General features: G+C 67.9%; 51 protein-coding genes and 1 pseudogene (1 of these 52 running past the window's edge). 35 read left to right on the plus strand and 17 right to left on the minus strand.

Annotation, left to right across the window (positions count from 1 at the left end):
* Positions 1-145: 145 nt before the first annotated feature.
* From ABMY26_RS10900 to ABMY26_RS10910, 3 genes are all read left to right on the plus strand, one after another.
* Positions 146-1,663: a ribonuclease J gene (locus tag ABMY26_RS10900; protein ID WP_245637057.1), complete on the plus strand. Its 1,518-nt coding sequence runs from the start codon at positions 146-148 to the stop codon at positions 1,661-1,663.
* A 144-nt stretch (positions 1,664-1,807) separates the two neighbouring features.
* Positions 1,808-2,827 (plus strand): purine nucleoside permease, encoded by a 1,020-nt coding sequence (locus ABMY26_RS10905; RefSeq protein WP_372396273.1) that lies wholly within the window; start codon positions 1,808-1,810, stop codon positions 2,825-2,827.
* 468 nt (positions 2,828-3,295) lie between these two features.
* Positions 3,296-5,041, plus strand: coding sequence for a methyl-accepting chemotaxis protein (locus ABMY26_RS10910; RefSeq protein ID WP_372396275.1), 1,746 nt, complete (start codon positions 3,296-3,298; stop codon positions 5,039-5,041).
* Positions 5,042-5,167: 126 nt separating this feature from the next.
* Here the strand turns inward: ABMY26_RS10910 and ABMY26_RS10915 are convergent, their stop codons facing one another.
* From ABMY26_RS10915 to ABMY26_RS10945, 7 genes are all read right to left on the minus strand, one after another.
* Positions 5,168-5,641 (minus strand): MarR family winged helix-turn-helix transcriptional regulator, encoded by a 474-nt coding sequence (locus ABMY26_RS10915; RefSeq protein WP_372396277.1) that lies wholly within the window; start codon positions 5,639-5,641, stop codon positions 5,168-5,170.
* A gap of 100 nt (positions 5,642-5,741) precedes the next feature.
* Complete coding sequence (locus tag ABMY26_RS10920; RefSeq protein WP_372396279.1) at positions 5,742-6,554, minus strand: class II aldolase/adducin family protein; 813 nt, start codon at positions 6,552-6,554, stop codon at positions 5,742-5,744.
* A gap of 23 nt (positions 6,555-6,577) precedes the next feature.
* On the minus strand, positions 6,578-7,609 hold the full coding sequence (locus ABMY26_RS10925; RefSeq protein ID WP_372396281.1) for a ketopantoate reductase family protein: 1,032 nt from the start codon (positions 7,607-7,609) through the stop codon (positions 6,578-6,580).
* The gene (locus tag ABMY26_RS10930; protein WP_372396283.1) at positions 7,606-8,355 is read right to left on the minus strand and encodes an ABC transporter ATP-binding protein; all 750 of its coding nucleotides are present in this window, start codon (positions 8,353-8,355) and stop codon (positions 7,606-7,608) included. Before ABMY26_RS10930 ends, ABMY26_RS10925 begins: the two co-directional genes overlap by 4 nt.
* Positions 8,352-10,181 carry an ATP-binding cassette domain-containing protein gene (locus tag ABMY26_RS10935; protein ID WP_372396285.1) on the minus strand — a complete coding sequence of 610 codons (1,830 nt, stop codon included), beginning with the start codon at positions 10,179-10,181 and terminating at the stop codon, positions 8,352-8,354. The genes ABMY26_RS10930 and ABMY26_RS10935 overlap by 4 nt, the downstream gene beginning before the upstream one ends.
* Positions 10,182-10,228: 47 nt before the next feature.
* On the minus strand, positions 10,229-11,266 hold the full coding sequence (locus tag ABMY26_RS10940) for a branched-chain amino acid ABC transporter permease (RefSeq protein ID WP_372396287.1): 1,038 nt from the start codon (positions 11,264-11,266) through the stop codon (positions 10,229-10,231).
* Positions 11,267-11,347: 81 nt separating this feature from the next.
* The gene (locus ABMY26_RS10945) at positions 11,348-12,502 is read right to left on the minus strand and encodes an ABC transporter substrate-binding protein (RefSeq protein WP_372396288.1); all 1,155 of its coding nucleotides are present in this window, start codon (positions 12,500-12,502) and stop codon (positions 11,348-11,350) included.
* An 805-nt stretch (positions 12,503-13,307) separates the two neighbouring features.
* On the opposite strand from ABMY26_RS10945, the gene ABMY26_RS10950 reads away from it, so the two are divergent.
* The 10 genes from ABMY26_RS10950 (at position 13,308) to ABMY26_RS10995 (ending at position 21,565) form a co-directional block, all read left to right on the plus strand.
* Positions 13,308-14,492: an amidase gene (locus ABMY26_RS10950; protein ID WP_372396289.1), complete on the plus strand. Its 1,185-nt coding sequence runs from the start codon at positions 13,308-13,310 to the stop codon at positions 14,490-14,492.
* Positions 14,493-14,591: 99 nt separating this feature from the next.
* A complete protein-coding gene (locus ABMY26_RS10955) occupies positions 14,592-15,758 on the plus strand; it encodes an acyl-CoA dehydrogenase family protein (protein WP_372396290.1) in 1,167 nt (388 codons plus the stop codon).
* A gap of 23 nt (positions 15,759-15,781) precedes the next feature.
* Positions 15,782-16,141 carry a hypothetical protein gene (locus tag ABMY26_RS10960; RefSeq protein ID WP_372396291.1) on the plus strand — a complete coding sequence of 120 codons (360 nt, stop codon included), beginning with the start codon at positions 15,782-15,784 and terminating at the stop codon, positions 16,139-16,141.
* On the plus strand, positions 16,138-16,698 hold the full coding sequence (locus ABMY26_RS10965) for a nuclear transport factor 2 family protein (protein WP_372396292.1): 561 nt from the start codon (positions 16,138-16,140) through the stop codon (positions 16,696-16,698). The genes ABMY26_RS10960 and ABMY26_RS10965 overlap by 4 nt, the downstream gene beginning before the upstream one ends.
* Before the next feature lie 41 nt (positions 16,699-16,739).
* Complete coding sequence (locus tag ABMY26_RS10970) at positions 16,740-18,029, plus strand: Rieske 2Fe-2S domain-containing protein (RefSeq protein ID WP_372396293.1); 1,290 nt, start codon at positions 16,740-16,742, stop codon at positions 18,027-18,029.
* Between the two features lie 193 nt (positions 18,030-18,222).
* The gene (locus ABMY26_RS10975) at positions 18,223-18,711 is read left to right on the plus strand and encodes an aromatic-ring-hydroxylating dioxygenase subunit beta (RefSeq protein WP_372396294.1); all 489 of its coding nucleotides are present in this window, start codon (positions 18,223-18,225) and stop codon (positions 18,709-18,711) included.
* 15 nt (positions 18,712-18,726) lie between these two features.
* Positions 18,727-19,467 (plus strand): SDR family NAD(P)-dependent oxidoreductase, encoded by a 741-nt coding sequence (locus ABMY26_RS10980; protein ID WP_372396295.1) that lies wholly within the window; start codon positions 18,727-18,729, stop codon positions 19,465-19,467.
* 17 nt (positions 19,468-19,484) lie between these two features.
* Positions 19,485-20,444, plus strand: coding sequence for a 2Fe-2S iron-sulfur cluster-binding protein (locus ABMY26_RS10985; RefSeq protein ID WP_372396296.1), 960 nt, complete (start codon positions 19,485-19,487; stop codon positions 20,442-20,444).
* A gap of 11 nt (positions 20,445-20,455) precedes the next feature.
* Positions 20,456-20,962: a flavin reductase gene (locus ABMY26_RS10990; RefSeq protein ID WP_372396297.1), complete on the plus strand. Its 507-nt coding sequence runs from the start codon at positions 20,456-20,458 to the stop codon at positions 20,960-20,962.
* A gap of 33 nt (positions 20,963-20,995) precedes the next feature.
* Positions 20,996-21,565, plus strand: coding sequence for a hemerythrin domain-containing protein (locus tag ABMY26_RS10995; RefSeq protein WP_372396298.1), 570 nt, complete (start codon positions 20,996-20,998; stop codon positions 21,563-21,565).
* Positions 21,566-21,914: 349 nt separating this feature from the next.
* Here the strand turns inward: ABMY26_RS10995 and ABMY26_RS11000 are convergent, their stop codons facing one another.
* A complete protein-coding gene (locus tag ABMY26_RS11000; protein ID WP_372396299.1) occupies positions 21,915-25,106 on the minus strand; it encodes an efflux RND transporter permease subunit in 3,192 nt (1,063 codons plus the stop codon).
* 16 nt (positions 25,107-25,122) lie between these two features.
* The gene (locus ABMY26_RS11005; RefSeq protein WP_372396300.1) at positions 25,123-26,322 is read right to left on the minus strand and encodes an efflux RND transporter periplasmic adaptor subunit; all 1,200 of its coding nucleotides are present in this window, start codon (positions 26,320-26,322) and stop codon (positions 25,123-25,125) included.
* Between the two features lie 160 nt (positions 26,323-26,482).
* Here ABMY26_RS11005 and ABMY26_RS11010 point away from each other — a divergent pair, with 160 nt between their 5' ends.
* From ABMY26_RS11010 to ABMY26_RS11020, 3 genes are all read left to right on the plus strand, one after another.
* Complete coding sequence (locus ABMY26_RS11010) at positions 26,483-27,208, plus strand: TetR/AcrR family transcriptional regulator (RefSeq protein WP_372396301.1); 726 nt, start codon at positions 26,483-26,485, stop codon at positions 27,206-27,208.
* Between the two features lie 44 nt (positions 27,209-27,252).
* Positions 27,253-28,086 (plus strand): universal stress protein, encoded by an 834-nt coding sequence (locus ABMY26_RS11015; RefSeq protein WP_372396302.1) that lies wholly within the window; start codon positions 27,253-27,255, stop codon positions 28,084-28,086.
* Positions 28,087-28,237: 151 nt separating this feature from the next.
* Positions 28,238-28,918: a TetR/AcrR family transcriptional regulator gene (locus tag ABMY26_RS11020; RefSeq protein ID WP_372396303.1), complete on the plus strand. Its 681-nt coding sequence runs from the start codon at positions 28,238-28,240 to the stop codon at positions 28,916-28,918.
* 41 nt (positions 28,919-28,959) lie between these two features.
* Here the strand turns inward: ABMY26_RS11020 and ABMY26_RS11025 are convergent, their stop codons facing one another.
* Positions 28,960-29,559, minus strand: a complete 600-nt coding sequence (locus tag ABMY26_RS11025) for a TetR/AcrR family transcriptional regulator (RefSeq protein WP_372396305.1) — start codon at positions 29,557-29,559, stop codon at positions 28,960-28,962.
* Between the two features lie 78 nt (positions 29,560-29,637).
* On the opposite strand from ABMY26_RS11025, the gene ABMY26_RS11030 reads away from it, so the two are divergent.
* Positions 29,638-30,552, plus strand: coding sequence for an SDR family oxidoreductase (locus tag ABMY26_RS11030; RefSeq protein ID WP_372396307.1), 915 nt, complete (start codon positions 29,638-29,640; stop codon positions 30,550-30,552).
* Here ABMY26_RS11030 and ABMY26_RS11035 read toward each other — a convergent pair.
* On the minus strand, positions 30,545-30,763 hold the full coding sequence (locus ABMY26_RS11035; protein ID WP_372396308.1) for a hypothetical protein: 219 nt from the start codon (positions 30,761-30,763) through the stop codon (positions 30,545-30,547). The genes ABMY26_RS11030 and ABMY26_RS11035 overlap by 8 nt on opposite strands.
* A gap of 466 nt (positions 30,764-31,229) precedes the next feature.
* On the opposite strand from ABMY26_RS11035, the gene ABMY26_RS11040 reads away from it, so the two are divergent.
* The 7 genes from ABMY26_RS11040 (at position 31,230) to ABMY26_RS11070 (ending at position 37,045) form a co-directional block, all read left to right on the plus strand.
* Complete coding sequence (locus ABMY26_RS11040; protein WP_372396310.1) at positions 31,230-31,904, plus strand: amino acid ABC transporter permease; 675 nt, start codon at positions 31,230-31,232, stop codon at positions 31,902-31,904.
* 13 nt (positions 31,905-31,917) lie between these two features.
* Positions 31,918-32,571 (plus strand): amino acid ABC transporter permease, encoded by a 654-nt coding sequence (locus ABMY26_RS11045; protein WP_372396312.1) that lies wholly within the window; start codon positions 31,918-31,920, stop codon positions 32,569-32,571.
* Between the two features lie 63 nt (positions 32,572-32,634).
* Positions 32,635-33,459 (plus strand): transporter substrate-binding domain-containing protein, encoded by an 825-nt coding sequence (locus ABMY26_RS11050; protein ID WP_372396314.1) that lies wholly within the window; start codon positions 32,635-32,637, stop codon positions 33,457-33,459.
* A gap of 39 nt (positions 33,460-33,498) precedes the next feature.
* Positions 33,499-34,263, plus strand: coding sequence for an amino acid ABC transporter ATP-binding protein (locus ABMY26_RS11055; protein WP_372396315.1), 765 nt, complete (start codon positions 33,499-33,501; stop codon positions 34,261-34,263).
* Positions 34,264-34,295: 32 nt separating this feature from the next.
* Positions 34,296-35,234 carry a 2-hydroxyacid dehydrogenase gene (locus tag ABMY26_RS11060; RefSeq protein WP_372396317.1) on the plus strand — a complete coding sequence of 313 codons (939 nt, stop codon included), beginning with the start codon at positions 34,296-34,298 and terminating at the stop codon, positions 35,232-35,234.
* Between the two features lie 12 nt (positions 35,235-35,246).
* A complete protein-coding gene (locus ABMY26_RS11065) occupies positions 35,247-36,311 on the plus strand; it encodes a LacI family DNA-binding transcriptional regulator (RefSeq protein WP_372396318.1) in 1,065 nt (354 codons plus the stop codon).
* On the plus strand, positions 36,308-37,045 hold the full coding sequence (locus ABMY26_RS11070; RefSeq protein WP_372396319.1) for a 2-keto-4-pentenoate hydratase: 738 nt from the start codon (positions 36,308-36,310) through the stop codon (positions 37,043-37,045). The genes ABMY26_RS11065 and ABMY26_RS11070 overlap by 4 nt, the downstream gene beginning before the upstream one ends.
* Before the next feature lie 59 nt (positions 37,046-37,104).
* On the opposite strand, the gene soxR is transcribed toward ABMY26_RS11070, so the two are convergent.
* A complete protein-coding gene (gene soxR, locus ABMY26_RS11075) occupies positions 37,105-37,560 on the minus strand; it encodes a redox-sensitive transcriptional activator SoxR (protein ID WP_372396321.1) in 456 nt (151 codons plus the stop codon).
* 144 nt (positions 37,561-37,704) lie between these two features.
* Here soxR and ABMY26_RS11080 point away from each other — a divergent pair, with 144 nt between their 5' ends.
* Positions 37,705-38,907 carry an HPP family protein gene (locus tag ABMY26_RS11080; RefSeq protein WP_372396323.1) on the plus strand — a complete coding sequence of 401 codons (1,203 nt, stop codon included), beginning with the start codon at positions 37,705-37,707 and terminating at the stop codon, positions 38,905-38,907.
* 452 nt (positions 38,908-39,359) lie between these two features.
* On the opposite strand, the gene ABMY26_RS11085 is transcribed toward ABMY26_RS11080, so the two are convergent.
* Entirely contained in the window at positions 39,360-40,289 is a 930-nt protein-coding gene (locus tag ABMY26_RS11085; protein ID WP_045585188.1) for a replication protein RepA, read from the minus strand.
* Between the two features lie 910 nt (positions 40,290-41,199).
* Between ABMY26_RS11085 and ABMY26_RS11090 the strand changes: the two are divergent.
* From ABMY26_RS11090 to ABMY26_RS11100, 3 genes and pseudogenes are all read left to right on the plus strand, one after another.
* Positions 41,200-41,385 (plus strand): annotated as a pseudogene (locus ABMY26_RS11090) (cation transporter); the annotation flags it as partial.
* 391 nt (positions 41,386-41,776) lie between these two features.
* Positions 41,777-42,790, plus strand: coding sequence for an AAA family ATPase (locus ABMY26_RS11095; protein ID WP_045585190.1), 1,014 nt, complete (start codon positions 41,777-41,779; stop codon positions 42,788-42,790).
* The gene (locus ABMY26_RS11100) at positions 42,780-43,715 is read left to right on the plus strand and encodes a ParB/RepB/Spo0J family partition protein (RefSeq protein ID WP_372396326.1); all 936 of its coding nucleotides are present in this window, start codon (positions 42,780-42,782) and stop codon (positions 43,713-43,715) included. The genes ABMY26_RS11095 and ABMY26_RS11100 overlap by 11 nt, the downstream gene beginning before the upstream one ends.
* On the opposite strand, the gene ABMY26_RS11105 is transcribed toward ABMY26_RS11100, so the two are convergent.
* Positions 43,712-45,133 carry an aldehyde dehydrogenase family protein gene (locus tag ABMY26_RS11105; RefSeq protein ID WP_372396328.1) on the minus strand — a complete coding sequence of 474 codons (1,422 nt, stop codon included), beginning with the start codon at positions 45,131-45,133 and terminating at the stop codon, positions 43,712-43,714. The two genes, ABMY26_RS11100 and ABMY26_RS11105, sit on opposite strands and share 4 nt — an antisense overlap.
* A gap of 106 nt (positions 45,134-45,239) precedes the next feature.
* Between ABMY26_RS11105 and ABMY26_RS11110 the strand changes: the two genes are divergently transcribed.
* The 5 genes from ABMY26_RS11110 to btsR all read left to right on the plus strand — a co-directional run bounded on the left by ABMY26_RS11110 (position 45,240) and on the right by btsR (position 51,361).
* Positions 45,240-46,145, plus strand: coding sequence for a LysR family transcriptional regulator (locus ABMY26_RS11110; RefSeq protein ID WP_372396329.1), 906 nt, complete (start codon positions 45,240-45,242; stop codon positions 46,143-46,145).
* Between the two features lie 32 nt (positions 46,146-46,177).
* Complete coding sequence (locus tag ABMY26_RS11115; RefSeq protein WP_372396330.1) at positions 46,178-47,707, plus strand: malonyl-CoA synthase; 1,530 nt, start codon at positions 46,178-46,180, stop codon at positions 47,705-47,707.
* A gap of 250 nt (positions 47,708-47,957) precedes the next feature.
* Positions 47,958-48,776 (plus strand): polysaccharide deacetylase family protein, encoded by an 819-nt coding sequence (locus tag ABMY26_RS11120; protein ID WP_372396331.1) that lies wholly within the window; start codon positions 47,958-47,960, stop codon positions 48,774-48,776.
* 136 nt (positions 48,777-48,912) lie between these two features.
* Positions 48,913-50,610: a LytS/YhcK type 5TM receptor domain-containing protein gene (locus tag ABMY26_RS11125; RefSeq protein ID WP_372396332.1), complete on the plus strand. Its 1,698-nt coding sequence runs from the start codon at positions 48,913-48,915 to the stop codon at positions 50,608-50,610.
* 28 nt (positions 50,611-50,638) lie between these two features.
* A complete protein-coding gene (gene btsR / locus ABMY26_RS11130; protein WP_045585195.1) occupies positions 50,639-51,361 on the plus strand; it encodes a two-component system response regulator BtsR in 723 nt (240 codons plus the stop codon).
* Positions 51,362-51,367: 6 nt separating this feature from the next.
* Here the strand turns inward: btsR and ABMY26_RS11135 are convergent, their stop codons facing one another.
* Positions 51,368-52,072, minus strand: a complete 705-nt coding sequence (locus ABMY26_RS11135) for an aspartate/glutamate racemase family protein (RefSeq protein ID WP_372396333.1) — start codon at positions 52,070-52,072, stop codon at positions 51,368-51,370.
* 269 nt (positions 52,073-52,341) lie between these two features.
* On the opposite strand from ABMY26_RS11135, the gene ABMY26_RS11140 reads away from it, so the two are divergent.
* A complete protein-coding gene (locus ABMY26_RS11140; RefSeq protein WP_372396334.1) occupies positions 52,342-53,292 on the plus strand; it encodes a YihY/virulence factor BrkB family protein in 951 nt (316 codons plus the stop codon).
* Here ABMY26_RS11140 and ABMY26_RS11145 read toward each other — a convergent pair.
* The gene (locus ABMY26_RS11145) at positions 53,240-53,443 is read right to left on the minus strand and encodes a CstA-like transporter-associated (seleno)protein (protein WP_045585196.1); all 204 of its coding nucleotides are present in this window, start codon (positions 53,441-53,443) and stop codon (positions 53,240-53,242) included. The two genes, ABMY26_RS11140 and ABMY26_RS11145, sit on opposite strands and share 53 nt — an antisense overlap.
* Positions 53,444-53,700: 257 nt before the next feature.
* Between ABMY26_RS11145 and ABMY26_RS11150 the strand changes: the two genes are divergently transcribed.
* A complete protein-coding gene (locus tag ABMY26_RS11150) occupies positions 53,701-55,506 on the plus strand; it encodes a carbon starvation protein A (protein WP_372396335.1) in 1,806 nt (601 codons plus the stop codon).
* A gap of 135 nt (positions 55,507-55,641) precedes the next feature.
* Here ABMY26_RS11150 and ABMY26_RS11155 read toward each other — a convergent pair whose 3' ends face one another.
* Positions 55,642-55,960: the final stretch of an L-lactate permease gene (locus ABMY26_RS11155; RefSeq protein WP_372396336.1), read on the minus strand. Its footprint extends 1,166 nt past the window's final position; only the last 319 of its 1,485 coding nucleotides appear in the window; the start codon falls outside the window, past its right edge; its stop codon occupies positions 55,642-55,644.

A 55,960-nucleotide genomic window follows, 5' to 3' on the forward strand; every position in this document is an offset into this window, starting at 1 on the left:
CCGCTCCCTGCCGTCCGACGGCCGCCCCGTGGCGCCTCCGGCATGGTCCTTTCAACTCCTTATCCGACGAGATCCGCATCGACGAGCGATGCACGCCCGCCCGGCAGCGTCGAATGCCGGCCTATGTGAGACGTACGACAGAGGCATGACGTTTGATTCAAAGCGGCGCCGGATGGCGCCGAACAACCGCGCACGCAACCCGCGTCCGCGCGATGACTTCGACGGCTCCCGCCCGACGGCCAACACGGTCCATGGCGGCGGCCCCATCGGCCCGGTTCCGGGCAAGGACGAGATCCTGTTCCTACCGCTGGGCGGCTGTTCGCGCATCGGCATGAACATGGCGCTCTACGGTCATGCCGGCAAATGGCTGATCGTCGATGCCGGCGTGGCCTTCATGGGCGACGAGGCGCCGGGCGTCGACAGCCTGATGGCCGATCCGACCTTCATCGAGGAGCGGATGCAGGACGTCGTCGGGCTGGTGGTGACCCACGCCCACGAGGACCATATCGGCGCCATCCACCATCTGTGGCCGCGCCTGCGCTGCCCGATCTATGCCAGTCCCTTCGCCTCGCACATCATCCGCGACCGGCTGAAGGAGAAGGGCGCCCACCGCGCCGCCAAGGTGCAGACCTTCGACATCGGCGACACGCTGCGGATCGGTCCGTTCCGGATCGAGACCATCGCCGTCACCCATTCGATCCCCGAACCGATGTCGCTGGCGATCCGCACGGCGGCCGGCACGGTGCTGCACACCGGCGACTGGAAGTTCGATCCCGATCCGCTGATCGGCCGGACCACCGATTTCGCCGCGCTGAAGCGTCTGGGCGACGAGGGGCTGCTCGCCATGATGTGCGACAGCACCAACGCCGACGTGCCCGGCGCGACCGGGTCGGAAGCCGATGCGCGGGCCGGCCTGATCGCCGCCTTCGCCGGCCGGCCGGGCGCCATCGCCGTCACCGGCTTCGCCTCCAATGTCGCCCGCATGACCGCGGTGGCCGAGGCCGCCGCCGCGGTCGGCCGGAAGGTCGTGCTGGTCGGCCGCTCCATGCTGCGCATGGAGAAGGCGGCGCAGGCCTGCGGCTATCTCGACCATGTGCCGGACTTCATGGACGTGCGCGAAGCCTCCTGGACCCCGCGCGAGAACCTCGTGTTCCTGTGCACCGGCAGCCAGGGCGAGGAGCGGGCGGCGCTGAGCCGCCTGGCCCGCAACGAGCACCGCGAGCTGTGGCTGGAGGAGGGCGACACCGTCATCTTCTCCGCCCGCACCATCCCCGGCAACGAGGAGGTGCTGGCCGACATCCACGCGCATCTGCGCGGCATGGGCGTCGAGATCGTCACCCCGGCCGACGCGCCGGTCCACGTCTCCGGCCACCCGAAACGCGACGACCTCGCCCGCATGTACGGTCTGGTCCGTCCCCGCTTCGCCGTGCCGGTCCATGGCACAATCGGCCATATGGAGGCCCATGCCCGCCTCGCCCGCTCCTGCGGCGTCGAGCGCGCGCTGGTCCCGGAGGATGGCGACATCCTGCGCATCGCCCATGAGGGCACCCGCGTGATCGGCCGCATCGAACCGAGGCGCCTCGCCAACACCGGCCGCGAACTGATCCCCTGGATCCCGCCGGTGACGGTGGATGAGGACATGGCGGAGCGCGTCGCCGCCTGACGGCGCGTATCCGGCCCTGACGGCAAACGCCCCGCACCCTCCGGTGCGGGGCGTTTTTCGTTGCGGCGCATATGGAGGGGGACGGGCATGGCGCGGCTGTTGCATACTCCGGTGCGTCTATTCGTCCCATGGAGTGAAATTTCGATGTCATTGCTCTCCTGCTGCCGCGGTGCCGCCCTGTCGGCCCTGCTCCTGTTCGGACTGAACGGGACGTCCCAGGCTGCGGAGCCGGTCAAGGTCAAGGTCTTCGTCGGCTCGATGTTCGAGATCGGCAAGAACACCGGCGACCGCGCGGGCGAGTTCCAGCACTGGTACGAGCGCTATTGGCAGACGGCCGAGCCGATCGCGGTGAAGGGTGCGCTGAACCCGGTCTACTGCAACGCCGACGGCGTGTGCGGCTCGGTGCTGGGCATGGGCAAGGTCAGCTCCTCGGCCTCGATGCAGGCGATCCTGCTGAACCCGCAGCTCGACCTGTCGCAGGCCTATTTCCTGGTCACCGGCGTTGCCGGCACCCCGCCGTCGCGCGGCACCATCGGCGAGGTCAGCTGGGCGACCTGGGTCGTCGACTATGACCTGGGCCACCGTTGGGCGCCGGAGGAGAACAAGCCGGGCGAGCCGACCTTCATGCCGCGCAAGGGCTACGAAGCGGTGCGGCTGTTCCCGATGAACCAGACGCTGGTCGGCTGGGCGATGAAGCTGACCGCCGACACGCCGCTGAAGGACAGCGACTCCGCCCGCGCCTACCGCAAGCGCTATCCGCAGGAAGCCGCGCAGCGTGCCCCTTTCGTGGGCACCGGCACGCACATGACCGGCGACACCTTCTTCCACGGCCCCGGCATGTCGGCGCAGGCGCAGTACATCGCCAAGCTCTACGGCGCCGACGACTATGTCATCACCGAGATGGAGGCAGCGGCGATCACGCTGGTGATCAAGCGGCTGCAGGGTTCCGACCGGGTGATGAGCCTGCGCGGCGCGGTCAATTTCGACCAGGGCAACCCGAACGAGACCACGCTCCAGCATCTCGATCCCAAGCCGGGCGAAACCGCCGGCGGCTTCGCCGAGACGGTGGAGAATGTGGAGCTGGTCGGCTCCCGCATGGTCGACCACATCGTCGGCCATTGGGACCGGTGGAAGGACGGCGTGCCGGCGCTGCCCGCCCAATAAACGGCCGCCGGCGCGGGAGATCCTGGCAGCAGGGCGCGCCGACAGGCGCGGATATCGGCGGTCATCGTCCATGACCGATGATTTGGATCGGATCGCGTAAAATCGGCATCGATTTGAAGCGTGACTCCGATCGCCAAACACAGGGCTGGAGCTTCGTGCGTTTCATGGTGAACGCACGAAGCTCCAGGGCGCCATCGCGGGCACAACAGCTACTTTTAGTTGCTGAGTTGTGAGCTCACCGGCCAATTCGGTTGATCCCATTCCAGCAAGTCGTTTATCCACGGGAGTGGCAGGATGGCTGTATTCAAGCGCCGCTGACACTCCCGCACCGGCCTGTCAGCGAATTTGTCGCAACCAGGACCAGCGGATTCAGAATTGTAAGGTTGTGGCGTCTTCTCTAAAATTTCAGAGCTGTCCCTCTGGGGATTATCGCTAACAATTATAAAATTTTACAGAAACGGAGCAGTGATGCGACAATTTATCACTTCAATAATACATCCTCGTATTTCGATGCGGCTTCAAATGATTGTGGTTCTTTCGCTGCTGTCGCTCGCGGCATTGGCTACTGTCATGTCATTTTCTCAGTATGACGCCATGTATACGGCGCGTGTGGAAAAACTGAAGGCGACGGTGGATTTGGCCACGTCTGTCGCTGCCGACCTCGAAAATCGTGTGCAGGCCGGCACATTGACGCGGGAAAAGGCGTTGACCAGCTTCAGGGACACGATACGACCGCTGAAGTTCGACAGCGGGAACGGTTATTACTTTGTCTATACTTTCGACGGGACTCAAATTGTATTCGGCCCGGATCCGGCGAGCGAAGGGCAAAACAAAATCAATAAGGTCGATGCCTATGGAAATAAATATGTCGAGTCTCAGATAGCTGCGGCGCGCGCTGGTTCGGGCGTCATCACTTACTGGTTCCCGCGACCTGGAATGAAGGAACCCCTGGCGAAGGTCGCGTATATCGCGGGCTTCCCGCAGTGGAACATCTCGATCGGAACCGCCGCTTACATCGATGATCTGGACGCCGACTTTTACGCTGGTTTGGAATGGACTGTCTTTTTGGTTCTTTTGTTTGTCCTGGTGACGGCTGGAGGCGCGCTGTTCGTCGCCACCGGCATCAAACGGCCGATTTCTCTTTTGCAGAAAGCCATGATCGCCTTGGCGAATGGGAATGTCGATGTCTCCGTGGCCGGAACGAAGCGTCATGATGAATTGGGTGAAATGGCCCGGGCGGTCGATGTGTTCCGCACTCATGCGATCGAAAACCGCCGCTTGATCGCCGAGCAGGACGCGGTGCGCGCGGCGGCTGAAGGCGAACGTCGCCGGCTGACCGGGGAATTGGCCGTCAGTCTCGAATCGCAGGTCGGCGGTGTCGTGAAGATCGTGTCCCTCGGCGCTGAAGATGCCGAAGGAGCGGCGAAGTCGCTGTCCGGCTCGGTGGAAGCCATTCGCGCACGCGCCACGTCGGTCAGCACGGCTGCCCAGCAAGCATCGGCCAATGTGAACACCGTGGCTGCGGCGACGGAGGAACTGTCGAACTCGATACTGGAGGTCAATGAGTTGATGGCGCGGTCGACCGCGGTCGTCGGTGAAGCGTCCAGTTTCGCCAAGGATGTCGATGGCAGAATGCAAAATCTGGTGGGTGTCGTGTCCCGTATCGGGGATGTTGCATCCCTGATCAACACCATCGCCTCCCAGACGAATCTGCTCGCGCTCAACGCGACGATCGAAGCGGCGCGTGCCGGTGCGGCGGGCAAGGGCTTCGAAGTCGTGGCGAACGAGGTCAAGAATCTGGCTGCGCAAACCGCGAAGGCGACGGACGATATCCGCGCCCAGATCGCCGAAGTGCAGAGCACAACCGGTCAGGCGGTTTTCGCCATCAACCAGATCACGGATGTCATCCATCAGATCGCCGACTTGTCCAAGACAGTCGCCGCATCCCTGGAGCAGCAGCGGGCCGCGACCGATGAGATTGCCCGCAACGCTCAACAGGCCGCCACGGGAACCCATGAGGTCAGCCAAGCCATGCAGGGGGTCAGCGAGGAGACTCAGTCGACGTTGCAAGCCACCAACCAGACCATGAACGTCGCCCGAGCCCTGTCGGAGCAAGCGCACGTGCTGCAAAATGCCATGCTGATGGTCTTGAAGGAGCTGAAGGCCAGTTCGGACAAGGAGGCGGTGATTGGACTCCGCACGGCGGAGCGATGATGCGTCGCCGGTGACGGTGTTGCACCGCGCCGGCCATTGGATTTGGAGTTTCGTCCGTTCAATATGAAACGCACGAAACTCCAGCCTTATGCCAGGGTCAAAAGGTTCTGACTTTTGACCCTGGTTTCAGTCCTCGGCCAGATTGGCGTAGAGCTGCTGCAGGGTGGCGTTCAGCTTGCCGATCTGCGATTCCGACAGCCCCTCGAAGCTGCGGGCGAACAGCTTGCCGGTCGCCTCCTGGATGCGCTCGACCAGCGCATGGCCGGCGGGGGTCATCGCCACCTCGGTGACGCGGCCGTCGTCGGCGTTGGTGCCGGTGTCCACCAGCCCTTCGGCCTTCATCCGGTAGACGATGCGGGTCATCGTCGACAGCTTGACGATGGCGTGGGTCGAGATCTCCGAGATGCTCGACGTGCCGTGCGTCTTCAGGATGAACAGCACCCGCCAGGTCGGGATGTCGGTGCCGATCCGCTTCAGCGCGGTTTCCATCTTCTGGGTGTAGATGCCCTGGACGCGGGCCAGCCAGTAGAAGGGAAACTCCTCGACCTGGAACTCGGGATCGGAGGGGATGTAGCGGCGCAGCTTCTTGGTGATGGCCATGATGCCCAATGTCTGTCCAGCGGTCGGCGAGGCCGGGGCCATCTTGTACCAACCGCCGGTTCGGTTGCCAAACGCCTTGCAGTGCCGCTCCGCTGCCGCCTCACCAGCCCGGCCCGCGCGCCGTCCGCATCTTGCGCACCATGGCGTCGAAGAACTTCACGGCGAAGCCGCCGTCGCGGATCAGCATGGCGGTCAGGTCGCTGCATTTCTGCCGGACCTCGGTCGACAGCTCGACATCCTCGCCGCGCATGCTGTCGGCCAGCGTCTGGATCTCGGCGGCACGCTGCACCGTCCACAGCAGGAAGAAGGTCTTGGCGATGCTGGACTCCCCCACCGCAATGCCGTGGTTGCGCAGCACCAGGACATGCTTGTCCCCCAGGCTCTCCAGCATGCGCGGCTTCTCGTCGGCGAACAGCGTGATGCCCTCGAAGGCATGGTAGCCGACCCGGCCGTAGAGCTGGGCGCCGTAGAAGTCGTTGTGCGAGAAGGCCTGCCTCTTCTGCACGATGGCCGACACCTCGGTGGTGTGGGTGTGGATGACGCAATGGATGTCGTCGCGCGCCTCGTGGATGGCGCTGTGCAGGGCGAAGCCGGCCGGGTTGGCGTCATAGGGCGACGGCTCCAGCTTCTCGCCGTCCAGCCCGACCTTCAGCAGGTTGGCCGGCGTCACCTCGGTGTAGTTCAGGCCGAAGGGGTTGACCAGATAGTGATGCGCCGGCCCCGGCAGCCGGGCCGAGATGTGGTTGAAGATCGTCTCGGTCCAGCCCATGAAATCGACGAGATGGTAGCAGTCGGCCAGCTGGCAGCGCAGCGCCCATTCCTCCTCGCCGATATGGGCGGGCCGGACGACGCTGTTGTGCCCCATGGCGGGCGCGGGAATGGAAACGGGAACGGCGGCGGTCGCGGTCGTCATGGTTTGCGGTCCTCTTCCGGATGTTACAGGCCCGCGGCGGCGCGCAGCGCGCTGTCGCTCTTGAAGCGGGCGAGGATGGCGATGTTGCGGGTCAGCGGCATGGACAGCCCCTGCAGCTCGGCCAGTTCGATGACGGCCTCGCAGATGGCGGACAGCTCCAGCGGCAGCCCCTTCTCGAAATCCTGGAGCATGGAGGTCTTCACCGGCCCCATCCCCGCCCCCATCGCCAGCAGGGACGCCGGGTCCAGCTCGATCCGCGCGCCGTAGGCGGCGGCGGTCAGCAGCGCTTCGGACAGCATCTGCCGGGCGATCTGCGACAGCGACGGGTCGCCGTAGATGTCCTGCAGCGTCGCCCCCGACACCACCGACAGCGGGTTGGAGGAAAGATTGGCGATCACCTTGGTCCACAGCGGGTCGCGCACCCGCCCGCTGGCCTGGGTCTGGATGCCGCAGGCGCTCAGCATGGCGGCGATGCGGGCGAGGCGCTCGCTGGGACGGTGGTCGATCTCGCCCAGGATCAGCTTCAGCGGGTTGAAGCTGCGGGCCACGCCCGGCGCCATGCGCTCGGCGGTGATGTAGGCGATGGCGCCGATCACCCGGTCGAGCGGCACCAGACCCTTCAATTCCCCGTCGGGATCGACCGAGCGGACGGCGCGGCCCTGGTGGCGCCCGCCCTCCCCCTCGAAATACCACCAGGGGATGCCGTTCACCACCGGGACGACCAGCGTCTGCGGCCCGATCATCGGCCGGGCCGACCGCACCAGCGGCAGCAGATCCTGCGCCTTGGCGCAGAGGAACAGCAGGCCGGGCTGCCCCAGCCCGTCGGCCGGCCCGGCCTCGACCCGCACATGATGCTCGCCCTCGCGGTCGGTCAGGTGCAGCCCGTCCTGCCGGATCACCTCCAGCGTCGTCCCGCGCGCCAGCACGCCGACCCGGTGGCCGGCCCGGGCGATGCGGACCGCCAGCGTGGTGCCGATGGCGCCCGCCCCGGCGATCCCGACATGCCAAGGCCCCTGCCCGGCGGCCGGATGCTCGCGCCAGTCGGGATCCGTCATGAGGCCAGCATCTCCTGATGCTTGCCGGCCATGCCGAGATAGGCCGCCACCACGCGGGGATCATGGGCCAGTTGCGACGCCGGCCCCTCCATGGCGATGCGCCCCAGCTCCAGCACATAGGCGTAATCGGCGACGCGCAGCGCAGCGCGGGCGTTCTGCTCGATCAGCAGGATCGACACCCCCTTGCGCCGCAGCTCCGAGATGATGCGGAACACCTCGCGCACGATCAGCGGCGCCAGCCCGAGCGACGGCTCGTCCAGCATCAGCAGCTTCGGCCCGCCCATCAGCGCGCGGGCGAGCGCCAGCATCTGCCGCTCGCCGCCCGACAGGGTGGCCGCCATCTGCCCGCGCCGCTCCTTCAGCCGGGGGAACAGGACGTAGAGCTCCTCCATCGCCGCGTCCTGCTCCCGCCTGGAGCGGGAATGGAAGCGGAAGCCGCCGAGCCGCAGATTGTCCTCCACGCTCATGGTGGCGAACAGTGCGCGCTTTTCCGGCACGAGGCTCATGCCGCGCGCCACCATGTCCTGGATCGACGGCGACGGCCCGTCATGGCCAAGGAAGCTGACACGGCCGCGCGACGGCAGCACGCCCATGATGGCGGACAGCAGCGTCGTCTTGCCGGCGCCGTTCGGGCCGATCACGGTGACGATCTGCCCCTCGCCCACCCGCAGGCTGGCGTTGCTCAGCGCCTCGATCTTGCCGTAGGAGACGCAGAGGTCGGAGACCTCCAGCAGCGGCGCGCTCATTCGATCCCTCCCAGATAGGCTTCGAGGACGGCCGGGTTGGTCTGGATCGTCTCGGGCGGTCCCTCGGCGATGCGCTCGCCGAACTCCATGACATAGACGCGGTCGACCAGCCCCATGACGAAGTCCATGTCATGCTCGACCAGCAGGATCGCCATGCCCTCCGACCGCAGCCGGACCAGCAGCTCGGCCAGCGCCTGCTTCTCCAGGAAGCGCAGGCCGGCGGCAGGCTCGTCGAGCAGCAGCAGGCAGGGATCGGCGCACAGCGCGCGGGCGATTTCCAGCAGGCGCTGCTGGCCGAGCGCCAGGCTGCCAGCCTCGGCGTGCAGGTATTGGCCGAGCCCGACGCGGACCAGCTGGCGCCGCGCTTCCGCCAGCAGCCGCGCCTCTTCCGCGCGGTCCAGCCGCAACGCCGCGGCGGCGACGCCCTTCGATCCGCGCAGATGGGCGCCGATGGCGACATTCTCCAGCACGCTCATGCTGGGCAGCAGCTTGACATGCTGGAAGCTGCGGCTGAGGCCGGCGCCGGCCATGGCACGGGCGGTGCGGCCATCGATGCGCTCGCCAAGGAAGCGGATTTCGCCGGAGGTCGGATGGTCGACGCAGGAGAGCTGGTTGAACAGCGTGCTCTTGCCCGCCCCGTTCGGCCCGATCACCGCCAGGATCTCGCCGGCCCGCACGGTGAAGCTGATGTCGCGGTTCGCGACCAGCCCGCCGAAGCGCCGGGTGACGCCCTTGGCCTCCAGCACCACCTCGCCCTTGGCCGGCATGGCGCGGCGGGGCAGCGGCCCAGCGTCGGGCAGGTCCGAAGCCACGCTCTCCAGCGCGCCCGGCCGCTGCCGGCGCCGCTCGAACAGCTTGGCGATCCAGCCGGCGATGCCGCCGGGCAGATGCTGCATCAGCAGCACGATCAGCAGGCCGAAGACGATGGCCTCGAAATTCCCGCTGCGGCCCAGCAGGTGCGGCAGCAGATCCTGCAGCCACTGCTTGGCGAAGGTGACGCCGGCCGCGCCGATCACCGCCCCCCAGACCTGCCCCACCCCGCCGATCAGCGCCATGAACAGGAAGTCGATGCCGGCCTGGAGGCTGAAGGGGGCCGGGCTGACGAAACGCTGGGTGTAGGCATAGAGCCAGCCGGCCAGCCCGGCATAGAGGGCTGCGACCAGGAAGGCGGTCATCTTGGCGCGGAAGCTGTCGACACCCATCGATTCCGACATGCGCTGCCCGCCGCGCAGCGCGCGGATGGCGCGGCCGACGCGGGAGTCCAGCAGGTTCAGCGTCGCCACCACCGCCAGCAGCAGGATGGCCCAGATCAGGTAGAACAGCGCCTCCGCCTTGTCGAAGGCGATGCCGAACAGGCTCAGCGCCGGGATGCCGGACAGGCCGGTATGGCCGCCCAGGAATTCCAGGTTGCCGAACAGGTAGAACAGCGACAGCCCCCAGGCGATGGTGCCGAGCGGCAGGTAATGGCCCGACAGCCGCAGCGTCACCGCCCCCAGCAGCGTGGCGATGGCGAGCGTCAGCAGCAGCCCCACCGCCAGCCCGGCCAGCGGCGACCCCGCCATCCAGGCGAGCGGCCCCGGCAGGTCGGCGGCGGACACGGTGGCGAGATAGGCCGTCGCATAGGCGCTGACGCCGATGAAGGCGGCCTGACCGAAGCTGGTCATCCCGGCGACGCCGGTCAGCAGGACGAGGCCGAGCGTCGCAAGCGCGAAGATGCCGATGTTGTTGGCCAGCGTGACCTGATATGTCGGCAGCAGCAGCGGGGCGGCCGCCAGCAGCGGCACCAGCGCCAGCAGGATCCAGCCGGACGGCGACAGTTTGGGCATCGACGGGGCGGGCCTCCCGGCGGAAGTTTTTGAAAGAACGCCGGGCTTCATTCCTCGTCCTCCGCGCCATGGTGGGAGAGGGAGCGCCAAACCAGCACCGGAAGGATCAGCGTGAAGACGATGACCTCCTTGTAGCTGCTGGCCCAGAAGGTGGAGAAGGATTCGGCCTGCCCGATCAGCAGGGCGCCGAGCGCGGCGACCGGGTAGCTCGCCAGCCCGCCGATGATGGCGCCGACGAAGCCCTTCAGGCTGATGATGAAGCCGCTGTCGTAGTAGATCGTGGTGATCGGGGCGATCAGGATGCCGGACAGGCTGCCGATCAGCGCCGCCAGGGCGAAGCTGGCCTTGCCCGCCAGTTCCGGCGAGATGCCGACCAGCTCGGCCCCCAGCCGGTTGACCGCGGCGGCGCGCAGCGCCTTGCCGTAGAGGCTGCGCTCGAAGAACAGGTAGAGGCCCAGGATCAGCGCCAGCGACACCGCCACCACCCAGAGGGTCTGGCTGTTCAGCATCACCATGCCCAGGCGCAGGCCGCCGTCGGAGAAGGGCTCGGTGCGCGCGCCCTCCGGCCCGAACATCAGCAGCCCGACGCCGACCAGCACGACATGCACGGCGATGGAAACGATCAGCAGCACCAGCGGGTGCGCCGCGGCGATCGGCTGGTAGAAGACGCGGTAGAGCGCAAGGCCCAGCGGCACGATCAGCGCCATCGTCACCAGCGCCTGCACGGCGACGCCCATGTCGGCCAGCGGCACCAGCGTCGTCAGCGCAGTGAGCGCGCCGGCATAGGCGACCCCCAGCGCAGAGCCGCGCCTTACCGCCGGCCGGCCGTCGCGCCGCCAGGCGGCGTGGATGTCCATGACCATGGCGGCGGCGGCCAGCGCCAGCAGCAGCCAGCCCAGCCGGACCGGTGTTCCGCCCTGCATCGCCGCCATGGTCAGGGCGGCGAAGGCGACGAATTCACCCTGCGGGATCAGGAGGATGCGGGTCACGGTGAAGACCAGCAGGATCGACAGCGCCAGCAATGCGTAGATGGCGCCGTTGGTGATCCCGTCCTGACCCAGCAGCATGACGATCTGGAAATTCATGACCGGTATCCCTTCGCTCCGGCGGCGGCCCCGTCTTTCGTTGCGGGAACGGGCGGGCCGCTGCCGGATCACGTCACAAGGTCACTTCACCAGCGTCCACTTGCCGCCGGACACGGTGATCAGCTCGCGGCCGCGCTCGTCGAAGCCGCTGTGGTCGGCCGGGGTCAGGGTGTAGACGCCCTGGGTCGCCGGCAGCTCCTTCACCTGTTCCAGCGCGTCGCGCAGCGCGCTGCGGAAGCCGGCGGACCCCGGCTCGCCGCCCTTCAGCGCGACCGGGATGGCGCGCTCCAGCAGCAGGCCGGCGTCATAGACGTTGGCGCCGAAGGTGGCGGGCTTGGAACCGTTCAGCTTCTCGTAGGCGGCGACATAGTCGCCGGCGATCTTCTTCGACGGATGGCTGTCGGGCACCTGGTCCAGCACCAGCATCAGGCTGGCGGCCAGGATCGTGCCCTCGACCTTCTTGCCACCCAGCTTGAGGAAGTCGGGCAGCGCCGCGCCATGGGTCTGGTAGAGCTTGCCGCGATAGCCCTGGTCGTACAGCGTCGTCTGCGGCAGCACCGACGAGCTGCCGGGGGCGGCGATCAGCACCGCATCGGGCGAGGCCGACAGGATCTTCAGCCCCTGCGCCGTCAGCGAGGTGTCCTGGCGCTGGAAGCGCTCGCTGGCCAGCAGCTTGATCCCGCGCTTGGCCGCGCCCTCGCCGAACACCTTCAGCCAGTTGTCGCCATAGGGATCGGCGGTGCCGATGAAGCCGACCGACTTGATGCCGGTCTTCGCCATGTGCTCAAGCAGCGCCTCGGCGATCAGGTCGTCGTTCTGGGTTGTCTTGAACACCCACTTCTTCTGTTCGGTCATCGGCAGCACGACGGCGGCGGTGCCGACCGGGGCCAACATCGGCACGCCGGCCTCGGCGGCGAACTGGATGACGCCCATCGCGTTGGGCGAGCCCGACGGGCCGATGATGGCGTCGACCTTCTCCTCGGTGATCAGCTTCTTGAAGGCGGCGACGGTCGCCGTCGGGTCGCTGCCGTCGTCGAGCGTGATGTACTGCACCGTCTGGCCGCCGACGCTGGTCGGCAGCAGGGGAACGCTGTTCTTCTGCGGAATGCCGACCAGCGCGATGGGGCCGGTCGAGGAACTCACCACGCCGATCTTCACCTGCGCATCCGCCTGGGCGGCGGCACCGGCCGCGAACGCCCCGAACAGCAGCGAGACCGCCAGTTTCTTTGCAAACACCGCACCCTCCGTTTCTGTATCGCCCGTCTGTTGCGATCCGCATGGCGGACCCGTCGGGCCGGTCCGGCCGGCGCCCGCAAGGGCCGCTCCCGCCGTCCAACCTCTTGTTATGCCGAAAAGAACAAAGCAAAGACCGCGCCAGTGAAAGCGGCGGCGGCGGCGCCTCGATCATGGAAAACATCGACAATGGAAGACGCGAACAGTCGGAGACCGTCCCGCCGGCACAAGACTCGGTGGAAAAATGGGAAAGATCGAAGCGTCCGCACTGTGCCGGCTGGAATATCCGGCAACTTTGTTCTTGGAGATTTCGATTGGCGCCGCCACTGCGCCCCACCGTCGAAGACCTGCGGTGGTGACGCCGGATGCCGGCCGCCCTTGCCGTCCATTAAGCCAGAGTTCCTTGAATCCGCAATCGAATTTTCAAGAAAAACTGCCCATTTTTTAGCACTCAATTGCATGCTTCGCAGGCGAAAAACCACCAAGCAGGATGATCAGGTACTTTGGCATGAGCCTCTGGCCGCAAAGTATGAACCACACGAAAAACTATTTAATAACAATATATTGAATGAACACTTCCGGCGACGGGAAGCCCGCGGCCCCGCTTTCCGGCGGCCAAAGCGCTGCTCGGATTTTGTGCTTCGCCGCCGAAAATTATTTTCCCAAAGTCAATTGACTATTCACGTTTCTTGGCCTTAGGCTTCGGACATCCCATCCACCCCGAACCGCTCCGATCCCGGCCCCCAGGACAAGCCCGGCATCGTGCGAGCCACGGGGAAACCGGCGCGACCGGGGAAGGCCCTTGCCCATGACGATCTTCGTTCAAACGCTGGACATCGCCGCCACTGACGCCAATGCCGACGCCCCCGCGGCAGCGGCTCGCGAAACCCGCCCCACGGTGGCGATCAAGGACACCATCGACATCGCCGGCACCCCGACCCGCGCCGGCAGCCGGTCGCTGGAGGACGCCCCGCCGGCCGCGACGCATGCCGATGTGGTGGGCAACCTGCTGGCCGCCGGCTGGCGGATCGCCGGCAAGACCACGATGCACGAGCTGGCTTTCGGCACCACCGGCATCAACCGCTGGGCCGGCACCGCGCCGAACCCGGATTTTCCCGATTTCGTGCCCGGCGGCTCGTCCAGCGGATCGGCCGCTGCCGTCGCCGCAGGCATGGTTGACGCTTCGATAGGCACCGACACCGGCGGATCGGTGCGCATCCCGGCCGCCTGCTGCGGCGTCTTCGGGCTGAAGCCGACCTTCGGCCGGGTCAGCCGCCAGGGCGTGATGCCGGCCCGCAGCACGCTGGACTGCGTCGGCCCCTTCGCCGCCGACATGGCCTCCCTGGTCGCCTGCATGGCCGCCATCGACCCGAGCTTCGGCCCGCTGCCGGCACTCGACGACATTGGCGGCGGCGTCACCATCGGCCTGCTGGAGACGGACGCCGATGCCGGGATCGCGGCAGCGGTGCGCACAGCGGTCGGAGCCGCCGGCCTGCCGGTCGAAGCGGTCACGCTGACCGGCATGCGCGCCGCCTTCGAGGCCGGGCTGTCGGTCATCAATGTCGAGACCTGGGCCGCCTGCGCCGCGCTGGTGGAGACCGGCCTTGTCGGCGAGGACGTCGCCGTCCGGCTGCGCAATGCCGCCCGCACCACGGTGGAGGAGGTGGCGCGGGCCGAGGAGGTGCGCGCCGCCTTCACCGCCGAGGTCGACGCGCTGCTGGAGCGTGTCGCGGTGATCGCCCTGCCGACCATGGCCGGCCCGCCGCCGCTGGTGGCCGAGGCCGGCGACACCAGCCGGCTGGTCCGCATGACGACGCTGGTCCGCCCCTTCAACCTGTCCGGCCATCCGGCCATCGCCATCCCGCTCGCTCCCATCGACGGCGCGCCGGCCAGCCTGCAGCTGGTCGCCGCCAAGGGCGCGGACGAGCTGCTCTGCGCGGTCGCAACCCTCATCGCTGGCCACATCGCCGACCGATTGCCCAAAACCGGCTGAACCGCACACCACGCCCTGCAAAACCCCGATCCGATAAACGGAGCCGCGCTCCGACTGCCGACGCGCGCCCTCCCTTTATCGCCTGCCATGGAGATCCCCATGTTGGCTGCTCTGCCCGTGCAGACACCTGACGACGGCCGGAGCTTCGACGACGCTCTGCTTGCCGAGCTTCTGAGCGAGATCCGCGGCCGGCGCGCCGAATTCGAACAGCAGCAGTTCCTCTCCCAGGACATCGTCGAGCGTTACCGCAAGCTCGGCGTCTACCGCGCCCTGGTCGCCCGGCGCTTCGGCGGCGACGAACGCTCGCCCGCCGAGTTCTGCCGGCTGGTGGAGCGCATCGCCGAGGCCGACGGCTCGGCCGGCTGGGTCGCCAGCTTCGGCATCGGCGCGGTCTACCTGTCGGCGCTGCCGCTCGACACGCTGCGCACGCTCTATGCCCGCGGCCCGGACCTCGTCTTCGCCGGCGGCATCTTCCCGCCGCAGCCGGCGGCCTTCGTCGACGGCGGCCTGAAGGTGAAGGGCCGCTGGAGCTGGGCCAGCGGCTGCATGGGCGCCGACATCGTCGGCGTCGGCATCGCGCCGAAGAACAGCGACGGCACCGGCGGCCTGCCGCGCATGGCGGTGATGCCGCGCAGCGCGGTCAAGATCGAACGCAACTGGGATGTCGTCGGCCTGCTCGGCACCGGCAGCCACGACCTCGTGGTCGATGACGTGGTGGTGCCGGAGGAGTGGACCTTCGTGCGCGGCGGCAAGTCGGCGCTGGACGAGCCGCTCTACCGCTACCCGACACTGGCCTTCGCCGCGCAGGTGCTGTCGGTGGTCTCGCTCGGCATCGCCCGCGCGGCGCTGGACGAGCTGCGCTCGATGGGGTCCCGCGCGTCGGTCACCGGCGCGCCGAAGCTGGGCGAGCGCGTCGCCTCCCAGCTGGAGACAGCGAGGCTGGAGGCCGAGCTGCGCGCCGCCCGCTCCTGGTTCTACGACGCCATCGACGACGTGTGGCAATGCCTGCTGGCCGGGAACGAGCCGGCGCCGGATCAGGTCAGCATGCTGCGCCTGTCGGCCACCCACGCCACCCGCACCGCCGCCGACGTGACGCGCCGGGCGCAGATGCTGACCGGCATGGCCGGGGTCTACGAGCGCTGCCCGATCGCCCGCCAGGTCCGGGACGTGCAGATGATCACCCAGCACGCCTTCCTCGGCGACGTCACCTACCAGAATGCCGGCGCCATGCTGTTCGGCCTGTCCCCCCTGCCCGGCTACCTCTGACCCCAAATCCCCGGAGACCTTCCATGAGCGACAAGAAGCCCCTGCGCGTTCTGTTCTGCATCGGCGTCAACCAGAACTTCTTCGACGCGACGGCGGACGAGGCCAAGCAGGTCTGGGGCGCCTTCTCCACCATGATGCGCGGCATCGGCGAGCTGCCGGGCGTGACGGTGCTCGGCAACATGGACGACGACCAGATCATGGTCGGCCCGTCGACCAACTGGCCCTGGACCACCTATGTGCTGGCCGACGTGCCGGACATCGAGACGGTGACCGCCGCCTGCAACCTGTTCCGCGTCACGCCGGTCGGCGACGGCACCTTCAAGCTGTGGAAATACTGCCGCGTCGAGGCCCGCGTCGGCCGCGAGCTGGTGATCCCGCAATGACCCTGCCCCTCCCCGCCGGGGTTGCCGACCTCACGGCGCGCCTCGCCCGCTTCGAGGCGGAGGCCGCGGTCCGCGCCTGCATGGTCCGCTACATGGCGCTGTGCGACGCGCTGGGCCCGGCCACGCCGCTGGACGAGCTCGCCGGCCTGTTCACCGCCGACGCGGTGTGGGAGGGCATCGGCGAGAAATACGCCAAGACCTTCGGCCGGATCGCCGGCCGCGCGGCCCTGCGGGAGATGTTCGCCGGATACATGGTCGAACCCTCCCACTTCGCGCTGAACGTCCATTTCCTGACCTCCGAACTGATCCGGACCCATAGATCGGAGATCGCCGGTCCGGACAGGGCCGAGGGCACATGGATCATGCTGCAGACCTCGACCTTCGCCAGCGGCGCCTCGCACCTGAACGCCGCCCGGCTGACGGTGGATTTCCGCCTGGAGGACGGCGCCTGGCGCATGGGCCATTTCCGCACCGAAAACCTGTTCAGCCGCCCGGTCGACGGCTGGAACCGCCCCGATCCGGTTCCGGTCCCTGCCCCGATCCCGGCCCCGGAGTGATCCCCCTTCCTCTCCGCCCCCAAGACGGAAAGTCCCAAGCCATGGCCATCGACGTCAAAGCCCCGCCCGCGTCCCCTTCGGCAACCTCCCGCGACCTCGCCGACCTGGTGCGCGCCGACCGCGCCCACACCTCGCTCTACACCGACCCGGCGATCTTCGAGCAGGAGATGGACCGCATCTTCGCCAACTGCTGGGTCTGGGTCGCCCATGTCAGCGAGGTCCGGGAAGCCGGCGACTACAAGTCGACCTATGTCGGCCGCCAGCCGGTGGTGGTGGTGCGCGACCGCAAGCAGAAGATCCATGTCCTGCTGAACCGCTGCCGCCACCGCGCCGCCACGGTCTGCGAGGAGAAGAAGGGCCGCACCAACAGCTTCGTCTGCCCCTACCATGGCTGGAGCTATGGCTTGGACGGCAGTTTGCGCGGCGTGCCGCATCCGGAAAGCTACGGCCAGTGCCTGGACAAGGGCGAGTATCCGCTGAAGAGCCTGCGGGTCGAGGAATATGCCGGCATGGTCTTCGCCACCTTCCGCGAGGACATCGAGCCGCTGGCCGACTGGCTCGGCCCGGCGAAGAAGTGGATGGACCTGTTCATGAAGCAGGGCGGCGGCTATCCGATCAAGGTGGCGGGCGAGCACCGCTTCCGCTTCCCCGGCAACTGGAAGATCCAGCTGGAGAACACCACCGACGGCTATCATTTCCCGGTCGTCCACAAATCCTTTCTGTCCTCGGTCGACGAGCAGACCGAACGCATGCTGGACTTCGTCAACGGTCCCGGCTTCGTCGAGGATCTCGGCAACGGCCACAGCGTCATGGTGATGATCCCCGAACTGGTGGATCTGGAAGACAACCTCGACGCTCCCGTCCCCGCCCGCTTCGCGGAGCTGGCCGAGGAACTGCGCAAGGAGGGCCATGACGAGGCCAAGGTGCGCCGCATCGTCCGCGCCGTCGGTGGCTCGGGCTTCAACCTGAACCTGTTCCCCAACATCGCCTGCTCGATGGCCTTCTTCCGCGTGCTGCGCCCGGTGTCGGTGAACGAGACCGAGATCCACCACGCCGTCATCACCATGGACGGCGGCCCCGCCGCCGCCAACCGCGCGCGGCTGCGGCTGCACGAGCATTTCCAGGGTCCGATGGGCTTCGGCACGCCCGACGATTCCGAAGCGTGGGAGCGCGTGCAGAAGGGCGCCCAGGCCGGCACCGATCTGTGGATCCTGCTGAACCGCGGCCTGCCCGGCGAGCGCGTCACCGAGGACGGCCGTGCCGGCGACGTCAGCGCCGAGACCGGCATGCGCGCCGCCTACCAGCAGTGGAAAAAGCTGATGACGGCGTGAGGGGGTGTCCCCGCCTGTGCCCCCTCCCTTCCCACGCTTGTCAGCGTGGGCCCCTTCCCTCCCCCGCCTTCGGCGGTAGAGGGAGCAAGTCGCGAAGCTGCGGCAGTCCCCTCTCCCGCGCAAGCGGGGGAGGGTTAGGGAGGGGGCAAAACTCCCCCACAGCCCCACCCTGCCTCCCCCGGAGACACACGCCATGAACACCCAACTCCTCACCGAGGTCAGCGCCTTCCTGTGGCAGGAGGCCGACATGCTCGACCACTGCGAATATCAGGACTGGCTGGCGCAATGGACCGAAGACGGCGTCTACATCGTGCCGATCGATCCGGTGGCGACCGACCTCGCCGACCGGCTGAACTACGCCTATGACGACGCCGACATGCGCGCCAAGCGCGTCGCCCGCCTGACCAGCGGCGAGTCCGTCTCGACCCAGCCGGCATCGCGCACCGTGCGCTCGCTGTCGCGCTTCCGCATCCTGGCCGACGACGGCGCCACCGTCACCGTGCGCGCCGCCCAGCATCTGCGCGAGTTCCGCAAGGAGACGCTGCGCGACTACACCGCCGACGTCACCTACGAACTCGCCCGCACCAATGACGGCACGGGCGGCGGCTTCCGGCTGAAAGGCAAGATCGTCCGGCTCGTGAACTCGACCGATGCGCTGCACAGCATCGGCTACATCCTCTGACAAGGAGGCCACGGGATGGCACAGGTCGCACTCGTCACCGGCGCTGCCCAGGGGCTGGGCCGCGTCATCGCCGAACAGTTCCTGGCTGCCGGCTACCGCGTCGCGCTGACCGACGTCGCCGAAGCGGCGGTGCGCGAGGCGGCGGCGGCGCTCGACCCGTCGGGCGAGGCCGTCCTGCCGCTGACGCTCGACGTCACCCGCAAGGACGATTTCGCCACGGCGCTCGACGCCGTGCTGGCGCGCTGGGGTGCGCTGCATGTCGCGGTCAACAACGCGGCGATGACGCCGATGACCCCGGTCATGCAGATCACGCCCGACGAGTTCGACGCGGTGCTGACCGTCAACCTGCGCGGCACCTTCCTCGGCTGCCAAATCTTCGGCGCACATCTGGCGAAGGCCGGCTACGGCCGGATCGTCAACATCGCCTCGCTGGCCGGGCAGAATGGCGGCACGGCGTCGGGCGCTCACTACGCCTCCTCCAAGGCCGGCATCCTGACGCTGACCAAGATCTTCGCCCGCGAGCTGGCGGCGTCCAACGTCACCGTCAACGCCATCGCCCCCGGCCCGATGGAGCTTCCCTCCGTCCGCGCCTCCGTCCCGCCCGAGCGGCTGGAGACGCTGATCGGGATGATCCCGGTCAAGCGGCTCGGCAACCCGGCCTTCGTGGCGCGGATGGCGGTGGAGCTGGCCTCACCGGACGCCGATTTCACCACCGGCGCCGCCTGGGACATCAACGGCGGCATCTTCATGCGCTGAGTTTAAGGACGATCGCAATGACGCAAGAGACGCTGACGCTGGTGGTCGCCCGCCGGCGGGTCGAAGGCAACGGGGTGCTGTTGCTCGACCTCGTCGACCGCGCCGGCAAGCCGCTGCCGCCCTTCGAGGCCGGGGCGCATGTCGACCTCCATCTGGCGCCGGGGCTGGTCCGGCAATATTCGCTGTGCGGCGATCCGGCCGACCGCGGGCGCTACCGGCTCGGCATCCTGCGCGATCCGGGATCGCGCGGCGGCTCCGTCGCCGCCCATGACGGCCTGGACGAAGGCACGGAGGTCGCGGTCGGGCTGCCGCGCAACCTGTTCCCGCTCGCCGACAGTGCCGCCCATTCGCTGCTGGTCGGCGGCGGCATCGGCATCACGCCGATGATCGCCATGGCCCATGCGCTGGCCGCGGCCGGCCGCAGCTTCGAGCTGCATTACTGCGGCCGCAGCCGCGAGGCCTGCGCCTTCCTGGACGAACTGGCCGGGGCGCCATTCCGCGACCGCGTCGCCCTGCATCTGGACGACGGACCGGCCGGCCAGCGCCTCGACCTTCCCACCCTGCTGGGCGGCAGCCCGGCCGGCACGCACCTCTATGTCTGCGGCCCGACCGGCTTCATGGAGTGGGTGATCGGCGAGGCGACGCGCCTCGGCCTGCCCGACGACCGCATCCACCGCGAATATTTCCAGGCGGAGGCCGCGACCGGCGGCGACGCCTTCGAGGTGGTGGCGAACCGCAGCGGCAAGCGCGTGCGGGTGGAGGGGGACGAGACCATCGTCCAGGCGCTCGGCCGGATCGGCATCAAGGTGCAGATGTCCTGCGAACAGGGCGTCTGCGGCACCTGCCTGTGCACGGTGCTGGAGGGCACGCCCGACCACCGGGACGTCTTCCTGACCGACGAGGAGAAGGCCGACAACGACCAGATCCTGCTCTGCTGCTCGCGCGCCAGGACCGGCACGCTCGTTCTGGATATTTGAGGACAATCGCCATGGTCGAGGTTTCCCGCTTCCGCAACGGCATGTCGCTGCTGACCGGCGCCGTCAACATCGTCACCACCGACGGCCCCGGCGGCCGGGCCGGCTTCACCGCCACCGCGGTGTGCAGCGTGACCGACCAGCCGCCGACCCTGCTGGTCTGCCTGAACCAGTCCTCCTTCGTGCACCGGGCCTTCGCCACCAACGGCATGCTGTGCGTCAACCCGCTGTGCGGCGAGCAGCAGGCGCTGTCGGAGGTCTTCTCCAACCGCGCCCTGTCGGCCGACGAGCGGTTCGCCGCCGCCGACTGGACGGCGCTGGCGACCGGCAGCCCGGCGCTGGCCGGCGCGCTGGTCAATTTCGACTGCCGCATCGTCGACACCCACGCGGTCGGCACGCACAGCGTCTTCTATTGCGAGGTCGTCGACATCCGCCAGCGCGAGGCCGGCGGCACTCTCGGCCTCGTCTACTTCAACCGGGCCTATCACCGGCTGGGCGACGCCGCGCCCGCACTGTCCTGATCCAATTCACCACAGTCCGGGGACCGACCGAGCATGGACGCCATCCGCATCGTCAAGGACGAGCATTTCGCCATCGCCGCGGTGCTGCACGCCCTGCGCCACCAGATCCGCGCCATCCGCGGCGGGGCGTCCCCGGACTTCCCGCTGCTGCACGCCATCCTCGATTACATCGTCTCCTATCCCGACCATTGGCACCACCCGAAGGAGGACCGCTTCCTGTTCGCCGCCGTCCGCCGCCGGGCGCCGGAAGCCGAGGCGCTGATCGCCCGGCTGGAACGCGAACACGCGCTGGGATACCCGATGATCGAGATGCTGAAGCGTCAGCTCGTCTGCTACGAGGCCGGTGACGAGGGCGCGGCTGAGGATTTCTTCGCCACCGCCGAACGCTACGCCACCCTCGAATACGGCCATCTCCAGACCGAGGAGGAACAGCTGCTGCCGCTGGCCGAACGGGTGCTGACCGCCGACGACTGGCGGGAGATCGACGCCGCTTTCCGGGAGAACGACAACCCGCTGTTCGGCATCAAGCCGAAGGAGGAGGCCGAGCGGCTCTACCGGCGCATCCTGGAGCTGGCGCCGCCGCCCATCGGCTATGGGCGGTAAGCGGGCGATCCGGCAGGTCCCTTTCCGGGTTTGGACATGTGGGACATCCCACAAGGCCACCCCCTGCCGGCCCCGCCCGTGAGGATTTTCCATCCCATCCTTACCTGTCCCCCGTTGCCGTGATAGCAAGAAACGGCCGGCACGGGCGCCGGGCGATCCGGCATCCGGTCCGGTGAATGGAACAGTGAACAGGTCCGGATTCCTGTTCCATAGCGTTTCAAACGTTCCATTCGCCCTCCCCGCGGCCCCGTCCTGCCGCCGGATCCGGGCAAAAAAGAACGCCGGGTCCACGAAGGACCCGGCGCGCATCGGTCGGTGATCGGCCCCGTCGACCGGGCCGGGCCGGCCGTCAGTCCCCTGCCGCCGGCTGCGGCATGGAGCCATGGCCGGGGGTGCCATGGCCGGGGCGGCGGCGGACGAACAGGCGATAGACCGCGACGAAGAAGACCGGCACGAACAGCACCGCCAGGACGGTTGCGGAGATCATGCCGCCCATCACGCCGACGCCGATGGCGTTCTGGCTCTCCGACCCGGCGCCGGTGCTGATCGCCAGCGGCAGCACGCCGAGGATGAAGGCCAGCGACGTCATGATGATCGGGCGCAGGCGCTGGCGGCAGGCTTCCGCCGCCGCCTCCTTCAGCTCCATGCCGTCGTCGTAGAGCGACTTGGCGAACTCGACGATCAGGATGGCGTTCTTCGCCGACAGGCCGATGGTGGTCAGCAGGCCGACCTGGAAATAGACGTCGCTCGGCAGGCCGCGCAGCGTCGCCGCGATGACGGCGCCGATGACTCCCAGCGGCACCACCATGATGACCGACACCGGCACCGACCAGCTCTCGTACAGGGCCGCCAGGCAGAGGAAGACGATGATCATCGACAGGGCATAGAGCGCCGGTGCCTGCGAGCCGCTGAGCCGCTCCTCGTAGGACAGGCCGGTCCACTCGTAGCCGATGCCCTGCGGCAGCTTCGCCATCATCGCCTCCATCTCGGTCATCGCCTCGCCAGAGCTGATGCCGGGAGCGGCCGAGCCCTGGATATTGATCGAGGAGGCGCCGTTGTAGCGCTCCAGCTTGGGCGAGCCGAAGGTCCATTGCGCCGTGGTGAAGGCGGAGAAGGGCACCATCTGGTCGCTGGCGTTGCGCACGTACCAGCGGTCGATGTCGCTCGGCTGCATGCGGTATGGCGCGTCGGCCTGGAGATAGACCTTCTTGACGCGGCCCTGGTCGATGAAGTCGTTGACGTAGGACGAGCCCCAGGCGGCCGACAGCGTCGTGTTGATGTCGCTGAGCGACAGGCCGAGCGCGCTCGCCTTCTCGCGGTCGATCTCCAGCTTGAACTGTGGCGTGTCCTCCAGCCCGTTGGGGCGGACGCCGACCAGCTTCGGGTTCTGCGCCGCCATGCCCAGCAGCTGGTTGCGCGCCTGCATCAACCGGTCGTGGCCGAGCCCGCCGCGGTCGACCAGCTGCAGGTCGAAGCCGGTGGCGTTGCCCATACCGGGAACCGATGGCGGCAGGAAGGCGAAGACCACCGCGTCCTTCAGCTTCGACAGGGCGCCCATCGCCCGGCCGGCGATGGCCTGCGGCTTCAGCGCCGGGGACTGCCGCTCGCTCCAGTCCTTCAGCCGGACGAAGGCCATGCCGGCATTCTGGCCGCGGCCGGAGAAGTTGAAGCCGACGATGGTGAACAGGCCCTCGACGCTGTCCTTCTCCTTCTCCAGGAAATAGGTGGTGACGGCCTTGGCGGTCTCGGCGGTGCGCTGGCTGCTGGCGTTCGGCGGCGCCGACCACAGCACATACAGCTGCCCGCGGTCCTCCGTCGGCAGGAAGGAGGACGGCATCTGCACGAACAGGTAGCCCAGCCCGCCCAGGATCAGGGCATAGGCGATGAAGTAGCGGCCCAGCCGGTTCACCGCCCCGCGCACGCCGCGGACATAGACCCGGCTGCCGGCGTCGAAGCCCCGGTTGAACAGGCCGAAGAAGCCGCCGCGCTTGTGGCCGTGGCCCCCCTCGTGCCCCCCGTCCTGACCGGCTCCATGGTTCGCCACCGGCTTCAGGATGGTGGCGCACAGTGCCGGGGTCAGCACCAGGGCGACCAGCACCGACAACGCCATCGCCGACACGATGGTCAGCGAGAACTGGCGGTAGATGGCACCGGCCGAACCGCCGAAGAAGGCCATCGGCACGAACACCGCCGACAGCACCAGCGCGATGCCGACAAGCGCGCCGGTGATCTGGTCCATAGACTTGCGAGTCGCCTCGCGCGGCGACAGCCCCTCCTCGCTCATCACGCGCTCGACATTCTCGACCACGACGATGGCGTCGTCGACCAGCAGGCCGATGGCCAGCACCATGCCGAACATGGTCAGCACATTGATCGAGAAGCCGAAGGCGGACAGCACGCCGAAGCTGCCGAGCAGCACCACCGGCACCGCGATGGTCGGGATCAGCGTCGCGCGGAAATTCTGCAGGAACAGGTACATCACGACGAAGACCAGGACGATGGCCTCGAACAGCGTCTTGATGACCTCGTGGATCGACAGCTCGACGAAGGGGGTGGTGTCGAACGGGTAGATGACCTCGATGCCGGACGGGAAGAAGGGCTGCAGCTCGGCGACGCGCGCCTTGACCGCGGCAGCGGTATCGAGCGCATTGGCACCGGTCGCCAGCTTGATGCCGACGCCGGCCGCCGGCTTGCCGTTGTAGCTGGCGTTGATCTCGTAGGTTTCGGAGCCGATCTCGATCCGCGCCACGTCGCGCAGCCGCACCTGCGAGCCGTCCGGGTTGACGCGCAGCAGGATGGCGCCGAACTGCTCGGGCGTCTGCAGGCGCGACTGGGCGGTGATGGTCGCGTTGATCTGCTGACCCGCCACCGCCGGTGCGCCACCGAGCTGGCCGGCGGAAACCTGGGCATTCTGGGTCTTGACCGCGTTGGCGACGTCGGTGGTCGTCAGCTTGAAGTTGTTGAGCGCATCGGGGTCGAGCCAGATGCGCATGGCGTGCTGCGGGCCGAAGACGGTCACGTCGCCGACGCCCTCGACGCGGCTGATCGTGTCCTGCAGGTTGGAGGTCACGTAGTCGGCGATGTCGCCCTGGCTGAGGCGCCCGTCACTCGACACGAAACCCACCACCAGAAGGAAGTCGTTGCCGGCCTTCGACACCTGCAGGCCGCGCTGCTGGACCTCCTGCGGCAGCAGGGGCGTGGCCAGCTGCAGCTTGTTCTGCACCTGGACCTGGGCGATGTCGGGATTGGCCTCCGGCTCGAAGGTCAGCGTGATGGTCACGTTGCCGGAGGAGTCGCTGTTGGAGGACATGTAGCGGAAATGGTCGAGCCCGGTCATCTTCTGCTCGATGACCTGGGTGACCGTGTCCTCCAGCGTCTTGGCCGACGCGCCGGGATAGCTGGCGGTGATCGACACCGTGGGCGGCGCGATCTTCGGATACTGCTCGACGGGCAGGCCCAGGATCGCCAGAGCGCCGGCCATCATGATGACGATGGCGATGACCCAGGCGAAGACCGGCCGGTCGATGAAGAATTTTGACATGGGAGGATATCCTGCGTCAGCGCGCCGATACGGCCTTTTCAGGCAATGAAGCGAGGGCGTTCTGGGCCGGGACCGGTTTCACCTCGGCACCGGGCCTGACCTTCTGCAGGCCTTCGACCACCACCCGTTCGCCGGCGGCCAGCCCGTCCGAGACCAGCCAGACATTGCCGACCGCGCGCTCGGTCGTGATGGTGCGCTGCGCCGCCTTGTTGTCGGCGCCGACCACCCAGACCCGCGCAGACCCGTCCGGCCCGCGGCTGACCGCAGCCTGCGGCACGGTGATGGCGTTCTCCGCCACGCCCTGCTCGACGCGGGCGCGGACGAACAGGCCGGGCAGCAGATCCTTGTTCGGATTGGGGAAGACGGCGCGGAGCTGGACCGAACTGGTGCCCGCATCGACGGTGACGTCGGAGAATTGCAGTTCGCCCTTCACCGGATAGGCGGCGTCGTTGCCGTTGGCGTTGCTGTTCAGGAACAGCGTCACCGGGATCTTGCCGGGCTCGGCCGGACGGATGCGGCCGCTCGCCATATCTTCGCGCAGCCTCATCAGCTGGGATGCGGTCTGCGTCACGTCGACATAGATCGGGTCGAACTGCTGGACGGTGGCCAGCGCCGTCGACTGGCTGGCGGTGACCAGGGCCCCCTCGGTGACAGCCGACTTGCCGATCCGGCCGGAGATCGGAGCGAACACCTTGGTGTAGTTCAGATTGATGCTGGCGAGGTTGTAGGCGGCCTTGGCCGCCGCCACCTGCGCCTCGTTCTGCTTCAGCGAAGCCTGGACATCGTCGAAGTCCTGCTTGCTGACCACGCTGTTCTTCACGAGATCGCCGTAGCGGGCGGCCTTGTTGCGCGCGGCCTGCAGATTTGCCTCCGCCTTCTGGACGTCGGCCTGGGCGCTGGCCAGCGATGCCTCATAAGTCGCCGGGTCGATCTGGTAGAGCTGGTCGCCAGCCTTGACGTCGCTGCCCTCACGGAAAAACCGTTTCAGCACGATGCCGCTGACCTGCGGGCGGATCTCCGCCACGCGATAGGGGGTGGTGCGGCCCGGCAGTTCGGTCGCCACCGTCAGTCGCTGCGGCTCGACGGTCGCCACCGACACCTCGGGTGGGCCGCCCTGGGGCTGGCCTGCCGCCTGTTTCTGCTGGTTGCAGCCCGCGAGCGCCACGATCAACAGGACCGCCACGGCCGCCGGCATGAATGGATTGGATATGGACATCTCTTTCCTCGTCTCGGCGCCGCTTGTCTGCGGTCCCGTCTCCCTGTTGAGCCGGGCTTCGGGTGGTCCGGCACATCCCCGTTGCTTAGTACTGTCTCATACAGTACAGTGTACTGGACGATACATTCAGAATGCTGCACCGCGCAAGGGGGTTTTGCAGATGCCCGACACGGGGCTGGGACACAAGGCCGGCACGCGCGCCGCTGCCGGAACGGCAGGGCCGACGATGGACGGCACGGCGATGGGAGTACGCGGCTGGACACGGTGCCGTGCCCTGCTGGATGCCGCCGCGGCCCTGTTCGTGGAGAAGGGCTACGCCGCCACCTCGCTCAGCGACGTCCTGCGCGAAGCGGGCGGATCGCGCACCACGCTGTACAAACATTTCGGCGACAAGGACGGCCTCTTCCGCGCGATGATGGAGGAGCATTGTGCCCGCGTGCTGGACGGCATGGCGTCCGACGTCGCGACGGAGGGAGCCGAAGGGGTGGCGGACGAGGCCGCCGATCCGGAGGAACGCTTGATCCGCATTGCGCTGCACATCACCGCCTCGCTGACCGAGCCGCAAACGACGGCGATCCTGCGCACGTTGATATCCGAGGGAAACCGAATCCCCGATCTGGTCGAAACCTTCGTCCGCGTCGGGCCGGAGCGCACGCGCGCACGGATGGCCGGCTGCTTCCGCGACCTGGCAGCGGCAGGCCGCATCCGTGTCGCCGATCCGGAGATGGCCGCACAAGCCTTCTGCGGCATGGTGACCGGGAACCTGCTGATGGAGCGCCTGATCCTGCCCGGCCGGCCGGTCGACGCAACGGCGGTCGAATCCTATGTGCGCGCCAGCGTCCGCCTTTTCCTGCGCGGCGCCGCTCCGCCGCCGGCATCCCGCTGACGGCTCTCCATCCCCATCCCACCGCCGAGCAAGAGGCTTGCGAAATGCCCAAGGACATCGTCGTTTTCATCGAAGCGGATGAGGAGCGGGCCGGCCGGCTGGCCTTTGCCGCGGCACTGGCGCGGCGCTGGCAGGCGCATCTCATCGCCACCTTCGTCGCCAACCGGCTGGAACTGACCCCCAGCAGCAGCTTCGCCCGCGGCGGCGGCGTCGAAGCGATGCTGCGCAAGCACCATGCAGCCGCCCGTGTGGCCGCGGCGGAGACACGGACGCTGTTCGACCGCATCGTCGCCGATGCCGACATCAGCGGCGAATGGCGCCTGTCCGACCATGAGGATGGCGAGACGCTGATGCTCCATGCCCGGCATGCCAGCCTTGCCATCGTCGGCCCGCCATTGCGTCCGACACGCCCGGTTCGGATGCTGAGCCTGTCGGAAGACGTCATCTTCGCGTCCGGCCGCCCCACCCTTCTGCTGCCGGCCGGCTGGCCGTCTCATCGGATCGGCCGGCGGATCGTCGTCGGCTGGAACGGCAGCCGCGAGGCCTCCACCGCCATCGCGCTCGCCATGCCCTTCCTGACCGCGGCCGACATCGTCCATCTGGTCGTGGTACCGGAAGCACGCCCGAACGGCCGGCTCGGTGCCGACCCGGGCGCCGACATGTCCCGCCATCTCGCCCGCAACGGGGTGGAGGTGGTGCTGGAACAGCGTCCTGGCACGGACGCCGGCACCGTGCTGCTCGACCATGCGCGGTCGGTCGATGCCGACATGCTGGTGATGGGCGCCTATGGCCGGCCCCGGATCAGCGAGTTCGTCTTCGGCGGTACGACGCGCACGGTGCTGGCCAAGGCCGACACACCGATCCTGCTGTCGCGCTGATGTCATCGCCGGAGCGGACCCTGCGTCCTTTTTACGCCTTTTGCCGTCTGGCTGTTCGATGCCGGCGTTCTGCAGTAGCGTGCGCACCAAGGCGCCAGACGGACACGAACGAACCGGCCGCACACGCCGCCGCGCCGGAGGATTACGCAGGATGACCAGCACCACCCACAAGGACTGTCCCGCCGCCGGGCCCCCCACTGCCGGATTGCCCACCGTCGGGCCACGCGGATTGGCGCGGCGTCAGGCGATCCTGACAGCCGCCCGGCACCTGTTCATCGCGAAGGGATTCGAAAAAACCACGCTCAGCGACATCATCGCCGAGGCCGGCGGCTCCCGCGCCACGCTGTACGAGCATTTCGGCGACAAGGAAGGCCTGTTCCGCGCGATCATGGAGGAGGACAACGCCATGATCCTCTCCGGCCTGGCCCCGGCCGAGACCGACGACCGCGTCGTCACGCCGGAGGCCGGCTTGACCGCATTCGCCCTGCATCTGGTGACGGCCCTGCTGAACGAAGAGACGACCGGCACCGTTCGCATCCTGATCTCCGAAGGCGACCGCATCCCCGACATCGCCGAAGCCTTCTTCCGCATCGGCCCGGAGAACGCCATCCGGCGGCTGGCGGAATACCTGAAGCGCCTGTCCGATTCAGGCGTCCTGCGGATCGAGGATCCGGCTGCCGCCGCCCAGGCCTTCCTCGGCATGGTCACTGGCAACCTGCTGATCCGGCGCCTGATCCTGCCGGAAAGCGCCCCTGCGATTCCCGACCTCGACCGTTATGTCCGGCAGGCGGTTCGGCTCTTCCTGAACGGCGCGCGGGCGCCGGACGCGTAGCCGGACCGGAAGCACCGGATCGGAAGCGACCCGGGGCGCTGTCAGATTTCGGCCTCCAGCGCATCGAACGCGTCGCGGAATATCTCGTCGAACGGGCGTCTGCCGCCCTCGCTGCCGAAGGTGTCGGACGCAAGGCGCATCGTGCCGATAGCCGTCATCACGACAAGCCTGAGGCCGGTTTCGCGCTCCGGTTCCGGCCAGCGTTCCCGCAACGCCGCAAACAGCATCCTCTCATGCTGGACGTAGGAGGCCTGTTTGCGGGCCTGCACCGCCTCGTTGGAGCGCATCAGGCGGTCAATGGAAATCATGTCGTCGGGCGGGATGGAGGCACAGACCTTCAGGATCGCGTCGCGAACGGCATGGAGAGGCCGCTTGCCCGGCGGCTGCTCCCGCAGCGCGGCGACGAGCATGTCCCCTACGCTGTTTTGCAGGGACAGCAGAATATCATCTTTCGATTTCAGATAATGGAAGAACGTCCTTCGCGAGATGCCGGCCTCCGCCGCGATCTCGTCAAGGGTGGTCGCTTCGTATCCCTTTTTCAGGAAAAGTGTCATTCCGGCATTCGTGATGCGCTGCAGGGTCTCGCGGCGCTTGCGTTCCCGCAGGCCTTCGGCGGGCGGGCCCGGGTTTTTGCTCTCCATGGTCGAAGGGTCCCTTGAAATTTGCACTGGGTGCATTATTATTTTACACCAAGTGCAGTTTTTTTAAAAGGCGGAGTCATGGCGACGTGGACAACTGCGGACATTCCCTCGCAAACAGGCCGGTCGGCCGTGGTCACTGGGACCGGGGGCCTCGGATACGAGAGCGCCCTGGCGCTGGCTCGGGCGGGCGCTGACATCGTCGTTGCAGGCCGCAACCCCGAGAAAGGCGCCGCAGCGGTCGCGGGAATTCGCCGGGACGTGCCGTCCGCCATCGTCCGGTTCGAGCAGGTCGACCTTGCCAGCCTGGAGTCCATCTCGGCATTTGGTGCGAGGCTCCGGGACCGGAGAGACAGTCTCGATTTGCTCATCAACAATGCCGGCGTGATGGTCCCGCCAAGACGGCTCGACACGTCGGACGGTTTCGAGTTGCAGTTCGGCACGAATTACCTCGGCCACTTTGCGCTCACCGCACAGATGATGCCGCTTCTCCGCAAGGGCAGGGATGCGCGCGCGGTCACACTTTCAAGTATCGCCGCACGAAGCGGTGCGATCAATTTCGACGATCTGAACTCGCAGAAGAGCTACAGGGCGATGCGGGCCTACAGCCAGTCGAAGCTCGCATGCCTGATGTTTGCCTTCGAATTGCAACGGCGCAGCGAAGCCAACGGATGGGGCATCACGAGCATCGCCGCGCATCCGGGCATTTCCCGGACCGACCTACTGCACAACGCCCCAGGCCGCTGGAGTCCACCCGGCCTGGCGCGAAGCCTGCTATGGTTCCTCTTCCAACCCGCATCGCAGGGCACGCTCCCGACGCTTTTTGCCGCAACGTCGCCCGAGGCAAAGCCCGGCGCCTATTATGGCCCGGACAGGCTGAACGAAACGCGCGGCCACCCGACCGTTTCGACCGTCCCGCCACAGGCGTTGGACAAGGCGGTCGCCACACGCCTCTGGGATGTCTCCGAAGAACTGACCCAAAGCGACTTCAGATAACGACAGGGCTTGCCGCGCGGTCGGCCTTGGCCAACGGTTCGACGATGTCCTCCAGGCTCTTGCCTTTGGCATCCACGCCATAGACCAGGGCTACCACGCCACCGAACATCATCACGACCGATACCAACACATAGCCCCAGAACAGCGCATCACGCTCCATCCCTTCCCCCACCAGCCAGCCGAACAGCAGCGGTCCGGTCGAGCCCACCACTTGGGCGATGGCGAAGAAATAGGAGATCGCCTCCGAGCTGGAACGAGACTGCTCACCGCGTCGATGTTCGTTCTGGCGGCATCCGTTACGGCGGCGCGTAGTCCAACGGCCACGACTGGGGATACTCCAACGGTTTCAGCGGCATCCCGGGGAAAAGCGACGATTCCCGGGTTCCGTTGAAACGGCGGATGGTTACGGAAGGTTTCGGCCGCTTCGAACACAGGCCGTAACAGCGAACATCAAGAATACAAACTATCGTATGAACGATCATTTCCCATTGCGCTTTTAGATCGATCCAATTACGGTATCCAAAGCAGTTCGCTGGAACGCCGCCATAACGGCCCGGCGATCCGGAGGACGATCCCTTGCAGGGGCGCAGTCCGGACAACGGCCATGCGGACAATGGCAATTCGCGCGGCGCCCGCCCACGAACGGGCATGCCCGACGCGGTTGCGGAGGAACGCCCGTGACCTACGACTTTCAATTCGACGCGGTGTTCGCGTCCTGGGACTATCTGCTGGACGGGGCTTGGCTGACCGTCAGACTGTCGCTCAGCGCAATGGTCATCGGGCTGGCCGTCGCCATCCTCTGCGCGCTCGGCAAGACCTCCGGCCCGAAGCCGGTGCGCTGGCTGATCAACGCCTATATCGAGATCATCCGCAACACCCCCTTCCTGGTGCAGATCTTCCTGATCTTCTTCGGGTTGCCGACGGTCGGCCTGCGGCTGTCGCCCGATGTGGCGGCGCTCATCGCCATGGTGGTCAATGTCGGTGCCTACGCCACCGAGATCATCCGCGCCGGCATCGAATCGATCCACAAGGGTCAGGTCGAGGCCGGCCTGGCGCTTGGCCTGCGCCCGCTGCAGGTCTTCCGCCACGTCGTGCTGAAGCCGGCATTGCGTACGGTCTACCCGGCGCTGACCAGCCAGTTCATCCTGCTCATGCTGAGTTCCAGCGTGGTGTCGGCCATCTCCGCCGACGAATTGACGTCGGTCGCCAACAACATCCAGTCGCAGACCTTCCGCAGCTTCGAGATCTACATCGTAGTGACCCTCATCTATCTGGTTCTGGCAATGCTGTTCTCGGCCCTGTTCGCCGGAATCTACCGGCTGGCTTTCGCCTACACCGTCGACCGGCGCTGAGGGAGGCGACAGCATGATCCGCGTCTTCGGATACAACGAGTTCCTGTTCCTGCTGAGCGCCGTGCAGTGGACGCTGCTGCTGTCGGCCATTGCCTTCATCGGCGGCGGCATCGTCGGACTGTTCGTGGCGCTCGGCCGCACCGCCGACGTCAAGCCGCTCCGCTGGCTCGCGACCGGCTACATCCAGATCTTCCAGGGCACGCCGCTGCTGATGCAGCTGTTCCTGGTGTTCTTCGGCGCCACCGTGCTGGGCATCGACATGAGCCCCTGGGTCGCCGCAGCGCTCGGCCTGACGTTGAACACCAGCGCCTTCCTCGGCGAAATCTGGCGCGGCTGCATCCAGTCGGTGCCCAAGGGCCAATGGGAGGCGGCATCGTCGCTCGGCCTGCGCTATCCCGGCCTGATGCGCTACGTCATCCTGCCTCAAGCGGTGAAGGTTGCGGTGCCGCCCACCGTCGGCTATCTGGTGCAGGTGATCAAGGGCACCTCGCTGGCCGCCATCATCGGCTTCGTCGAGCTGACCCGCGCCGGCCAGATCGTCAACAACGCCACCTTCCAGCCCTTCCTCGTCTTCGGCATCGTCGCCGTCATGTATTTCGCGCTGTGCTGGCCGCTGTCGTTGCTGAGCGCCCGGCTCGAAGCACGCTATGCCGCCCCGTCTCGCTGAACCGCCCCCCTCGCCGAACCGATCGACAAACTCAAGAAACACCCGATACACGGAGGAAACCCCATGGCCTTCACCGCCACCCGCCGCCTGGTCGTCGCCGGCGCCCTGACAACCGCCGCCGCCATTGCCGCTTTCGGCGGTTTCGCCGCAACGGCCCATGCCCAGAGCGTCGAGGACATCAAGGGCAAGGGCAAGCTGACCGTCGGCATGCTCGTCGACTTCCCGCCCTTCGGCATCACCAGCGCCGACGGCAAGCCCGACGGCTATGACGCCGACGTCGCCAAGCTGATGGCCAAGCACATGGGCGTGCCGGTGGAGATCGTTCCGGTGACCGGACCGAACCGCATCCCCTACCTGCTGACGGGCAAGGTGGACGTGCTGGTCGCCTCGCTCGGCATCACGCCGGAACGGGCCAAGCAGGTCGCCTTCTCCGATCCCTATGCTGCCATCGAGATCGGGCTGCTGGCGCCGCAGAAGTCACCGATCGCCAAGGCGGAGGATCTGTCGGGCAAGAGCGCGGGCGTCGCCCGTGCTAGTACCCAGGACCAGTCGCTGACCGCGGTGGCGCCGAAGGACGCCCGCATCATGCGCTTCGACGACGATGCCAGCGCGGTGCAGGCCCTGCTGTCCGGCCAGGTCGACGCGCTGGGCGTCAGCAACGTGGTGGCGCAGCAGATCAAGACGATGGCGCCCCAGGCCAATTACGAGATGAAGTTCGTGCTGAAGAGCCAGGTGCAGGGCGTCGCCATGCGCCAGGGCCAGGACAAGCTGCTGGCCTGGGTCAACGGCTTCCTCGACACCGTGAAGAAGAACGGCGAACTGACCGCCATCCACCAGAAGTGGCTGGGCACCGACCTGCCGACGGCGGTCACTGCCGGCAAGTCCTGATCTCGGGCAACCGCATTTTCCCCGGTGGAGGGTACGACCATGGCAGTGGCGTCTGAGCCGATGAACACGGATGTCGTCATCCGCATGGAAGGCGTCCAGAAATGGTACGATCAATTCCAGGTGCTGAAGGACATCGACCTGGAAGTCCGCCGGGGTGAGCGCATCGTCATCTGCGGCCCGTCCGGGTCGGGAAAATCGACCCTGATCCGCTGCATCAACCAGCTGGAACGCCACCAGAAGGGCCGCATCACCGTCAACGGCGTCGAACTGGGACCCCACCACCGCCAGCTCGACGCCGTGCGGCGGGAGGTCGGCATGGTGTTCCAGAGCTTCAACCTGTTTCCGCACCTGACCGTGCTGGAAAACTGCATGCTGGCGCCGCTGAAGGTGCGCGGCGTCGGCAAGGACGAGGCGAAAGCCACCGCCCTCAAGTATCTGGAGCGCGTCCGCATCCCCGAGCAGGCCGACAAGTATCCGGGCCAGCTGTCGGGCGGCCAACAGCAGCGCGTCGCCATCGCGCGGTCGCTGTGCATGAACCCGAAGGTGATGCTGTTCGACGAGCCGACCTCCGCGCTCGATCCGGAAATGGTCAAGGAGGTGCTGGACACCATGATCGGCCTGGCGGAAGACGGGATGACCATGCTGTGCGTGACGCACGAGATGGGGTTCGCCAAATCGGTCGCCCACCGCGTGATCTTCATGGACCGCGGCGAGATCGTCGAGCAGAACACGCCCGAGGAGTTCTTCACCGCCCCGAAGTCGGAGCGGACCCGGAGTTTCCTCGGTCAGATTCTGTCCCATTGAGGACCCTTCGCCTTATCTGAGGACCCATTGCGATGAAGCCCGAAATCCTGCTGGTCGACCCCATGATGCCCGCCATCGAGCAGGCTCTGGATGCGACCTACACCGTCCACCGCCTGTCCGCCGCTCCGGATCGCGACCGGCTGATCGCAGAGGTCGCCCCGCGGGTGCGGGCCGTCGTCACCGGTGGTGGGACCGGCGTCAAGGCTGCGGTGGTCGATGCGCTGCCCAATCTGGGGATCGTCGCCATCAACGGCGTCGGCACCGACGCGGTCGACCTGGAACATGCCCGCGGCCGCGGCGTGCGCGTCACCAACACGCCGGGGGTGCTGACAGACGACGTCGCCGATCTGGCGATGGGGCTGGTGATCGCCGCCTCCCGCCGCATGGCAGCGGGCGACCGTTTCGTCCGCGCTGGCCAATGGCCGAAGGGCAAGCTGCCGCTGGCCCGCAAGGTCACCGGCAAGCGGATGGGCATCCTGGGGCTGGGCCGCATCGGCGAGGCCATCGCCAAGCGCGCCGAAGCCTTCGGCATGAGCATCGCCTACACCAACCGCAACCCGCGCAGCGATGTGGCCTACCGTTTCATCGCCTCGCCCGAGGATCTCGCGCGGGAAAGCGACATCCTGGTGGTTGCCGCGTCGGCCGGGCCGGCCTCGCGGAACATGGTCGGCCGCGCCCTGCTCGACGCGCTGGGGCCGGACGGCATCCTGGTCAATGTCGCCCGCGGCAGCGTGGTGGATGAGCCGGAGCTGCTGGCCGCCTTGACCGAGGGGCGCCTGGGCGGCGCCGGGCTGGACGTCTTCGCCGACGAGCCGAATGTGCCCGAGGGCTTCTTCGCGCTCGACAACGTCGTCCTCCAGCCGCACCAGGCCAGTGCCACGGTGGAGACGCGGACGGCGATGGGCCAGCTGGTGCTGGACAATCTGGAGGCTTTCTTCGCCGGCCGGCCGCTGCCGACGGCAGTGGTGTAGGTCGCAGATCCCATGGCCCGGCGACCGGACATCCCCTCTGCCGGAAGCGGCCGCATCACCCTGACGGAGGTCGCCGAGCATGCCGGGGTGTCACGGTCGACCGTATCGCTGGTGCTGCGGGGCAGCCCGTTGGTGGCGGTGGACACGCGGGAGCGTGTCCAGGCCGCCATGGCGGCTCTGGGCTACATCTACAACCGTGGCGCCGCCACCCTGCGCGCCGCCCGCACCCAAACCGTCGGGCTGCTGGTCTGCGAGCTGAACAATCCCTTCTATGCCGAGCTGACCGCCGGCATGGACGACGTGCTGGACACCGAAGGCTACGTCGCCTTCATCGCCAACACAGCCGAGCAGCCCGACCGGCAGGACCGCTTCCTGCAACGGATGCGTGAGCATGATGTCGACGGCGTGATCCTCTGCCCCGCCGCCGGCACGCCGCCCGACCTGCCCGACCTGCTGGATCGATGGCGGTTGCCCTGCGTCCAGGCCCTGCGCTTCGTCTCCGCCGAAGGGCACGACTATGCCGGGGTCGATTACGGGGCCGGGATGGAGACGGTGATCGACCATCTCGTGGCCTTGGGCCACCGGCGGATCGCCTTCGTCGGCGGCACCTTGGACCATTCCGCCTATGCGGGCCGGCATGCGGGCTTTACCGCGGCGCTGCGGCGTCACGGGTTGCCGGAAGGACCGGTCCTGCGCTGCCCGCTGACCAGGCGCGCGGGAGCGGATGCAGCGGAAGCCCTGCTCGATCGGCCGCAGCCCCCCACCGCCGCACTGTGCTACAATGACGTGGTGGCGCTCGGGCTGATGCTGGGGTTGGAAGCGCGCGGCCTGCGGGCCGGGCGCGATCTGGCCGTGACCGGCTTCGACGACGTCCCGGAAGCGGCGCTCAGCCGACCGGGGCTGACGACCGTCGCCACGTCGGCAAGGCAGATCGGGCAGGAGGCCGCCCGCCTGCTGCTGCGCCGCATCGCCGATCCGCAGGGGCCGCCCGAGCGGATCATCCTGCCGAGCCGGCTGGTCGTCCGCGAATCCTGCGGCGCCCTCACCCCCTCCCTCCACCACAGAGAATTGTCATGACCGATACCGTCGAGGCCCTGATCGCGGCGCGCGAAACCCGCCAGTGGCTGACCGGATTGACCACCCCTCCCGCCGACAAGGCGGAGGCCTATGCCGTCCAGGACACCGTCGCCCGCCGTCTGGGTCCCGTCACCGCCTGGAAGGTCGGCGCCCCCGCCCCCGACGCCGAGCCCTTCCGGGCCCCGATCAACGCCGCCACCGTCTTCGACGGGGCCGACCGCCTGCCGGCGAAGCTCTTCCAGGTCATCGGGGTGGAGGCGGAGATCGCCTACCGCTTCGACCGCGACCTGCCGGTCCGTGAGCAGCCCTACAGCCGCGAGGAGGTGCTGGACGCCGTCGGCTCCGTCCATCCGGCCTGGGAGATCGTCGATACCCGCTTCACCGGCTTCGGCAGCCAGGATGGGCTGAGCCACATGGCCGACCAGTTCAACCACGGCGCGCTGGTCGTCGGTCCCGCCATTGCCGACTGGCGTTCGCTCGACCCGCTGAAGGAATCGGTGACGCTGGAGGTGAATGGCGAGATCAAGGTGGAGACGGTCGGCGGCAACAGCGCCGGCGATCCGGTCCGGCTGCTGGTATGGATGGCCAATGTCGGCACCCGGAGCTTCGACGGCCTGCATGCCGGCGATGTGGTCACGACCGGCTCCTGCACCGGCACCGTTTTCGTCGAGCCGGGCAGCCGTTCGGTCGCACGCTATGGCACCATGGGCACCATCGAACTGACGGTGGACTGACCCTCCGGAAGGCCCGGGCCGGTTCCAGTCCGGCCCGGGCCTCCATTTGGAGGCGGGCATCAGGCAGGATCCAGCAGCCGCGGACCGGCACCGCCGTCGCCCAGCTCGTCCCACGGGTTGCGCAGCGGGCAGTCGCGGATCGACAGGCAGCCGCAGCCGATGCAGCCATCCAGATTGTCGCGCAGCTTCGTCAGCTTGGCGATGCGGTCGTCCAGCTCCGCCCGCCAGCGCTCCGACATCCGCCGCCAGTCGGCAGTCGTAGGCGAGCGGTCCTCCGGCAGGGCGGCGAGTGCTTCGGCGATGGAGGCCAGCGAGATGCCCAGCCGCTGCGCCACCTTGACCACCGCCACCCGGCGCAGCACGTCGCGGGAGAAGCGACGCTGGTTGCCGGGGTTGCGCCAGCTGCGGATCAGGCCCTGCGCCTCGTAGAAATGGATGGTCGACACCGCGACGCCGGACCGGCGCGCCACCTCCCCGACCGTCAGCTCCTTGTCGTAATCCTCCGGCGACAGCATCCCGGCCCCTCCCCGTGCAACCCTCGGTCCCGCCAGTCTGGCGCCATTTCCGCTTGACCTCAAGTTCTGTTGAGGTTTTAGCCTCGGCCACCTTCGATGCCCGAACGGGCGCTCGACGGGGGAATTGCAGGGGGAATGGGCCGAATGATCCGGGGAAAGCTTGCGGCCTTGCGCCGGAAAACGGCAGGACGGGCCAAGGGGTGGGGGGAGTTCCTGTTCCGGCCGGTCCTGCCCGGCGCCACCCTGCGCGACCGCATGATCGCCTGTTGCGGCGCCCTGCTGGGGATCGCGGCGACCGGCCTGCTCTGCCGCAACATGCTGGCCTACATGAGCAGCGCACCGGTGCTGGTGGCGCCGATGGGGGCGTCCGCCGTGCTGCTGTTCGCGGTGCCGGCCAGCCCGCTGGCGCAGCCCTGGTCGATCGTCGGCGGCAACACGCTCTCGGCGGTCGTCGGGGTACTGGTCGCCAGCATCATTCCCGACCCGATGCTGGCCGGGGCCGCCGCCGTGGCGCTCGCCATCGCCACCATGTCGCTGACCCGCTGCCTCCACCCGCCGGGCGGCGCCGCCGCCCTGACCGCGGTGCTGGGCGGCCCGGCAGTGACCGAGATGGGCATCAAGTTCGCCTTCTTCCCGGTCGCGGTGAATTCCGTCCTGCTGCTCACCGCCGGGCTGATGTTCCACCGGCTGTCCGGCCACCGCTATCCGCACAAGGCGGCCAACACCCACCGCACAGGCGATCCGCCGCCGCAGCTGCGGCCCGGCATCACCCAGGGCGATGTCGACGATGCGCTCCGCACCCTGGCCGAGACGCTGGACGTCAGCCGCGAGGATCTGGGTGCCCTGCTGGTCAATGCCGAACTGCACGCACTGGAAAGGCTGCATGCCGACATCACCTGCCGGGACGTCATGTCCCGCGACGTCGTCACGGTCACGCCGGACACCCATCCCCAGGTCGCCCGTGCCCGCCTGATCGAACATGGATTCCGCACGCTGCCGGTGGTGGACCGGGAGAACAGGGTCGCCGGCGTCGTCGGCCATGAACAGCTGTCGCACGGCGACTTCGCCCGCAACACGGCCCATGTCGCTGCCGTCATGGTCCCGGCGGCGGTGGAACGGCCGGACACGCCGGTCTTCCGGCTGCTCGGCCGCCTGTCCGACGGACGCACGCATGATGTGGTGATCGTCGACCGGAACCGCCGGCTGTTGGGGGTGGTCACCCAGACCGACCTGCTGGTTGTCCTGGCCCGCGCCGCCCTTGCCCTCGCGGTGCAGGATGGTGGGCCGGGAAAGGACGGCGGGCTGCCGCGGGCCTATCTGCACGGTGTTTCGGCTGGACGGGCCTAGCCGGGCCACGGCCGGTTCCCCTCCCTTCGGTGCCCGGCGATCGGAGGGAGGGCCGGAGGTGGAATGGAACGTTTGAAACAGTATGAAACAGGTTTTCAGTCCTGTTCCACTGTTCCATCCGCAGGGCACGCACCCATCCGCCGGGGCATGCGCCAGACGCGGGAGCTGGGATCTCTGTTGGTAATCGCGGCGGGAACGACGGGTGTTGCAGGATTGCAGTCGTCCGGCCATGTCCGGGTTCCTCGCCTGATCAGGAAAGCAATTATTCCTATCACAAGTCAGGGCGGTTGGCTAAGCCGGGAGCGAAGGACGATTGCAATGTCGCCCATATGGGTGACACAGGCGCCTGAACTTTGGTGACGGCCGGCGGAGGCGGTGGAGGGTGTCACCAAAGTTCAGGAAGCGAAGAGGACAGCGTCACCAAAGTTCAAATGCTTTTCAGGCAATGCAGGTCAGGCGATCCGGGCCATCACCCGTTCGTTGATCGGCGGGCGCGAGGGATGGAGGATCAGCCCCTCCCCCGATTCCTCCACCCGGGCGTCGGGATAGGCGGCGAGCGCGTATTTCAGATTCGGGATGAACTTGGTCTTGAACTGCCGCACCAGGGCATAGCCGGCACCGAACTGGCCATGCAGCGCCGCCCAGGTGATGGGGGTCGGCTTGTCCAGCGAGTGCAGCCGGTAGGCCAGCCAGATATAGACGTCGAGCGCCATCGACTTGCCGCTGATCGCCTTGAGCGCCTCTTCCGCCACCGGGACCGGGTGTTCGCGCAAAGCCTTGAAGAAGCTGTCGCTGAGCCGCACCGTGTCGGTGAAGAGGGTGCCCTGCCGGTCGTCGGGCCGCCGCAGCTGGATGGCGTCGGCGACGATCGATTCCTTGCTCTGCCGCCGGCCGCCGTCGGCATCGGTGAAGAAGGTCAGATGGCAGGCGGAAAGCCGCGCCGCCTGATCCTCGACGTCGCGATAGGCCTTGCCGCAGATCGGAATGTCCATCCGTTTCAGCCAGTCATGCATCGAGCCGCCAAGCTCGACCTCCGGATTCCCGGTCTGGATGGCGCGGGTCTGGAGATAGAGCAGGATCATGCGGGCCCGGCTGCCGTAGGGCACGCCGATTCGCCGGGTGACGCCGTTCCGGTCCTCGATCACGCCGGGTTGGATCACCAGCTTGACCTTGTGGCCCGGCCGTTCCCAATGCTGGTCGTCTGGAAGCTGGCGGTGAGGCAGTGCCGTTTGGCAGAATCCGGCATAGGTGATGCCGAGTTTGCTGTTTTCCGCAGCCTGGACCGCCGCGGCGATGTCGATGAGCGGCCGTTCCTCGTCGGAAACGAGGGCAAGCGCGCCATCGCGCCCGTGGGTTTCGATCAAACGGTGAATGCTGCCCATGCCGACCTCCGGACTGCGAGCTCCTGACTGTGAGCCCCTGACTGCGGGTTCTGTATGACGGCCTTGTGACCGATCATGTCGGATACAACACCCGGGATCGCGCCGAAGGCAATTTGAACCTTGGTGACGCAGGCTAATTGGAACCTATTTGAAACCAACTATTAGATTCGTCACCAAAGTTCAGGGGATAACCGCGAGTCGCGTCACCACAGTTCAAGGTGGGCGTCACCAGAGTTCATGGGGAAAAATGAGCGCCTGTGGACGAATCGCGCCATTCCGGGAGGCGATGGCTTGAACTTTGGTGACGCCGGAAGCGTCGATTCGAGCCGGCGATTCGGTGGGTTACTTGATTGAGCGTCACCAAAGTTCAAGTTTCGGTGGAGAATCGGGGGCTTTCGCGGTTACGTGAGCACCGTGCGTGCCGTGGCTCGAGGGCCGGTGGGCATGGCGGGGTTCCGGTCATTCGACTTCAGTGCTTGCAACGCCCGGAATCCTGCATTTGCGGCGGTGACCGTGACGGGGGGGCCGGAGCGTCACCAAAGTTCAAGGCGCCGGTCGAGTCGATCCCAAGCGGCTTATCGGTGGTCTGGCTGCGGCGGGCGTCACCAAAGTTCAAACCCACGGGCGGCCGGCGTCACCAAAGTTCATGAGTCCCGCCGAGTCGATGCTGTTGGCGGACCGCTTGGAAGCGGCTGGGGAGCTGCTGGGGGCGTCACCAAAGTTCAAACCTGTCGCCCTTCCCTGCCCCTGCCGCCCCTTCCCGGCGTCACCAAGGTTCAAGCCATGCGGTCGCGATGGAACCGGGCCGCCGCCGGGTTGCTCCCGCACGCAACCGCCGGGAAAGGAGCCCCCATGGCGCAAGACGCTTCGACGGCTTCGGCCCTGGGATCGGAGGGAGAGCAGGTGAAAGGTGGTTGTCGTCGTCATCGCGGCCAATCTGACGATCACCGTCACCAAGTTCGGGGCTGCGGCCTTCGCCGGCAGCGCTTCGATGCTGAGCGACACCGTCCATTCCCTGGTGGACACCGGCAGCGGGGCGTTGATGCTGGCCGGGCTGAAGCGGTCGAGGCGGCCGCCGGACAAACGTTACCCGTTCGGCTACGCGCGCGAGCTTTACTTCTGGACCTTCGTGGTGGCGCTGGTCTTCGCCGCCGCCTTCCTCGCCCATGAGACGAAGAGCCTGCCGATCGACGAATCCGCCCGCCCCGATCTGGTTCGCGGCGTGCGTGCGCTGCTGCTGGACGAGCCGGCGGTGAATCGGGTGAACGAGGTGCTGACCATTCAGCTCGGCCCGGTGGCGGTGATCGGACCATCAGCACCGATGTGCGGGACGATGCGACGGCCGGCGCGTCGGAACCGGCGCAGGACGCGCGCTGCATCGGGCAGGCAGCACGGTGATTGTTGTGGCAACTCCCATGGGGCTCCATTGACAAAGTTCCGGCAACTTGCTCAGACTCCGCCGCACCGGACAGGAGGGGGACATCGGAATGCTGTCGATCGTGGGCGACGACATGCGCCAGCTGCGCGAGCGCCGCGGGGAGAACCAGACGCAGTTCGCCGACTGGCTGAACGCGCAGCTCGGGCGCAGCTACACCAAGGCGCGGATCAGCCGTTGGGAAAGCGGGGCGGAGCGCATCCCGCAGCAGCTGGTGGATTTCCTGATGCGCCAGCGGACCGACGAGAAGCCGCGGTCGGCCACCTTCCTGGCCATCGCCAACCAGAAGGGCGGGGTCGGCAAGACCGCGACCGCCGTCAACCTCGCCTATGCCCTGACCGACGGCGGCGCCCGGGTGCTGCTGATCGACTGCGATTCGCAGAGCAACGCCACCGTCCATGTCGGCGTCGGCAACGCCGCCATCGTCGCGCTGGAGCAGCAGCGCAAGACCCTCTATTACGTCCTGCGCTCCGAAGAGCCGCTGACCTCGGTCATCATGCCGACGACGGAAAGCGGGCTGGATCTCGTTCCCGCCGGGCTGTCGCTGGCCGACGCCGACGTCGAGCTGGCGGCCGATTCCACCGGCGGGCTGATCCTGCGGGAGAAGCTGGAGGAGGTGCGCCACGCCTATGATTTCGTGGTGATGGATTGCGCGCCGAACCTGGGGCTGGTGACGGCCAACGCGCTGTCGGCGGCCGAGCTGGTGGTGGTGCCGGTGCAGACGGAGGCGCTGGCCCTGCTGGGCGTCAAGCGGCTGGTCGACACCATCGGCCGCATCCGCCGCCGGGTGAATCCCGGCCTGCGCATCGCCGGCATCATCCCCACCATGTACAACGACCGGCTGACCCAGGACCGTGCCACCCTGCAGGAGCTGCACGAATCCTATGCCGGGCAGGTGCCGGTCTTCCCGCCCATCCCGCGCGCCACCGTCTATGGCAAGGCCGCCGCCGCCGGCATGATCACGCTGGCCGGCGACCCCAAGGCCCCGGGGGCCGAGACCTTCCACGAGGTGGCCCGCCAGATCCGTGACTATGCCCAGCGCCGGGAGACCGCCCATGTCGCGTAAGTTCGAACGCAAGACCCGCGAACTGCTCGGCACCGCTCCGGCTGCGGATGGCGGGATGGCCGGTGGGCTGAGCGGCGGCTTGACGGTGGGCAGCGACCGGCTGTTCGGCACCTCGGCCGGCTTCCCCCATGTGGTGGAACTCGACCTCGACCGCGTCCACCGCAACCCCGACCAGCCGCGCCGCCATTTCGACGAGGCGGAGCTGCGCAGCCTCGCCTCCTCCATCGAGCGGCACGGGTTGCAGAACCCGATCCTGGTGCGCCCGCTGCCGCAGGGCGAGTATCTGCTGATCGGCGGCGAACGGCGGGTGCGCGCCCATGAGATTCTGGGCCGCAGGACGGTCTTCGCCATCCTGACCTCCGGCGACCCGGACGAGATCGGGCTGATCGACAATGTCCAGCGTGTCGACCTGAACGCGGTGGAATATGCCATGGCGCTGGGGCGGCTGATCGACAAGCACGGCTACACCCATGACGAGCTGGCCGCCGTGGTCGGGCGCGACCGCACCGACGTCACCAAGCTGCTGGCGATCCTGACCCTGCCGGACGGGATCAGGGACGAGTATGCGGCGGGCTTCGCCCATGTCTCCCGCTCGGTGATGATCGAGATCGCCGCCGCCCCGGCCGAGCTGCATGCCGGCCTGTGGCAGCGGGCCAAGGAGGGCGCCAGCGTCAAGGCGGTCCGGCAGGCCAAGCGCGACCACGCCCAGGGCGGGGCGCGCGAGACCGTTGCGGACGACGGAGAGGCGGATACCGCTCCGCAGGAGGCGGCGCGGGCGCTGCGGGCCAGCGTGAAGCGCATTCTTCGTGATGTCGCGGTGGTGCGCGAGCAGCGCCGCCACCTCGATCCCGACAACCGCGAGCAGCTGCTGCGGCTGCGGGCGGAGATCGACGCCATCCTGGCCGGGGTGGATGCGGACGTTTAGGCGTCCGCCCCCAGCAGCGCCTTCGGTTCCAGGAAGGCTTCCAGGCCGAAACTGCCATACTCGCGGCCGATGCCCGATTGCTTGAATCCGCCGAACGGTGCCTTGGGATCGTGGGCGAGGCTGTTGACCAGCACGCGCCCGGCGACGATCCGCTCGGCCACGCGGCGGGCGCGGGCGGTGTCGCCCGACAGCACATAGGCCTGCAGGCCATAGATGGTGTCGTTGGCGATGGCGACCGCCTCCTCCTCGTCCTCGTAAGGGATGATGGAGAGGACCGGGCCGAAGATCTCGTCGCGCGCGATGGTCATGTCGTTGCGCACGCCGGTGAACAGGGTCGGACGCACGAACCAGCCGGTGGTGCCGTCGGGCCGCCCCTCGCCGCCGGCCAGCAGTTCGGCGCCCTCCTCGATGCCGATGCGGATGTAGCGCTGGACACGCTCCCACTGGGTGCGGCTGACCATCGGGCCGACACCGGTGGCGGGATCGCGCGGGTCGCCGGCCCGCACCGCCTCGACCGCCGCCCGGGCCAGCACCTCGACCTCGGCGAGGCGGCTGCGCGGGGCCAGCAGGCGGGTGCCGGCGATGCAGGCCTGGCCGCTGTTCATGAAGGCGGCATTGACCGCCAGCGGGATCGCCTGCGCCAGGTCGGCGTCGTCGAGGATGATCGTCGGCGACTTGCCGCCCAGCTCCAGCGTCACCCGCTTCAGCGTGTCGGCGGCGGCGCGCAGGATCGCCTTGCCGGTCGCGGTCGAGCCGGTGAAGGAGATCTTGGCGACGTCGGGATGGCTGGAGATCTCGGTCCCGACCGGATCGCCCCGGCCGGTGACGATGTTGAACAGGCCCGGCGGCAGGTCGGCGGCAAGGAGCGCCTCGGTCACGATCCGCGTCTGGCGGGCGCTCATCTCGCTCGGCTTGATCACCGCGGTGCAGCCGGCGGCGATCGCGGTGGCGAGCTTGCCGCAGATGAAGCCGGCATTGCTGTTCCAGGGCGTGATCAGCCCGGCGACGCCCAGCGGCTCCATGCTGACATGGGAGGTTCCCATCCGCCGGACGAAGGGATAATCGGCCAGCAGCTCCGCGGTGTCGCCGAAGAGGCTCACCGGGTGGTCGACCATGAAGCCGGCGCGCGAGACCGGCGCGCCATACTCGTCGATCACCGCGTCGAGCAGGTCGGCGCGGCGGGCGGCGACGGCATCGCGCAGGCGGTGCAGCATGGCGATGCGCTCCGCCCTGCCGGTGCGGGCGAAGGCGGGAAAGGCGCGCTTGGCCGCGGCGATGGCGGCGCGTGCGTCCTCCGCGTCGGCGAGGCGGACTTGGCCGGTGACCGCGCCGGTCGCCGGGTTGTGCAGGTCGAACAGCTCGGTCCCGTGCGGGGTGACGAAGCCGCCGTCTATATAGATGGTGTCGATGATGCGCATGATGGCCTTCCAAACCAAGGTCATGGGGTTGGCCTTGCAGGTAGCGCGGCGGGATGGATCGAATAAGATGGACAATCCTGCATGAGGCGGTGAAGGGAGCGGGACAATGGAGACGACCGGGCTGTCCGAGCTGGAGGCGGTGCATGCGGTCGCCCGGCATCGCGGCTTCCGCGCCGCGGCGGTCGAACTCGGCGTATCGCGCTCCGCCCTCAGCCACGCGGTGGCGGCGCTGGAGGCGCGGCTGGGGGTGCGGCTCTTCCACCGGACGACCCGCAGTGTCGCCCCGACCCAGGCGGGCGAGCGGTTCGTCGCCGACACCGCCCCTGCCCTGCGGGACATCCGCGCGGCACTCGACCGGCTGGCCGGCGAACGCATCACCCCGAGCGGGACGCTGCGCATCAACAGCTCGGCCGGGGCGGCGCGGATGATCATGCAGCCGGTCGTCCTGGAGTTTCTGCGCCGTTATCCGGAAATGACCGTCGACATCGTCACCGAAGGGCGGCTGGTCGACGTCGTGCTGGAGGGCTTCGATGCCGGCGTCCGTCTGGCGGAGCTGGTGCCGCAGGACATGATCGCGGTGCCGCTCGGCCCGGAACTGCGCTTCGCCGTGGTCGGCGCGCCCGGCTATTTCGCCGACAAGCCCATTCCGACGATGCCGGCCGACCTTGCCCGCCACCGCTGCATCCGCAGCCGCATGCCCGGCGGCAGCCTCTATCGCTGGGAGTTCGAGCGCCATGGCGAGGCCGTCGCCGTCGACGGGGCGGGGCCGCTGATCCTGGACGATTCCCTGCTGATGCTGGATGCGGCGCGGGCGGGGATCGGGCTGGCCTATCTGACGGAATGGCAGGTCGCCGAGGATCTGGCGGCCGGGCGGCTGGTGCGCGTGCTGGAGGAGTGGACGCCGCCCTTTCCCGGCCTCTGCCTCTATTATTCCGGCCGGCGCCATCTGCCGGCGGGGCTGCGGGCGCTGGTCGATCTGGTGCGGGAGATCGGGGCGAAAGCCGGTATATGATGATGAATCCGCTCCGCAGGGACCCGATCGACATGACCGAGAACTTCTTCGACATCCTCGCCGCGCGCTTCCCCGCCGATGCAGACGCGCCCTTCATCGAGCTGGAGTCCGGCCGGCGCTACAGCTACCGCGACCTGCGGGACATCAGCGGCCGCTATGCCCGGCTGCTGGCCGGTCTGGGCGTCGGCAAGGGCGACCGTGTCGCCGTGCAGGTGGAGAAGTCGGCGGAGGCGGTCTTCCTCTATCTGGCCTGCCTGCGGGCCGGGGCGGCCTATCTGCCGCTGAACACCGCCTACACCAGGGCGGAGGTCGGCTATTTCCTGGGCGATGCGGAACCGCGGGTGTTCGTCTGCGCCCCGGCCAATGCGGCGGCGCTGGCCGACACCGCGGCGGGGGCCGGGGTCGGCACCCTGCTGACGTTGGGCGCAGGCGGTGACGGCAGCCTGCCGGACCGGGCGGCCGGGCTGGATCCGGACTTCGACAGCGTGCCCTGCGCGGCGGACGATCTGGCGGCGATTCTCTACACCTCCGGCACCACCGGGCGGTCGAAGGGGGCGATGATGAGCCACCGCAACCTGTCCTCCAACGCCGCCACGCTGCATGAATATTGGGGGTTCCGGCCCGGCGACGTGCTGCTCCACGCCCTGCCGATCTTCCACACCCATGGGCTGTTCGTCGCCACCAACTGCGTGCTGATGAACGGCGGCGCCATGCTGTTCCTGGCGAAGTTCGATGCCGACGCCGTGTTCCGCCTGCTGCCGCGGGCGACCGTGATGATGGGGGTGCCGACCTTCTACACCCGCCTGCTGGCCGATGCGCGGCTGACGCGCGAGGCGGCGGCGCACATGCGGCTGTTCGTCTCCGGCTCGGCCCCGCTGCTGGCCGACACCCACCGGGAGTTCGAGGCGCGCACCGGCCATGCCATCCTGGAGCGCTACGGCATGACCGAGACCGGGATGATCGCCTCCAACCCGCTCGACGGCGAGCGCATCCCCGGCACGGTCGGCTTCCCCCTGCCCGGGGTGTCGCTGCGGGTGGCCGACGGGGAAACCGGCGAGCCGGTGCCGGACGGCGAGGTCGGCGTGCTGGAGGTGAAGGGGCCGAACGTCTTTTCCGGCTATTGGCGGATGCCGGAGAAGACGGCGCAGGAGTTCCGCCCCGGCGGCTGGTTCATCACCGGTGATGTCGGCCGGATCGACGGGCGCGGCTATGTCCACATCATCGGCAGGGCCAAGGATCTGGTGATCTCCGGCGGCTTCAACGTCTACCCCAAGGAGGTCGAGACGGTGATCGACGCCATCGACGGGGTTGTGGAGTCGGCGGTGATCGGCGTGCCGCATCCCGATTTCGGCGAGGCGGTGGCGGCGGTGGTGCTGCGGCGGCCGGGCGCAGTGGATGAGGGCTTGGACGAGGTGGCGATCATCCGCGCCTGCAAGGAGCAGCTCGCGAATTTCAAGGTGCCGAAGCTGGTGGTGTTCATGGACGAGCTGCCGCGCAACGCCATGGGCAAGGTGCAGAAGAACCTGCTGCGCGAGGCGCACAAGGGGGCGTTCGGGGGGTGAGCGCGGGAGCGGTGCCGCCCCCACCCTGACCCTCCCCCGCTCTCAGCGGACCTATGGTCCGCCTGTCGCGTCAGCACAAAGCATAGCTTTGTGCGATAGCTGCGCGGGGGAGGGAACTCCGCCGCGTTCCCGGCTTGGCTGTGGTCACAAGAAACCGCTTGTCCGTGGCCGATGGCCGGCGCAAAGCTCGCGCTCCGTCCGGCCTACCCCGTTCGGGGAGTGCCGGCCCGATCTTTCGCGTGTGCCTTCGATGATCAGTCTCCTTCGCCGTGCCGTCCTGCCGCTCGGGCTGGCGGTCGCGCTGCTCGCCCTGCCCTGCCCGCTTCTGTCGGCCTCCGCGCTTGCCGGGCAGCGCAGCTATGCCGCCACCCATGGCGCGGCGCCCTTCGAGACCCGGCACCTGATCCCCGGATCGGACTTGGCACTCGGCGACGTCGATCTCCGCCGGCCGGATGCCCAGGTGGTGGCGCTGACCATCGATGACGGGCCGGACGACAACGACGCGCGCATCCTCGACATCCTGCGGGCGCATGGGGCCAAGGCGACCTTCTTCTACATCGGCGCCAAGATCCCGGCGCACCGCGACATCGCCCGGCTGGTCGCCGCGTCCGGCAACGAGGTCGGCAGCCACACCCAGACCCATCCGATGACCACCGACCTGCCGCCGGCACAGCGGGAATGGAACCTGGCCCAGGCGGAGGCGGCGCTGGCCTCGGTCGGGGTGCGGGCAGCCTGGTTCCGGCCGCCCTATGGCGATGTCGACGACGCGTTGGCGGCGCTGGCCCGCCACCATGGCATGGCGACGGTGCTGTGGACCGCCGACAGCCAGGACTGGAAGGACACCGGAACCGACATCATCCGCCGCCGGGTGACCGAGCGACTGGCCCCCGGCGCCGTCGTCCTGATGCACAGCACCAAGGCGGCCTCGGTCGCGGCGCTGCCGGCGATCCTGGAGGAGGGCGGGCGCCGGGGCTACCGCTTCGTCACCATGAGCGAATGGGACGCGGCGATGCGCCAAGCGGTCAGCCCGTCGCTGGCCCTGCTGCACCACCCTGCCCCGCGGCGGTGAGGTTTGGCCTTGCCAGAAATGCAAGGATGTCCCATCGAAGGCGGCGGCGGGCTGATGTAGGATACGGGCGAGCGCCGGCCCGATCTCCGCAGTCGTTTCCACAGCCGTTGCCGGGGCCGCTGCCGGGAATGCCGCCATGCCTGTCGAGCCCATCACCCTGATCCTCTCGCTGCTCCAGCAGATGTGCGTCTATCTGGTGATCGCCTATCTGCTGAGCCGGACGCCGCTGTTCCTGCCGCTGACCCATGTGACGGTGCGCTGGCCGCACAAGCTGGCCTGCTATGTGATCTTCTCGATCTTCTGCATCATGGGAACCTATTTCGGTCTCCACATCGACGACAGCATCGCCAACACCCGCGCCATCGGCGCGGTGCTGGGCGGCATCTTCGGCGGGCCGTCGGTCGGGCTGGCGGTGGGGCTGACCGGCGGGATGCACCGCTATTCGCTGGGCGGCATGTCGGCGCTGGCCTGCGCCATCTCGACCATGGCGGAGGGGCTGATCGGCGGGCTGGTCCATCGCCACATGGTACGCCACGGGCGGATCGAACCGCTGTTCAACCCGCTGCGCGTCGGTGCGGTCACCTTCGTCGCCGAGGTGGTCCAGATGTTGATCATCCTGGCGGTCGCCCGGCCGTTCGAGGCGGCGGTACATCTGGTCGAGGTGGTGGCGGCGCCGATGATCGTCGCCAACACGCTGGGGGCGGCGCTGTTCATGCGCATCCTGCTGGAGCGCCGCGTGCTGGACGAGAAGCAGTCCAGTGCCTTCTCCGCCAAGGCGCTGAAGATCGCCGCCCGCTGCGACGGCGTGCTGCGCGGCGGCTTCAACAGCGCCAACAGCACCCGCGTCGCCCGCATCATCTATGAGGAGACCGGTGTCGGCGCCGTCGCCATCACCGACCGCGAGAAGCTGCTGGCCTTCATCGGCATCGGCGACGACCATCACCTGCCCGGCACGCCGATCAGCTCGCGGCAGACCCATCAGGCGATCGCCAACAACCAGGTCATCTATGCCGACGGCAACGAGGTGGCCTACCGCTGTTCGATCAGCCCGACCTGCCGGCTGGGGGCGGCGCTGGTCATCCCGCTGGTCGGCGAGGATGGCGGGGTGATCGGCACCATCAAGCTGTACGAGCCGAAGACCAAGATCTTCTCCACCATCAACCGCACGCTGGGGGAAGGCGTCGCCCGGCTGCTGTCCAACCAGATCCTGGCCGGCCGCTACGAACAGCAGAAGGCCCTGCTCGCCCAGTCGGAGATCAAGCTGCTGCATGCGCAGGTCAACCCGCATTTCCTGTTCAACGCGCTGAACACCATCTCCGCCGTCATCCGCAACGACCCGGAACGGGCGCGCCAGCTGGTGCAGAACCTGTCGACCTTCTTCCGCAAGAACCTGAAGCGGCCCAGCGAGACCGCGACGCTGAACGACGAGATCGAGCATGTCAGCGCCTATCTGCAGATCGAGCTGGCCCGCTTCACCGGCCGGCTGAGGGTGGAGATCGACGTGCCGGACGAGCTGCGCCATGCCCGGCTGCCGGCCTTCTCGCTCCAGCCGCTGGTCGAGAACGCCATCAAGCACGGCACCGCCCAGCTTCTGGGCGACGGCGAGGTCCGCATCGCAGCCCGGCGCGAGGGCGGCGACCTGCTGCTGTCGGTGGAGGACAATGCCGGCCTTTACGAGGCGAAGCCGGGCGGTGACGGGCTGGGGATGACCATCGTCGACCGCCGCATCCGCAACCGCTACGGTGAAGCCTTCGGCGTCACGGTCGCCTGCGATCCCGACCGGTCCACCCGCGTCACCCTGCGCCTGCCCCTGGAAGAAACCGTACCCGCATGATGGCTCCACCCATGATGGCCCTTATACCATGATGACCGTCCTGATCGTCGACGACGAGCCGCTGGCGCGCGAGGAGCTGCGCCGGATGCTGGAGGAATCCGCCGACATCCGCATCGCCGGGGAATGCGCCAACGCCATCGAGGCGATCGGCGCCATCAACCGGCAGGCGCCCGACGTGGTGTTCCTCGACATCCAGATGCCGCGGGTCAGCGGGTTGGAGATGCTGGGCATGCTCGACCCCGAGCGCATGCCGCGCATCGTCTTCCTGACCGCCCATGACGAGTATGCCGTCCAGGCCTTCGAGGAGCATGCCTTCGACTATCTGCTGAAGCCGGCCGACCCGGCGCGGCTGGAGAAGACCCTGCAGCGGCTGCGCCGGCAGCAGGCCCCGCAGCAGGATGTCCGCGTCCTGCCGGGAGCGGCCGAGCTGCGCCACATCCCCTGCACCGGCGTCAACCGCATCACCCTGATGAAGCTGGCCGACGTCGAGTATGTGGTTTCCCGCCCGGCCGGCGTCTATGTGGTGGGAGAGGACGGGCAGGAGCGCTTCACCGAGCTGACGCTGCATACCCTGCAGGAAAAGAGCCCGCTGTTCCGCTGCCACCGCCAGCATCTGGTCAATCCGGACCGCATCCGGGAAATCCGCTTCGCCGATGGCGGGCTGGCGGAAATCCTCACCACCGGCGGGCACGGCGTTCCGGTCAGCCGGCGCTTCCTGGGCGCGCTGAAGGAACGGCTGGGGATGGGCTGAGCACCGTCACATGCCGGCGGTCGCCAGTTCGACCGCGGCCTCGGCATGGATCGCCGTGGTGTCGAAGAGGGGAACGGCGCTGTCCTCCGCCCCGACCAGCAGCATGATCTCGGTGCAGCCGAGGATGACCGCCTCGGCCCCACGCTCGACCAGACGGGCGATGACCTCGCGGTAGGCCTGGCGGGAGGCGGGCTCGACGCGGCCCTGGACCAGCTCGTCATAGATGATGCGGTGGACGGTGGCGCGGTCGGCCTCCTCCGGGATCAGCACCTCCAGTCCGTGCCGGTCGGCCAGCCGGCCCTTGTAGAAGTCCTGCTCCATGGTGAAGGCGGTGCCGAGCAGCCCGACCCGGCGCAGGCCGGCGGCGCGGATGCGGTCGGCGGTGGGATCGGCGATATGCAGCAGGGGAATGCCGACGGCGCCCTGCACGTCGGCCGCCATGCGGTGCATGGTGTTGGTGCAGATCAGCAGGAAATCGGCGCCGCCGCGCTCCAGCCGGCGGGCGGCGTCGACCATCAGGGCGGTGGCGTCGTCCCATCGGCCGGCATGCTGCAACGCTTCGATCTCGGCGAAGTCGAAGGACCACATCAGGCAGCGCGCCGAGCGCAGGCCGCCCAGCCGGTCGCGGACCTGCTCATTGACGATGCGGTAATATTCGGCCGAGCTTTCCCAGCTCATGCCCCCGATCAGGCCGATCACCTTCTGCGACACCGGTTGCGCTCCCGTCCTGGGTTGAATGGAACGTTTGAAACCGGGTGAAACAGTGTCCGGCGTTCCGTTCCATCGTTTCATCTCCAACGCTTCGTCGGCCGTTGCCGGCCGACGGGTGTGGAGGGCTTCTTCCTACCACGGACCGGCGGGGACGGGTAGGCGCGGGCGGCAAATCCGTACCCCCGAAGCCGGCGGGCATGACCGAATGGCCGCGCCGGGCGTTATCCCAGCCACGGACCGTAACGTCACGGACCGGAACGGAGGCGGCGATGGGAGCCTTGCGGCGGGGATGGGGGATCGTCGTCGATGCGGCCTATGGCTGGATCGACCACGATGCCATGAGCATGGCCGCGTCGATCGCCTTCTACACCATCTTCTCGCTGGCGCCGCTGGCGATCCTGGTCATCGCGCTGGCCGGGCTGGTGTTCGGCGACGAGGCGGCGCGGGGCGCGCTGGTCGATCAACTGTCGGCCCTGATCGGGCGGGATGCCGGGCAGACGGTGCAGGATCTGATCGCGCGGGCCGGCAACCGCGACACCGGCATCCTGGCGAGCATCATCGGGATCGGCACCATCGTCGTCGGCTCCACCACCGTCTTCGTCGAACTCCAGACCGCGTTGAACCGCATCTGGAAGGTGGGGGCGCCGCAGGAATCGACCTTTACGTGGCTGGTGCGGGTCCGGCTGAAGGCGCTGGCGCTGATCGGCGCCATCGGCTTCCTGCTGATCGTCTCGCTGGTGGTCAGCGCGACCCTGGCGGCGGTCGGCAGTTGGGCGGGCGGGTGGGCAGCCGGCCATCTGCCGGCGATGCCGTCGCTGCTGTGGCTGCTCGACGTGGTGACGTCCTGGACGGTGCTGACCGGCCTGTTCGCGCTGATCTACCGCATCCTGCCCGACACCCGCATCCGCTGGGCCGACGTCTGGCTGGGGGCGGCGGCCAACGCCTTCCTGTTCGCGGTGGGGAAGTTCCTGATCGGCTTCTACATTGCCACCAGCGGCGTGGTGACGGTCTATGGCGCCGCCGGATCCTTCGTGCTGATCCTGCTGTGGGTCTATTATTCGGCCGTCATCTTCCTGTTCGGGGCGGAGCTGACCCGCGCCTATTCGGAACGCAGCGGCAGCCGGTCGCATCATCCCGCCGTGGGGCATGCCGCCGGCCACCCTTCTGCTACCGGCCGCAGCAGCCGCGTCCCAGAGTCATCAGGATCTGGCGGGCCTTGAAGGCCCGGCGGTCGAGCGGCGGCTCGTCCGGGGCGAGGCGGGCCTGGGCCTCGCGGTAGCGGTCGTAGGAATCGTCGTTGAACAGCCGGCGCAGGTTGGACAGCGCCTTGCGCAGCGGCGTGCGGGGGCAGGGTGCGGGTTGGGTGGTCATGGGAGCGGCCTCCGGGTGAAGCGGTGTCGGCGATGTGGGACGTCCCACACTAGCGCCGCCGGGGCTGGGAAGGGGCCGATTCCCGGCGAGCGGCGGCCTGGAGCGGACGAGCGGCGCCCATCGCGCCTTGAGCGGCGCCGCTCGCCCCCCGCCGGCTGCCGCTCGCCACGTCCTGGCTGCCGCTCGCGGCATTCCACCCCACGGGCGCCGGGGAACGGCCTAGACCTTTCGGCAGGTCCTTACTCAGGAGAGCCGTCATGGATCACGCCCTAACCTTTGTGATCGCGACACTCTGCATTCTTGCGCTCTGCTACCGCTTTTACGGCGTGTTCTTCGTGCGCAAGGTTCTCCGTGCCGACGATTCGGAAGTCACCCCGTCCCATATCCTGGCCGACGGGAAGAACTATGTGCCCACCAAGAAGTGGGTGAATGCGGGTCAGCACTTCGCGGCGATCGCCGCCGCCGGCCCGCTGGTCGGCCCGGTGCTGGCCGCCCAGTTCGGCTATCTGCCGAGCTTCCTGTGGCTGCTGATCGGCTGCGTCATCGGCGGCGCCGTGCATGACACGGTCGTGCTGTTCGCCTCGATGAAGCACAAGGGCCAGTCGCTGTCCGAAGTCGCCAAGGCCGAGCTCGGCCCGGTGGCCGGCTGGTGCACCGGTCTGGCGATGCTGTTCATCATCACCATCACCATGGCCGGCCTGTCGATGGTCGTCGTCCATGCGCTGGAACGCAACGCCTGGGGCACCTTCGCGGTGTTCATGACGATCCCGATCGCCATCGCGCTCGGCCTCTACGAGCGGGTCACCGGCTCGTCCAAGGGCGCCACCCAGGTCGGCATCGCCGCCATCGCCGCCTCGGTCTTCGCCGGCCCCTACATCCAGGGAACGATGGTCGGCGAGTGGCTGACGCTGCATGCCGAAACCGTGGCAATCGCCCTGCCGGTCTATGCCTTCTTCGCCACCGCCCTGCCGGTGTGGATGCTGCTGACCCCGCGCGGCTACCTGTCGAGCTTCATGAAGATCGGCGTGTTCGGTGCGCTGGTCGTCGGCGTTGTCTTCATCAACCCGGAAATCCGCTTCCCGGCCCTGACCGACTTCATCCATGGCGGCGGCCCGGTGCTGAATGGCCCGGTCTGGCCCTTCATCTCGATCACCATCGCCTGCGGCGCCATCTCCGGCTTCCATGCCTTCATCGGCTCGGGCACCACGCCGAAGCTGATCGACAAGTGGAGCGACATCCGTCCGGTGGCCTTCGGCGGCATGCTGGCGGAATGCGTGGTCGGCGTCATGGCGCTGATCGCCGCCACCTCGCTGCACCCCGCCGATTATTTCGCCATCAACTCCGCGCCGGCCGCCTTCAAGGCCCTGGGCATGACCGTCGTCGACCTGCCGCGGCTGAGCCAGGAGATCGGCCTCGACCTCTACGGCCGCACCGGCGGTGCGGTGACGCTCGCGGTCGGCATGACCGAGATCTTCACCCGCGTGCCGTGGTTCGGCAACCTCGCCTCCTACTTCTTCCAGTTCGTCGTCATGTTCGAGGCGGTGTTCATCCTGACCGCCGTCGACAGCGGCACCCGCGTCGCCCGCTACCTGCTGCAGGACCTGCTCGGCGACGTCTATGCCCCGATGAAGCGGCTCGACTGGGTTCCCGGCTCGATCCTCGCCAGCGTGCTGGCCTGCCTGGCCTGGGGGTATCTGCTGACCTCGGGCGACATCAACTCGGTCTGGGCGCTGTTCGGTGTGTCGAACCAGCTGATGGCCTCGGTCGGCCTGATCATCGGCGCGACCATCATCCTGCGGCTGGCGCAGAAGCGGGTCTACATGCTGACCTGCCTGATCCCGCTGGCCTACCTGTTCGTCACGGTGAACGTCGCCGGCTACTGGATGATCGCCAACGTCTACCTGAACAAGGCGGCCAAGGGCTACAACCCCTTCAACGCCGGCATCTCGATCATCATGCTGGTGCTGGGCTTCGTGATCCTGGTCGCCGCGCTGAAGAAGTGGCGGGAGCTGTTCCAGGCCCGCGCCGCCATGGCTCCGATGATGGCCACCCCGGCCGAGTAAGGTTCACGTTTCCCCGATCCCCTGCCTGGGGGCGGTGATACCAGGAAGCGGGCCATGTGGGACGTCCCACATGGCCCGCTTCGTTTTGTCCGGATCCCGGTCTGCCGGGGGAGTGGGGCGGGCGGGGGAGGGCGGCTACACTGCCTGCCACGCCATCAGGCCGGCAGCCACGACGATGACGGCCAGCAGGGAGAGGACGGAGGCCAGCCCGATCGGCAAGGCCAGCCGGTAGATCGATCCCTCCGCCTTCTCCAGCCCGACGAGTCCGGCGGCGAGCACGATGCGGCCGGGGTTCAGCATGGTGCAGATGCTGCCGGCGACCGTCTGGATCGCCGCGGTCATGATCGCCGGCAGGCCGCTTCCGGCGGCAAGGCTCAGCTGAATGTGCATCATCAGGGCGTTCGATGCGGTGTTGGACCCGGTCAGCATCCCCGCCGCCCCGCCGAACACCGGG

Origin of the sequence: Azospirillum sp. HJ39 (assembly GCF_041507355.1) — a bacterium.
Classification (GTDB): Bacteria; Pseudomonadota; Alphaproteobacteria; order Azospirillales; family Azospirillaceae; genus Azospirillum; species Azospirillum thiophilum.

Excerpts from the sequence above, each read along its gene's own strand:
- ABMY26_RS10940 (WP_372396287.1), bottom strand. The coding sequence starts at position 11,266 with ATGAATTTCCAGATCGTCATGCTGCTGGGTCAGGACGGGATCACCAAC.
- ABMY26_RS11120 (WP_372396331.1), top strand. The coding sequence starts at position 47,958 with ATGATCAGTCTCCTTCGCCGTGCCGTCCTGCCGCTCGGGCTGGCGGTC.
- ABMY26_RS11145 (WP_045585196.1), bottom strand. The coding sequence starts at position 53,443 with ATGACCACCCAACCCGCACCCTGCCCCCGCACGCCGCTGCGCAAGGCG.
- ABMY26_RS11045 (WP_372396312.1), top strand. The coding sequence starts at position 31,918 with ATGATCCGCGTCTTCGGATACAACGAGTTCCTGTTCCTGCTGAGCGCC.
- ABMY26_RS11010 (WP_372396301.1), top strand. The coding sequence starts at position 26,483 with ATGCCCGACACGGGGCTGGGACACAAGGCCGGCACGCGCGCCGCTGCC.
- ABMY26_RS11115 (WP_372396330.1), top strand. The coding sequence starts at position 46,178 with ATGACCGAGAACTTCTTCGACATCCTCGCCGCGCGCTTCCCCGCCGAT.
- ABMY26_RS11140 (WP_372396334.1), top strand. The coding sequence starts at position 52,342 with ATGGGAGCCTTGCGGCGGGGATGGGGGATCGTCGTCGATGCGGCCTAT.
- ABMY26_RS11000 (WP_372396299.1), bottom strand. The coding sequence starts at position 25,106 with ATGTCAAAATTCTTCATCGACCGGCCGGTCTTCGCCTGGGTCATCGCC.
- ABMY26_RS10910 (WP_372396275.1), top strand. The coding sequence starts at position 3,296 with ATGCGACAATTTATCACTTCAATAATACATCCTCGTATTTCGATGCGG.
- ABMY26_RS11015 (WP_372396302.1), top strand. The coding sequence starts at position 27,253 with ATGCCCAAGGACATCGTCGTTTTCATCGAAGCGGATGAGGAGCGGGCC.
- ABMY26_RS11070 (WP_372396319.1), top strand. The coding sequence starts at position 36,308 with ATGACCGATACCGTCGAGGCCCTGATCGCGGCGCGCGAAACCCGCCAG.
- ABMY26_RS10925 (WP_372396281.1), bottom strand. The coding sequence starts at position 7,609 with ATGACGGATCCCGACTGGCGCGAGCATCCGGCCGCCGGGCAGGGGCCT.
- ABMY26_RS11085 (WP_045585188.1), bottom strand. The coding sequence starts at position 40,289 with ATGGGCAGCATTCACCGTTTGATCGAAACCCACGGGCGCGATGGCGCG.
- ABMY26_RS11025 (WP_372396305.1), bottom strand. The coding sequence starts at position 29,559 with ATGGAGAGCAAAAACCCGGGCCCGCCCGCCGAAGGCCTGCGGGAACGC.
- ABMY26_RS11125 (WP_372396332.1), top strand. The coding sequence starts at position 48,913 with ATGCCTGTCGAGCCCATCACCCTGATCCTCTCGCTGCTCCAGCAGATG.
- ABMY26_RS10970 (WP_372396293.1), top strand. The coding sequence starts at position 16,740 with ATGGCCATCGACGTCAAAGCCCCGCCCGCGTCCCCTTCGGCAACCTCC.
- ABMY26_RS10960 (WP_372396291.1), top strand. The coding sequence starts at position 15,782 with ATGAGCGACAAGAAGCCCCTGCGCGTTCTGTTCTGCATCGGCGTCAAC.
- ABMY26_RS10950 (WP_372396289.1), top strand. The coding sequence starts at position 13,308 with ATGACGATCTTCGTTCAAACGCTGGACATCGCCGCCACTGACGCCAAT.
- ABMY26_RS11065 (WP_372396318.1), top strand. The coding sequence starts at position 35,247 with ATGGCCCGGCGACCGGACATCCCCTCTGCCGGAAGCGGCCGCATCACC.
- ABMY26_RS11050 (WP_372396314.1), top strand. The coding sequence starts at position 32,635 with ATGGCCTTCACCGCCACCCGCCGCCTGGTCGTCGCCGGCGCCCTGACA.
- ABMY26_RS11005 (WP_372396300.1), bottom strand. The coding sequence starts at position 26,322 with ATGTCCATATCCAATCCATTCATGCCGGCGGCCGTGGCGGTCCTGTTG.
- ABMY26_RS10990 (WP_372396297.1), top strand. The coding sequence starts at position 20,456 with ATGGTCGAGGTTTCCCGCTTCCGCAACGGCATGTCGCTGCTGACCGGC.
- ABMY26_RS11110 (WP_372396329.1), top strand. The coding sequence starts at position 45,240 with ATGGAGACGACCGGGCTGTCCGAGCTGGAGGCGGTGCATGCGGTCGCC.
- ABMY26_RS10920 (WP_372396279.1), bottom strand. The coding sequence starts at position 6,554 with ATGACGACCGCGACCGCCGCCGTTCCCGTTTCCATTCCCGCGCCCGCC.
- ABMY26_RS11055 (WP_372396315.1), top strand. The coding sequence starts at position 33,499 with ATGGCAGTGGCGTCTGAGCCGATGAACACGGATGTCGTCATCCGCATG.
- ABMY26_RS11100 (WP_372396326.1), top strand. The coding sequence starts at position 42,780 with ATGTCGCGTAAGTTCGAACGCAAGACCCGCGAACTGCTCGGCACCGCT.
- ABMY26_RS11150 (WP_372396335.1), top strand. The coding sequence starts at position 53,701 with ATGGATCACGCCCTAACCTTTGTGATCGCGACACTCTGCATTCTTGCG.
- ABMY26_RS10900 (WP_245637057.1), top strand. The coding sequence starts at position 146 with ATGACGTTTGATTCAAAGCGGCGCCGGATGGCGCCGAACAACCGCGCA.
- ABMY26_RS11060 (WP_372396317.1), top strand. The coding sequence starts at position 34,296 with ATGAAGCCCGAAATCCTGCTGGTCGACCCCATGATGCCCGCCATCGAG.
- ABMY26_RS11020 (WP_372396303.1), top strand. The coding sequence starts at position 28,238 with ATGACCAGCACCACCCACAAGGACTGTCCCGCCGCCGGGCCCCCCACT.
- ABMY26_RS11030 (WP_372396307.1), top strand. The coding sequence starts at position 29,638 with ATGGCGACGTGGACAACTGCGGACATTCCCTCGCAAACAGGCCGGTCG.
- ABMY26_RS10975 (WP_372396294.1), top strand. The coding sequence starts at position 18,223 with ATGAACACCCAACTCCTCACCGAGGTCAGCGCCTTCCTGTGGCAGGAG.
- ABMY26_RS10930 (WP_372396283.1), bottom strand. The coding sequence starts at position 8,355 with ATGAGCGCGCCGCTGCTGGAGGTCTCCGACCTCTGCGTCTCCTACGGC.
- ABMY26_RS10980 (WP_372396295.1), top strand. The coding sequence starts at position 18,727 with ATGGCACAGGTCGCACTCGTCACCGGCGCTGCCCAGGGGCTGGGCCGC.
- ABMY26_RS10995 (WP_372396298.1), top strand. The coding sequence starts at position 20,996 with ATGGACGCCATCCGCATCGTCAAGGACGAGCATTTCGCCATCGCCGCG.
- ABMY26_RS10915 (WP_372396277.1), bottom strand. The coding sequence starts at position 5,641 with ATGGCCATCACCAAGAAGCTGCGCCGCTACATCCCCTCCGATCCCGAG.
- ABMY26_RS10985 (WP_372396296.1), top strand. The coding sequence starts at position 19,485 with ATGACGCAAGAGACGCTGACGCTGGTGGTCGCCCGCCGGCGGGTCGAA.
- btsR (WP_045585195.1), top strand. The coding sequence starts at position 50,639 with ATGATGACCGTCCTGATCGTCGACGACGAGCCGCTGGCGCGCGAGGAG.
- ABMY26_RS10965 (WP_372396292.1), top strand. The coding sequence starts at position 16,138 with ATGACCCTGCCCCTCCCCGCCGGGGTTGCCGACCTCACGGCGCGCCTC.
- ABMY26_RS10955 (WP_372396290.1), top strand. The coding sequence starts at position 14,592 with ATGTTGGCTGCTCTGCCCGTGCAGACACCTGACGACGGCCGGAGCTTC.
- ABMY26_RS10905 (WP_372396273.1), top strand. The coding sequence starts at position 1,808 with ATGTCATTGCTCTCCTGCTGCCGCGGTGCCGCCCTGTCGGCCCTGCTC.
- ABMY26_RS11105 (WP_372396328.1), bottom strand. The coding sequence starts at position 45,133 with ATGCGCATCATCGACACCATCTATATAGACGGCGGCTTCGTCACCCCG.
- soxR (WP_372396321.1), bottom strand. The coding sequence starts at position 37,560 with ATGCTGTCGCCGGAGGATTACGACAAGGAGCTGACGGTCGGGGAGGTG.
- ABMY26_RS11095 (WP_045585190.1), top strand. The coding sequence starts at position 41,777 with ATGCTGTCGATCGTGGGCGACGACATGCGCCAGCTGCGCGAGCGCCGC.
- ABMY26_RS11080 (WP_372396323.1), top strand. The coding sequence starts at position 37,705 with ATGATCCGGGGAAAGCTTGCGGCCTTGCGCCGGAAAACGGCAGGACGG.
- ABMY26_RS10935 (WP_372396285.1), bottom strand. The coding sequence starts at position 10,181 with ATGCCCAAACTGTCGCCGTCCGGCTGGATCCTGCTGGCGCTGGTGCCG.